This is a genomic window from Erythrobacter sp. S43, assembly GCF_057364955.1.
The window spans coordinates 506026-560108 of sequence record NZ_CP200285.1 but is presented as its reverse complement, the minus strand read 5'-3'; the positions used below and the strand labels follow the sequence as shown (position 1 = coordinate 560108).

The window sequence follows — 54083 nt, the reverse complement described above, 5'->3', positions numbered from 1 at the left end:
CACCAATCCGCCCCCTGAAGACCGGCCCGTGGGGCTGGTGTTTCAGGACGGTGCGCTGTTTCCGCATATGACAATTGCCAAGAATGTCGCATTCGGCCTGCCCACATCGGAAGCGGGCGCGGTGGACGGCTGGCTGGAGATGGTTGGTTTGCCCGGACTGGGCGGGCGTTACCCGCATGAGCTTTCCGGCGGACAGCAACAACGCGCGGCCTTGGCACGCGCGATGGCGCCGGGGCCTCAGGCGTTGTTGATGGATGAACCATTTGCCAGCGTCGATATCGTCCTGCGGCGAAAGCTGCGGCGTGAATGCCGCGATTTGCTGTGCGCGCGCGGCGCAAGCGTGTTGTTGGTGACGCATGATCCCGAAGAGGCGCTGGATATCGGCGATCGCATCGCGGTGATGGAAGCAGGACGTATCCTGCAATTCGACACGCCCGATGCCCTGCGTAGTGCGCCTGCGGACGCGACAGTCGCGGCATTCTTTGAAGATTTGCCCTGAAGATTTGTAGGTCTGACACAAAGCTTCGCTTGCACTTTCTGTTTTAATAATGCAAATCATTCGCAACTAAGAATCGAAAGGCACTTCATGAAAAACGGTTTGGTTGCGGGCGCGCTCGCTTTGGCTTTGGCTGCGTGTGGTAGCAGCAATGAAAAGGGTGAGGGCGGTGATCCGCTGGCGGGCGTGGAAATCACCGGTGAGGTAAACATCTATTCCTCGCGCCATTATGACACCGATCTGGCGCTCTACACCGATTTCACCAAGGCAACCGGCATCAAGGTCAATCGGATTGAGGCCGAGGCGGATGCCTTGATCGAGCGTATTCAGAGCGAGGGCGAGTTCTCGCCCGCCGACTTGCTCGTCACGGTGGATGCGGGTCGCCTGTGGCGCGCCGAGCAGGCAGGTATTCTCGACACGGTTGAGTCCGAGACGCTGAGCGAGCGCCTGCCCGAGTATCTGCGCCACCCCGATGGTTTGTGGTTCGGCCTGTCGACCCGTGCACGGGTGATAATCTACAACAAGGAAGCGGGCGCGCCCGAAGGGCTCGCGACCTATTCCGATCTTGCAGATGAATCGCTCAAGGGCGAAATCTGCATGCGGTCCTCTTCGAACATCTACAACATCTCACTGCTCTCCAGCGTCATCGCGCATGAAGGCGCAGCGGCAGCGGAAGACTGGACCAAGGGCGTCGTCGCCAATTTCAAGCGTGACCCGCAGGGCAATGACACCGCGAACATCGAAGCCGTTGCAAGCGGCGAATGCGGTGTCTCGGTGGTCAACACCTATTACCTCGCGCGCCTTTCAGAGACCGATGAAGGCAAGGCGATGTTGGACGGGATCGGCGTGATCTTCCCTAACCAGGAAACCACCGGCACCCACATCAATATCAGCGGTGCTGGTTTGGTGAAGACGGCCAAGAACCGCGAGAATGCGATCAAGTTTCTCGAGTATCTCACCAGCGAGACCGCACAGTCTTACTTCGCCAATGGCAACCACGAATACCCCGTGGTGGCTGGAATCAATGCGACCTCCGCTGTGGAAGCTTTGGGCGAATTCAAACCCGACGAACTCGGCGCGGAAAAGATTGGTGGCAATCAACGTCAGGCGATCGAGATTTTCGACCGCGCTGGCTGGAACTGATCGTTCGCGGTCAAGGCGGGCTTTCACCCTTAATCGCTAAACTCCCTTGATAGGTGTGAGCGAAAGGTCCATCTGCGCGCACAACTTGCCGCGTCCTGCGGCGCAGACAGATCATCCGAGGCATTGAAGTGAATACGTCCATCCTTGACCGCGACCAGTTTCAGGAAAGCGGAGCGCTCTCCGTTGAGACGATCACGTATGTCCATCACTGGAACGAAGAGCTGTTCACGCTGAAGATGACGCGCCCGGCAAGCTTCCGCTTCCGTTCGGGCGAGTTTGTGATGATCGGCCTACCGCAGGAAAACGGCAAGCCGCTGCTGCGCGCATATTCTGTTGCCTCGCCCAGCTATGATGAGGAGCTCGAATTCCTCTCGATCAAGGTGCAGGACGGCCCGCTCACCTCGCGGCTTCAGCACATCAAGGTCGGCGATCCGATCTATCTCGGCAAGAAGCCGACCGGCACGCTGGTGACCGACGCGCTGCTGCCCGGCAAGCGGCTGTTCATGCTTTCGACCGGCACCGGCCTTGCGCCGTTTATGAGCCTTGCGCGCGATCCGGAAGTCTACGGCATGTTCGACGAGATTATCGTCGTGCACTCGGTCCGCCATGTGGCTGATCTTGCCTATCGCGAGCTGCTCGAGAGCAAGCTCGAAGGTGATCCGCTGCTCGAAGATGAGGATCGCGAGCGCTTCATTTATGTGCCAACCGTCACCCGAGAAGACTTCCACACCACGGGCCGGATTCAGACGCTGATCGACAGCGGTGATCTGTTCAAGGATAGCAAAGGTCCCAAGCACTTCGTTCCGGACGAAGACCGCGTGATGCTTTGCGGTTCCATGGCGATGATCAAGGACCACGCCGCCGATCTGGAAGCGCGTGGTTTTGAAGAAGGCGCCAACAACAAGCCTGGCCAGTTCGTGATCGAACGCGCGTTTGTGGGTTGATCACCTTTCTACTGAATTAATCGCCTATTCAGATAGATAAGCCCAGCTTCGTCGTTCAATCAGAGGAGCAGGCAATGGTGGTTACGCGCAATCTCGGTAGAGTTCTTGGTGCAGCAGCTTTGATCGGGACGGTTGCCGTTCCCGCATCCTTGTCCGCCCAGATGGCAAGAGGTTCGGGTCAGCCAAGCTATCACCTGATGCAATTGTCCGTCGACGGAAGCGCCGTTTCCAAGGACGAGTTTGCGGCCCAGACCGAGACCATCAAATCATGCGGTGACGCGCGCAAGCTGGGCAAGGCAATGGGCGCTGACATCAAGCGCAACCGTTTCGTTGCCAGCTGGAACCTTTCGCCATCGATGAAGAAAATGCTCGATCAGATGGACACCGGTGAGGCGTCCGAAATCGTCAGCAATGATGGCAAAACCATGCGTGTGTTTGTGATCTGCAATCGCGCGGGCTGACGCAAGCTGATGCGATTTTCGCACTTTACATGATCGGATCTCTCGGGGCAGTTGCAGGGTGCAACCTGACAATTGGAGAGAGCCCCCATCATGCTCGATATCGCGCATCGCACCGCCTACAACGAAGACCACGAAGCCTTTCGCGACACTGTTCGCAAAGTGCTGAACGAGCATATGGTCCCTCACCTCGACAAGCACGAGGAAGAGGGCATCGTCGGGCGCGAGGCGTGGAAGGCACTAGGCGAGGCGGGGATGCTGTGCCCCACTGTAAAAGAAGAAAATGGCGGGCTCGGCCTCGATTTCGGTTTCAACTGCGTGCTCGCTGAGGAGCTTGCCTATATCGGCACCAGCGCGGGCTTCACGCTGCAAAACGATATCACCGTCAACTACTTCGAGCGGCTGGGCAGCGACGAGCAAAAGGCCAAGTATCTGCCCGGCATGATCAGCGGCGATATCATAACCGCCATCGCCATGACTGAGCCGGGCACCGGCAGCGACCTTCAGGGGATCAAGGCCACCGCGATCGAGGATGGCAATCACCTCGTCGTCAATGGCTCCAAGACCTACATCACCAACGGCCAGAACGCTGATGTGGTGATTGTTGTTGCCAAGACGGACCCGAGCGCGGGCGCAAAGGGCACCAGCCTTGTTCTCGTCGACGCCGATACGCCGGGCTTTGAGCGCGGGCGCAATCTCGACAAGATCGGCCAGCACTCCGCCGACACGTCCGAGCTGTTCTTCCAGGATGTGCGCGTGCCCAAGACCAACATCCTTGGCGGGGAAGGTCGCGGCTTTATCCACCTGATGGAAGAGCTGCCGCAGGAACGCCTCTCCATTGCCGTCTCCGCACAAGGCGGAGCGCAGCGCGCGTTCGACGAAGCGGTCAAGTTCACCAAGGACCGCAAGGCCTTCGGCACAACGATCTTCGAGTTTCAGAACACCAAGTTTACCCTCGCCGACCTTCAGGCGAAACTGCAAGTCGGCTGGGCGCACCTCGACTGGGCCATTGCCCGCCACCTTCGCGGTGAACTGACCACGGATGAGGCTAGCGCGGCCAAACTGTGGCACACCGAGATGCAGTGGGAGATGGTCGACGCCTGCCTGCAACTCCACGGTGGCGCGGGTTACATGAACGAATACGTCATCGCCCGCCTGTGGCGCGACGCCCGCGTGCAGCGCATCTACGGCGGCACCAGCGAGATTATGAAGGAAGTGATTTCGCGGGCGATTTGAGGAGGAAGTCACTATGTCCGACCCACTCGACTTTACCAACAAACGCGTTCTCGTGATCGGCGGATCGGGCGGGATCGGCAACGGCATTGCGCAGAGCTTTCGGGCGCGCGGGGCGGAGGTTGTTGTCACCGGCACGCGACCCGACAGCGGTGACTATCTGGAGGCCGAGGACAGCGACTTTACCGGCCTGACCTACCACCAACTCGATGTAACCGACCGCGATGGCGCGGCAGCGTTTGCGGATACTATCGGAGCGGTCGACGTGCTGGTCCAGTGTCAGGGTATTGTGCGGTACGGCCGTCAGGAGTTTGCGCGCGAAGGCTGGGACAATGTGGTTGACGTCAACCTTAACTCGGTCGCCGATCTGGCCTGGGCGTTTCATGGCGGGCTGGCAGAGCGGGACGGGACTATGATCGTCGTATCGTCCGTCGCGGCGTTCAACGCGGCGCGCGGCAATCCGGCTTATGCGGCGTCCAAAGCTGGCGCGGCGAGCATGGTTATGTCTTTGGGAGAGGCATGGGCCCGTGATGGCATTCGGGTGAACGGCATCGCCCCCGGTTTCGTACCCACCAAGATGACCACGGTGACAACCGAGCATCCCGAACGGCGTGATGGCGCTTTGGCGATGATTCCCATGCGGCGGTTTGGAACTCCGGAAGAGATGGCGGGCGCGGCCTTGTTCCTCGCCTCACCACTAAGCGCTTATATGACTGGTCAAACGCTGGTGGTTGATGGCGGGCTGACATTGAGCTGAGGTTTCCTACCCCACTGATTTCGTGTCAGGTAAGGCGATGGAAACAAGCGCAACCCACCGAACAATGGAAAGTCACACATTGCGTGTTCGAAACGCGTCATTTCGCAAACGTTTTGAAAGCCTTGCTGTGAAAGGTCACACTTTCCATAACTGGCTTTGGTGTTTCAAGCATAAGGGAAAAGCCTCATGAAATTCACCCGCCTCGGAAACTCCGGCCTCTCGGTGTCCCGCCTGTGTCTTGGCTGCATGTCATACGGAGACACGACCAAAGGCTGGCATGGCGATTGGCTGCTGGGCGAGGATGACAGCCGCCCGTTCTTCCGCGCGGCCTTGGAAGCGGGGATCAATTTCTTCGACACTGCTAATGGCTATTCGGGCGGCACCTCGGAAGAGATCACGGGCAAGCTTCTGCGCGAGATGGCAAGCCGCGACGAGATTGTGGTCGCGACCAAAGCCTATATCCCGTGGCGTCAGGCGCCCAATACGGGCGGGCTTTCGCGCAAAGCCTTGATGCAGGCGGTGGATGACAGCCTTCGGCGGCTGGGCATGGATTACATCGACCTGTTCCAGATCCACCGGTGGGATGATGAGACACCGATTGAGGAAACGATGGAGGCGCTGCACGACATCGTGAAGGCGGGCAAAGCGCTCTATATCGGCGCGTCATCCATGTATGCGTGGCAGTTCGCCAAGGCACAGGAGACAGCGCGGGCGAACGGATGGACGCCGTTCATTTCGATGCAGAACCAGCTCAACCTGCTCTACCGCGAGGAAGAGCGCGAAATGCTTCCCCTGTGCGAGGATGAAGGTGTGGGCGTGATCCCGTGGAGCCCGCTTGCGCGGGGTCGCTTGGCGCGGCCTTTGGGTGAAGAGACAGTGCGCAGCAAGACCGACGGGTTTGGCAAGGTGATCTATCCCGAGGATGCCGCTGACGATGCGGTAGTGACCGCTTTGGCCGAGCTTTCCGAGGCACGCGGCGAGGCCATGGCGAGCCTTGCGCTGGCGTGGCACTTTACCAAGCCTGCAGTGACATCTCCGATCATCGGCGCGACCAAACCGCACCATATCGAAGCTGCGGTCGCAGCGCTTGATATCGAACTGTCGGACGAGGAAGTCTCGGCGCTGGAGGCTCCCTATCGTCCCAAAGCGCCTACCGGCATGGGCATGGCGTTGCCGCCGATGACGAATGTGACCGTGCGCTAGGCAGGCCCCAAGAAAAAGGGCCGCCCGGTTTCCCGAACGGCCCACAAGTTGGGGAGAGGTGTTGTTGTTAGAAGTCGGCGCTGAGCCCCAGTGAGAAGCTGGTGCCAACGTCGTAAGTGTTGATCTCGATCCGGTTGGCGCCGAGCTGCTGGAACTCGAAATTGTCACGGCCGAAGATGTTGCGGACTTCAAACTTCAGCGTCATCGGGATGCCGAGTTTGACATCCGAACGGGCGACGAAATCGACGGTCAGGCCCGGATCCTCGACCACGTCAGGCAAAGCGCCGCCACGAAGCGTGATGCGCTCGCTGGCATAGTTGAACAGGATGGTCGCCTGCTGCGTCTTCTCGGTGTCCTCGATACCGATCGAGAAGTTAAAGACGTGGTCCGACTGACCCACCAGCGGTGCTCCATCGTCGAACAACTGGTTTGCAAGCTGCGCAGGGTTGCCGGGAACCGGAGCGGTGTCGCCTTCGCCGACCGAGATCGACGACTGGGCAAAGGTGTAGTTCGCCAGCAGCATTAGCTGCTTGGTTTCCCAGACCGTGCCGCCCAGACCGAACAGGTCGATGGCGTACACGGAGTCGAACTCAAGGCCGTAAAGCTCGGCACTCGGTGCGTTGGCAAAGCCGGTAAGGACCTGACCTGAGGCAGAAAGGAGCGTGTTTTCGATCGGGTTGGTGATCTCTTTGTAGAAACCGGCAAGGCTGACGCGGTTCGGTCCGCCAAGGTAATGCTCGGCACGCGCTTCGAGGTTAACCAGCTCACTGTCGGTCAGGAACGGGTTGCCGCGGAAACGGCGGTTTGATTCCGGATCGAAGTAGCTTTGCTCGATCAGTTCGCGGAACTGCGGGCGGGCAATGGTCTGCGAGGCGGAGAGACGAAGTTGAACGTCGTCAATTGGTTCCCAGGTGATCGTGCCAGCCGGAAGAATGTAGTCGTTCATCAGGTTGGTCGATGTCGCACCCAGAACCGGTGTGTTGAAGATCGACTGGTCGAGATCAACGGTCTGCGTCGCGTCTTCGTAACGAACACCGGCCTCGATGGTCAGCGTGTCCGCCGCGAGCCACCGTAGGAGGCCGTAAGCGCCCTGAATTTCAAGCGCGGCATCAAAGGCCGGGAATGGCGATGCCTCGGTCAGAGTGATGTTGAAGTTATCAATCGCGATATCGTCGATGATGTTGCCAGGCTGGCGCAGGCCGAGCGCGGGAACTTGGGAATCGTCGATGATGTCGCCGGAAATGAACGGACGGAACTCACGGCTGACCGAACGGCGCTGTGTGTCCGAGTAAGCGTAGCCCACGGTCGCTGACAGGGTGTCAGTGACATCATAGGAAAGGTCCAGACTGGTGAACCACAACTCTTCCTGCAGATCGTCAAACGAGACAGTCGAAATGCCAGCATCGGAAAGCTGGTTGAAATAGGCAACGAACTGATCGCCGAATGGGTCACCCGGAATGTTGGTGCGGGTGTAGCTGAACGAGGTGTTGAACGGTGCCTCACGGTCGGTGCGGGCATAGCCGCCGCGTACGTCCACATCGAGCGCACCGAAGTCGAGCTCTGCCACAAGCTGGGTGTCCATCAGTTGGCGTTCGAACCAGGCGGTCTGCTGGGTCTGGAAATCGAAGCCGTCAAAGCCGGGCAGAGTGTCCGTGCCGGTTTCGAGACGCGCGGTTTTCAGAGTGTCGCGGATGTAGAGGTTGGTCCACCGGATCGTGTTGTCACCAAAGTCCAGACCGAAACTGAGCATGCCGTTCACCAGCACGCTTTCATCGGTGATGAAGGTGCGGAAGTCCTGGAAGAGCTCGGACAGGTCTGAACTGCCGCCTTGGCTGATGACCGTACGATTGCGCAGGCTGTTCTTGAGCGACGCAGTGGCGATGATGCCGAGGAACGTATCTTCTCCCAGCTCAAGCGAGAGACCGCCGGTGATGGAACCGGAGAAGTTCGGACGCTGCGAGTCCTCGCGCTGCAGGGTCACGAAATCGACCGGGAACAGCTCGGCAGCGATGCTCTCGCTCACCGAAATGGGCACCTGGCCAATACGATCGCCGCTGTTCAGGAACGCCTGAAGATTGGAAGGCGTGTCACGATCACCATTGTCGAAACCGAAAGAGTCGAGACTGGACCCGGCGTAGGTCAGTCCATTTTCAAATGTCGTTTCGCTGTCACCGCTGACACCGAAGCTGATCGAAAGGAAGTCTTCAACCGGAACGGCTTTGGTGGTCAGGTTGATGACACCGCCGCCAAATTCGCCGGGATAGTTGGCCGAGTATGTCTTCTGCACCAGTGACGATGCGACGACGTTGGTCGGGAAGATGTCTAGCGGCACAACGCGGCTGAGCGGTTCAGGGCTCGGCAGCGGAAGGCCGTTAAGCAGCGCGAGTGAGTAACGATCGCCCAAGCCGCGCACAAACACGCGGCCATCGCCGACCACCGAAAGGCCGGTCACGCGTCCAAGAGCGCCTGCAATGTCGCTCTCACCGGTACGAGCAATTGCCTCTTCATCAAGAACGTTCAGAACCTGTGTCGAAGAACGTTCGGGATCGCGGTTGCGTCTACCAACAACCAGGATGTTTCCGCCAGGAACCGAGATTTCCGGCTGTTGTTGTTCGTCTTCCTCCTCGACGGTTTCTTCCTGCGCCTCTTCGGGAGCGGGTTGATCCGCTTCCTGTGCGTGGAGAACCGACGGGAATGTCAGCGATGTGGTGAGAAGCAGCAGCCCCGCAAGGCGCGTTCCGGTCGACATAATCCTAGACCCCTTCATTTTAGGTCTTTGAAAACCGCGAGCCCGATCAGGCTCGATCAAGTACACAAAGGAGGCGCTCGCCGAGATGCGCGCGCCTCCTCAATTCAAAAGGCGCGATCAGTAGACCGGCAGTGAAATGCAATCACCGGTTGCGCTACCGAAGTTCATGGTCGCCGAGTTGCACGTCCAGTTGCCAAAATCTGTGGCAAGGCTGGCACGAACAGCACCGACGAAGCCCAGATTGTTGAAGAACGAGGAGAGCGCGGTCGGATCGAAAGCGGTCAAACCGTTTTCGCCGGTTCCGTTGACGATGTTGTTGGTCAGCGAAAGCGTGAACAGCAGGTTGTTGTTAGCGCCTGCATCGAATGCTGCCTGAACGTCAGCATCGCTTACACCGGAAGTGCCTCGGGTTGGGCGGTTAACGCCGTCACACACCACCGAGTTGAAGCCGATGATGGCGTTCAGTGTGATGGCTTCATCGATACGCAAACAAACATCATCGTCGGTGTCTACATCGATCACACCGTTGGTGAGACCAAGAGCCGGGCCGCCGCGTGCACGGATTGCCTGACCTGAAGCTGTCGAGCGCTGCACGAAAGTGAAGTTGTTCACCTGCATCCGGCTCTGCGGAAGCGCATTGCCAGGTGTGCCGCCCGAAAGATCATCGGGGCTGTCGAATTCAATCAGGCTGTCACCGGTGTTGGTACGCTGAACCGCGACCACAGTTTCGGCGTTCACCTGCGCGCCAGAGTCAACGTCGATAGAGTCATCCGATGCACCGATAACTGCCAACTTGCCGATGTTGACCGAGCCGCCGAAGAATTCGACACCGTCATCAGAGCTGTTGAACGACAGGAGATTGTTGATGGTCGTGCCAGAGCCCGTGCCGCCGGTCGTCAGCGATTGAAGCTCGTTTGATTGCTGAAGTTCGAAGCCCGAGAAGCGGACCTGGTTATAGGTGAACGAACCAGAGCTGTCCGCGCTATCCGTGCCGCCGAACGGTGTTGCGACCACGGTACCTTCGAGCTGCTGCTCACACTGTGGGTTCGCGTTCGGAGCCGATGCTGTGTTGAACACCTGCGTTGAGCAATCCGAAACCGGCGCGCGGCCAAGCAGAACGACACCGCCCCACTGTGCCTGACTGTTTTCACCGCTCAGGCCCAGAACGTTGTCCCGGCTGGTCCAAACGATCGGTCGCGAAGGCGTGCCGTTGGATTCAATCGCGTTGCCGCGGTTGACAACGAGGTATGACTCGCCCTGACCAAACAGGATCGCGCCTGGCTCAATGGTCAGCGTGATCGCGGTGCCGGTGCTGCTGAAGCCTTGATCGGTGCCGACATCAACGCGGTTTTGGATTTGGTAGAGCAGCCCGTTCACGAACGGGAGCGTATCATTTGCATCAAACGTAGCTGGAAGAACGCAGACCAGATACTCGCCAGTCGGACCTGTAAGCGTACCTGAGTTGGTGAGGCCACCAGTTGAGTTGATTGTTGGGCAATCGGAAGCAGGTGTCACGGTCGCCTGCGTCGGGGTGGGTGTAGGGCTTGGGGTGGGGCCGCCACCGCCAATGATAATGTCACCAGAAGTACCGGGCGAGACGATTTCGTCTGCACCGCAGCCGGCCAAAGCAACAAGACTGCAACCCAAGACAAGAGCACGTTGAATGTTTTTCACAGCGAGTGGTCCCCTAAGACAACCGAGAATCAGTTGAGCGCCAGAAGTGCGCGCGAGGCCCCGCTAGGGCTGGAAAATGACAGAATTCTTGCAGGCGAAATTTAGTTATGACAGCCGCGTCACAAGGCAGATTTATGACAGTTTATGACTCTTTTGAGTTGTCCACAGACAGTTTTGTGACACTGCATTACAGAAAAATTACATCCTAAAAACAAAGGCTAAGGGTGATGGTTGCGTTTCAACTCCGTGACATTGTTACAAAAATATTGCATTTTTAAGAAGTTCGATGCATTGTGGTCTCAACGCTACAGGAGAGAACGATGTTGAACCTTTCAAGCCTTGCGCTGGCGCTTGCCGCTCCGGCTGCACTGGCGGGGTCGCCCATCGCAGATAAAGATGCCGAGTCGATTGCCAATTCGGCTACGGAATTCGCGGCCGACTTGATCATGGCCGGCGACAAGCGGGCTGCAATGATGCGCCTCGAAGAGAAGCGCGATGCAGATCCAAAAGACCCTGCGATCCTGATCAACTTGGGCATTGCCTATGCGCAGCTCGGTTATGATCAAAAGGCCCGGGACCAGTTTAAGGGTGCTCTATCAAGCGACGTGTCGCAGGATCTCGAGCTTGCTGATGGTCGCACGATGGAATCGCGCCGCCTTGCACGTAGAGCGCTGCAAATGCTCGATCGCGGTGAGTTTCGCCCAACCTGATCTACATCGTCGCGCCTACGGGCGCCCACGGACGGAAAGGTTTCGGCAACATTAAGTCGATATTTACGACGGCGGGCCTTGCATTAGCGCGGTCTGCCGTTTGCTTTTTGGCGAGCGTCCCACTGTCACCCTGATGTCATTTACTATAGACAAAGGGGAGTGCATCGGAGGGTTCGTAAATGATTCTCGCGCGCGGGCGCATGTTCAATCTAACCGCTTCTGCTGCGGCGCTGTTTGCGGTGCTGCCGTTTCAAGCGCAGGCTGACGTGCTTGAGCTGGATGCAAAGGGCGCGCGCTGGGTTGCCGGTGGGCCCGTTGTCGCCGCGACGCCGCAGCCTTCAACCGTGCTCGCCTCTCCAAACCTTCAGAGCAATCTCGAAGGGGTTGTCAGCGACCCCCGTCTTCACGCTCTCGGCATTCCCCCAGTCTTTGTTGCGAAGGTCAGCGAACTGTCGCAACGCTACGCCCTAAGTCCTGCTCTTATTGAGGCTCTGGTGTGGCAGGAAAGCCGTTGGCGCAATGATGTCGTCTCGCACGCAGGCGCGCGTGGACTGACGCAATTGATGCCGGGTACGGCGCGTTATCTCGGCGTTGACCCCAATGATCCGATGCAAAATCTGGAGGGTGGAGCGCGCTATCTGCGCGAGCAGCTCGACCGGTTCGATGGCAATCTGGAAAAGGCTCTTGCCGCCTACAACGCAGGCCCAGGCCGCGTGATCAAAGCTGGCGGCATTCCGAATATTCGCGAGACCCAAAACTACGTCGCCGCAATTATGGCGCGGCTCGCCAGCCATTCCCGCCCGGCCGCATCGCAATAGAGTCGGAAATCGGGTATTAACACTGCTTTGAATTGAGATGGATAACTGCATGACTTCGCTTTTTCGTATGCCAGCACGCTTTGTTGCTTTTCTAACTATGCTGCTCACGCCCAGCCTTGCTCTCGCACAGGACCCGCAGGGCTCTGGTCCGATTGTCGGTGCTCTTGCATGGCTTCAAGGCACGCTGCTGGGCACTGTTGCCACCACTGTCGCTGTGATGGCGGTTGCGGCGATCGGCTTCATGATGCTGACCGGCCGGATGAACTGGCGTTTTGGTGCGACCGTCATCATCGGTGTTTTCATCCTGTTTGGCGCTTCGGCCATTGTCGCCGGCATTCAGGGAGCTGTCTGAGCCTCGATCATGAACGATCTCACGCGCCATCCCGTGCACCGTGCACTTACGCGGCCCCAGATGTTTCTGGGCGTGACGATGAATTTCTTCATCATCAATATGATGGTGACGACGATCGCGTTTTTGATCCTCAAGAGCTTCTGGATCATTCCGGTTCCAATCATCATGCACTTCATCGGCTATTTCGCGTCGCTGCGTGAGCCGCGCATCTTTGACCTTTGGATTACCAAGGTATCGAAATGCCCGCGTGTGCCCAATTTCAAGCGCTGGGGGTGCAACTCCTATGCGCCGTAAATCGGGAGCTGACGCATGACCAAGTGGTTTGGAGCTGCGGCGTGGAGCGCTAAGGAAGCCAAGATCGGCGACCGGCTCCCGTATGAGCGGCTGATAGACGAAAACACCGTCCTGCTGCGTGACGGCTCGGTTATGTCATCGATCCAGGTGCCCGGCCTGTTGTTCGAAACCGAGGACTCAGACGCGCTCAATGCCCACGCTGCGACGCGTGAGGTGATGCTGCGCTCCACGCTCGATGCACGGTTCGTGATGTATCATCACGTCATCCGCCGTCGGGTGGAAGTAGAGCTTGATGCTGAATTCCCGGACCCGCTTTCGCGGCACATCGATGCGCGCTGGAAGGAACGTCTGGCGGGTGGATCACTGTTCATCAACGATCAGTTTGTAACCCTGATCCGTCGTCCAGCGCGCGGCAAAGCGGGTTTGCCGGAAAAGATCAGCCGGTTCTTCTCCCGCCGTGGGCAGGAAGAACTGGAGGCCGACCCCCGGGATGTCCGCAGCCTGAAATCAGCTATTACCGGACTAGTCGCTTCGCTGTCGGCCTATGGCGCGCAAGTGCTCGGCGACTACGACAATCCGGCAAGCGCGAAAGGCGGGACTAATTCAGAGATGCTCGAGTTGCTCTCTGCGATTTACAATGGCGAGATGCGGCCGGTGCGGCGTCCACATGAAAGCACCGATATTGGCCATATGCTGCCGTATCGCCGGGCGAGTTTTGGTCTTGATGCGATGGAATTGCGCGGCAGCGCCGATCCCGATTTCGCCGCGATCCTAGGACTGAAAGACTATCCCGAGGCGACATCTCCCGGGCTTCTCGATGGGCTGCTGAGACTTCCTTACGAGATGATCGTGACCGAGAGTTACGCGCCAAACGAGCGGACTACGGCCCGTGAGCGGATTGATCTTGCGCTGCGCCGTTTGCGCTCGGTGGACGAAGAAGCGGCAGCCGAACGCACTGATATGATGGCCGCGCGTGATGCGCTGGGTAATGGCAGTGTGGGATTTGGCGATCATCACCTGACCGTGCTCGTGCGAGAGCGAACCTTGCCGCGTCTCGACGATGCGACGGCGGCATGTTCGGCAGCCTTGGCTGATACCGGTGCGATTGCCGTGCGTGAGGACACCAATCTCGAGCCGGCTTTCTGGGCGCAATTCCCAGGCAATGAGGAATACATCGTGCGCCGCGCGCTGATTTCCTCTGCCAATATGGCTGGTTTCGGTAGCTTTCATGGCTTCGCCTTAGGGCAGGCAGGGGGCAATCACTGGGGTGATGCGGTCACGCTGCTAGAAACCACGTCAGCCACGCCGTTTTTCTTCAATTTCCACCATGGTGATCTGGGCAACTTTTCGGTCATCGGCCCGTCTGGTTCGGGTAAAACCGTCGTGATGAACTTCCTGGCTGCCCAAGCACAGAAGTTCAAACCGCGCACGATCCTGTTCGACAAGGACCGCGGGGCCGAATTGTTCATTCGCGGCATTGGTGGCCGGTATGATCGCATCAGTCCGGGTGAGCCAACCGGTTTCAACCCGCTAGCCTTGCCAGATACGCCGGCGAACAAAGCCTTTTTGCGCGATTGGCTGGCGGTGCTGCTTGAGGCGGACGGTCCGGAGGAATTCGGCACGATCACCGCTGCAGTTGATGCGGCCTATCAGAACGATGCGGGTCTTCGTCGCCTGCGTCATTTCAAGGAACTGCTGGCCGGTGCCAAGCGACCCGAACCGGGCGATTTGGCGGACCGCTTGGGCGCGTGGATTGGCGAAGAGGGCGAACACGCATGGTTGTTCGATAACGAGCAGGATGCGCTTGACCTGGATCAGCGTGTGCTTGGTTTCGACATGACGCAGCTGCTGGAAAACCCGCGCCTGCGCACGCCGACGATGATGTACCTGTTCCACCGTATTGATGAGCGGCTGGACGGCGATCCGACCATGATCCTGATCGATGAGGGTTGGAAAGCGCTCGATGATGAGGTTTTCGCCGCGCGCATTCGCGATTGGCTCAAGACCTTGCGGAAACGCAACGCGTTGGTCGGCTTTGCCACGCAGAGCGCACGTGATGCGCTTGAGAGTAAGATCTCGACAGCGTTGGTCGAACAGACCGCCACGATGGTCTTCATGCCCAACAGCCGTGCACGGCCAGAGGATTATTGCGATGGCTTTGGCCTTACCGAGCATGAGCTTGCCTTGATCCGTACTCTGCCCGCGCACAGCCGTTGCTTCCTGGTGCGTCAGCCTGACGCCAGTGTCGTCGTGCGGCTTGACCTGTCAGGATCGCCCGAGGTCTTGACGGTCTTGTCAGGCCGCGAGGCTGCTGTAAGGCGACTTGACCAGCTGCGTGCAGAGATGGGCGACGCACCCCGCGACTGGTATCCTTCGCTCACCGGAACGGCATGGCCGGACGGCAGCACGCCGCAGGTCGATGCAAACGGCAATCCGCTTCCACAGGCCGCGGAATAATGGCGACCACCTGTGAACTTGCGGCACAAGAGGCGGGCAACGGCATTTCCGCTTCGTTGGTCGCGGTCGATTGCATCGCAACCGAACTAAGCGAGCAAGCCTTCGAGCGAATTTTTGGTACCGAGGGGCAGCTAGCCGCTGCGCTAATCATTCTGCTGACCCTGTTTGTAGCATTCTACGGGCTCAGCTTGATGCTTGGCAGGTCAAACCTGTCGATCCGAACTCTCGCCCCAAAAATGCTCACCGTTGGGCTCGTCGTGGCATTCGCCACCAGCTACGCGGCCTTTTCGACCTTCTTTTACGGCATTTTTGTCGATGGCCCGGACTGGTTGACGGGCGTGATCACCGGGTCCGAAGGCTCGGCCACTGCTACTTTCGCGCAGAAGCTTGAGGTGGTGTTTATCGCTGTGCAGCAGGCCAGCAATGGAATTCAAGACATCGATATGTTCACGCCGCCCGGCATGATGTGGATGGGCGCGACGCTGCTTCTGCTTGGCACTGTGGCATTGCTTGTCACGGCGCGGATTGGGTTGGCGCTGCTGCTCATTGTCGGTCCAATCTTTATCGTAATGGCCCTGTTCAACGGCACGCGCGGTCTCTTCACTGGCTGGCTTAAGGGTCTGGTGATGCTTGCATTCATTCCGATCTTCGCAGTCATTGGCGGTTCGATCATGCTTGAGATGGCGGTGCCAATCCTTGCCAATCTGGTCGCTGCGCCGGGCGAGATTGATCCGCAGGCTGCGATGGGTTTCTTTGTCGTCGGTGCGGTCCACGCGGCGCTGATGCTGATGGCGATCAAGATCACAACGAGCATGGTGGCTGGCTGGCAGGTGTTTGGCTTGGCTCCAAACAGTTCCGAGGAACGCGGCGTCGACACGTCTCGCTATCAGCCTGCTCTTAACCCGCCGGCTACTGCAGCCGCGAACAGTCGAGCGGCGCAAGTTGCCTCGTCAACGGCGGTGGCTGCAACCGGTACCCGCCGTGCCGTGGTGGCGCCTACGCAGACTGCGACGGCTGCCAATGACGGTGGCTCAGGCACCAACACAACAACCCGCGAGACGACTGTTCTCGCAACATCTTCAGGTGGCGGACAGGTGGAACCGCTAACGCCATCAACCTCACGCACGCGCGGGATCGGCAATCGTTTCCGCTCGGCAGGCGCAGGCAAAGCTCTGCGAAAATCGGAGAAAATCTCATGATCCGTGCCGATAAATTTCGGCTTACTTTCGCTGCCATTGGCGCAGCCGCAATGCTCTCTGTGGCGGCACCTGTTGCCGCTCAGGATTCGCGGCTCGTCACGCTTGTCTACGACGAGGCGGCCGTTGTGACGGTGCGCGGAAAAGTGAAGGTCCAGACCACTATCCAGTTCGCGCCTGACGAGCTGATTGAGAACGTCGCCATTGGTGACAGCGCCGCGTGGCAGGTTCAGCCCAACAAAGCGCAGACGCATCTGTTCGTGAAGCCGCTCGCTCAGAACGCGAAGACCAATATGACTGTGGTCACAGACAAGCGAACATATCTGTTCGATCTCGTCTCAAATCCGCGCGCGATCCCGGTTTATGTGATGCGGTTCCGCTATCCGGAACTGGAACGCCGGTTGGAGCAGGAACGGCTCGCGGCGGAAGCTTTGCTTGAACAGCAGCGTCAAGAAGCCAACTCCGTGGAATTGGCAGCGGCGGAAGACCCGTATGCTGTTCAGGACCCCGAAAAGCTCAATTGGGCTTGGGAGGGGAAGGGTTCGCCCGCTCTTCTGCCTTCGCGCATTTTCGATAATGGCGAAGCGGTGTTTCTGACTTGGCCAGAGGGAACTTCGGTTCCGGCCATTCTGGTGACAAACGAAGACGGTGACGAAGGGCCAGTCAACTTCATCCCGCGCGGGGATACGCTCGTGCTCGACAGTGTGCCTTCCAAGATTATCCTGCGCCTGGGCGAAGAAGAGGCCACTTTGACCAACAACGGCCCTGCACGCAGCGCGGATGCTTCACGCGGCAAGAAACGCGGCTCTTGATGACGGAGATAAAGTAATGCGCCTCGTCGGAAAGAAAACTGAAGACAGCGGTGATCCGCGCGAAACCGAGTCTGCGGAAATCATCGACCTCGCCAGCCGCGCGGGCTTTCCCGCGGTCGCCGATCGCAAGGCGAAGACCGATGGATTGGGACTCGCAGCAGGTGTCCTTATTGTCTGCGGTCTTGGCGCTGTCACGTGGTGGAGCATGAATGCGGCTCGCGTTTCGACAGATCAGGGCGTTGGCAATCCGAATGCTGTGCAGCCGGCGACGGCGCAGGCAACTGTCGCTCCCGTTCCTGTTTCGCCCAAGAAAGTGGAGCCGCCCAAGCCCGGCGCGCCCGCAGGTCCGCGTCCTCTCCCAGCGCCGGCTTATGCTACCCCTCCGGGTACTTCTGTGGTCACTGGGCCGACGGTCAACCCATACAACAGCCCTTCGCTTGTGTTTGACGGCAGCCGCTTTAGCGGTGGCACTCTGGCCGAAGGCGCTCCGATCCCGATCACGCCTGCGCCTTCTGAAACCAATAAGACCACCAGCACCAACAACGCTGCCGCCGGTTCTGCAGCAGCCTTCGCAAGCCGCATTGGCGGCGTGGGCGGCGGGCCGGCTCAAGCGGTTGCGATGACCAATCCCTCGACTACCGTGACCAAGGGGACGATGATCCCGGCGGTGCTGGAAACAGCCATCAACACGGATGTCCCGGGATATGTCCGCGCCGTGGTCAGCCAGGACGTGCGCAGCTTCGATGGTAAGCAGGTTCTGATCCCGCGCAGTTCGCGCCTAATCGGCCAGTATCAGTCCGGCGTACAGCAAGGTCAGCGTCGCGCCTATGTGATCTGGACTGACTTGATCCGTCCCGATGGTGCAACCGTTCAAATCCAGTCTCCGGCGGTTGGCTTTGACGGCACTACTGGACTTGCAGGCGATGTCGACACCCACTTCTTCAGTCGTTTTGGCTCCTCGATCCTGCTCTCAGTGGTCGGCGGTCTCGGGGCCATCGCATCGGGCGGAACAACCCTGATCACTGGTGCCGGTCAAAGTGCTGCCAGCACTGCCTTGCAACAGGATGGTCAGCGTTCACCGACCATTCGCGTGGCGATGGGTGAACCAATTCGTGTGTTCACAGCGCGCCCGCTTGATTTCAGCACGGTCACCAATTGAGCGGCGATATCCATCCAATTGGGTTCAATGTTGAGGACCCCACTGGCGAAGAGGCCGAAATCGCGCCTCCGGTGGGCGAGCGCAGTGTTTACCTCGATGCCTATCTCGCTCCGTTCAAGCGGTGGCTGGACCGTGACACGATCACAGAGATCATGGTCAATCAGCCCGGTGAAGTCTGGATAGAAGACGCATCCAATCCCGGTATGCAGCGCATCGAGACGCCTGAGATAGATGATCGGCTGGTGCAACGCCTTGCTGAACAGGTGGCGCGCGTCTCGCACCAAGGTATCAACAGAGAGCACCCCTTGCTTGGTGCAACGCTGCCCGATGGCGCGCGTATCCAGTTTTGCGGACCGCCCGCCAGTCGCAAGCATTGGACCATGGCGATCCGCCGCCACCGTCGGCTCGATTTGCCGCTGGACGCTTACGATTCAGGTCCATTGGCAGGCGAGCAACTTGTAGAACTGCCCGATCCGCAGGCCGAGCCTATTGCGTTTCTTCGCGAAGCCATTCGCCATCGCAAGACTATCCTAGTCTCTGGCGGCACGAGCACCGGTAAGACCACGTTTCTGAACGCGATGATGGGAGAGATCCCGAAGGAAGAACGCGTCGTTCTGGTGGAAGATACGCCCGAATTGCGCTTTCCGGGTGAGAATTGTGTGGGCCTTGTCGCCGTGAAAGGTGAGCTGGGAGAGGCCAAGGTAACAGCCAATGAGCTGCTTCAGGCGGCTCTGCGTCTGCGTCCGGATCGCATTGTTCTGGGCGAGCTGCGGGGCGCAGAGAGTGTGTCGTTCCTGCGCGCGATTAACACTGGGCACCCCGGCAGCTTCTCGACAATTCACGCGAACAGCCTGCGTGGCGCGTTGGAACAGCTTTCCCTGATGGTCATGCAGACGGGTATCGGCCTGACACGGGCAGATACGATAGCTTATGCCGCCGGTGTTATCGATGTGATCGTGCAACTCGGGCGCGATGCGAATGGCAAGCGCGGCATCACCCAGATTGCGGAAAGCAGCTCGCTCATCTGATCCGAGCGCCTTTCGTCACCTGAAATTGACATTTTCATGGTAGGCGGCATGTGTCTGGAGAAGCGATGAGCAGTCAACCGATCATAGACCCTGCCAACGATACCGACGGCGATATCGCTGTTGGTGATGACGCGGCGTATTTTAACCGAGAGCTTTCATGGCTGTCGTTTAACGAGCGCGTGTTGGCAGAGGCCAAGAACGAGCAATATCCATTGCTTGAACGGCTGCGCTTCCTCTCGATCTCGGGCAGCAATCTTGACGAGTTTATGATGATCCGCGTCGCCGGTCTTGTCGGACAGGCGCAGCGCGGGATTGATAAGCTGGCGATTGACGGGCGTACGCCCTCACAGCAACTCGTCGCCATCCGTGCCAAATTGGCCGAGCTTTCCGAAACGCAGCAAGACATTTGGCGCGACCTTCATGACAGGCTGATCGAAGCCGGCATTCATGTCGCGGACGAGCAGCGCATATCTCAGGAAGCCTATGACTGGCTTGAAGCGTTCTTCCTCGAGGAGATCCTGCCAGTCATCACTCCGCAGGCGCTCGATCCCGCGCACCCATTTCCGTTTATTCATAACGAGGGGATGGGGCTGCTGTTCAACTTGCGCCGCGATGCGGACAAAGAACAGATTATCGAGATGATCCTGATCCCGAGTGCACTGCCACGTTTTGTACGCGTTCCGGGGGATGTAAACGCGAGTGGTGAGGCGACATACATCTCGATTGCCAGCCTGATCCAACGCTATGCCAAGAAGCTTTTTCCCGGCTTCACTATCAAGGGCGATGGCCTTTTCCGCGTGCTGCGCGACAGCGATATCGAGATCGAAGAAGAAGCTGAAGACCTGGTGCGCACCTTCCGCAGTGCAATCCAGCGCCGCCGCCGAGGTCAGGTGATTCAGCTGGAGATGGAAGAGGACTTTGACCGCGAGGCTGAAGCGGTACTCCTCGAGCAGCTGGGCATCCACGAAGCGGCTGTGATCAAGACCGACGGGATGATCGGCATCGATGGATTGGCCGAAATCGTCAACGAGGACCGGCCTGATCTCAAATTCGACAGTTACTCGCCGCGGTACCCAGAGCGTGTGCGCGAGCATGACGGCGACCTTTTCTCCGCGATCAAGGAGAAGGATATCGTCATCCACCACCCCTACGAAAGCTTCGAGGTGGTAGTCGATTTCATCCGTCAGGCGGCGGCTGATCCCGATGTGGTGGCGATCAAACAGACGCTGTATCGCGCAGGCTCGCAGTCCTCGGTCATCAACGCCCTGATCGAGGCAGCGGAAGAGGGCAAATCCGTCACCGCGGTGGTTGAGCTGAAGGCGCGCTTTGACGAGGAACAGAACCTCAAATGGGCGACCAAGCTGGAACGCGCCGGTGTACAGGTGATCTACGGCTTCACTGATTGGAAGACCCACGCCAAGTGCGCGATGGTTGTGCGGCGCGAGGATGATGGTTTTCGCACCTACTGCCACTTTGGCACAGGCAACTACCACCCGGTCACAGCGAAGATTTACACTGACCTTTCGTTCTTTACGGCCAGCCCAAAACTGGGCCGTGATGCCGCCAAGATGTTCAACTTTGTCACCGGCTATGTCGAACCGAGCGGGCTTGAGCTGATATCGATTGCGCCGTTGAACCTGCGTGAAGAGATCTACGCTCAGATCGACAAAGAGATCAAAAACGCGCGTAAAGGAAAGCCCGCAGCGATCTGGATGAAGTGCAACCAGATCACCGACAAAGGAATGATCGACCGCCTCTATGCTGCCAGCGAAGCGGGCGTGAGCGTGGAGCTTGTCGTGCGCGGCATTTGTTCTCTGCGCCCCGGTATCCCGGGCCTGAGCGAGAATATTCGGGTCAAGTCAATCATCGGGCGCTTTCTGGAGCACAGCCGTATCTATGCCTTTGCCAGCGGTCACCCGATGCCGAGCGCTGACAGCAAGGTTTTTATCTCTTCTGCCGACTTGATGGGGCGCAATCTGGATCGCCGCGTGGAATCGCTGATACCCATTCGCAACCGCACCGTGCACGACCAGCTGCTCCAGCAGGTGCTCCTCGCTAACATGCTTGATACCGAGCAAAGCTGGTGGCTGCATGGCGATGGGAGCTATTCAAGGGTGGAAGTTGAGAAGGACGCGAAGCCATTTAACTGTCACCGCTACTTCATGACCAACCCATCGCTTTCCGGTAGAGGCGGCGCGCTGGAAGCGGGCGCGGTGCCAAGTCTCACGCTGCGTAAGGGACGCTCTGGATGAGCGCACGTCGCAAACGGGGGGATCGCGACGGAGTTTTTGCGGGCAACACGCCCGAGCGCGCCATCATTGATATCGGATCGAACACCGTACGATTGGTGCTCTATGGCGGCTCCATGCGCGCGCCCACCGTGTTGTTGAACGAGAAAGTCGCCGCAAAGCTCGGGCGCGATATCGGCAGCACTGGAATGCTCGCAAAAGAAGCGATCGCGTTGGCTATGCGGGGACTAGAGCGGTTCGCTCTGCTTCTGAATGATCTCGGTATCACCGACATTGAGACAGTGGCGACTGCGGCCGTGCGCGAAGCGAGCAACGGGCCGGAGTTTGTTGAGACCCTGCGCGGACTTGGGTTTGAACCACGCATTCTGTCGGGGGAAGAAGAAGGCGTGTTGAGCGCCCACGGTGTGCTGGGCGCTTTTCCCGGTGCAGAAGGCAGCGTCGCTGACCTTGGCGGCGGCAGTCTTGAGCTGGTTTCAGTGCGTGATGGGACGACGCATGATGCGGTGTCCTTGCCGCTCGGCACATTGCGCCTGCCGGACTATCGCGCGGACAGCCGCAGCGCGATGCGCAAGTCTCTTTACAAAGCGCTGAAGAAAGGCGCTCCAAAGCTTGAACCGGATCAGACACTCTATCTGGTCGGCGGAACATGGCGGGCCATGGCGGTTCTGGCCATGCAGTTACAGGGCCATCCTCTATCGGATCCGCACGGGTTCGAGGTTACGGCCAATGAGGCGCTGAAGCTGATCGAGGAAGTCCGCGACGAGACGCTAGAAAGCTTGAAAGCGCGCGAGCGAATTTCTTCGATGCGCGCCGAAAAGCTGCCCGACGCCTCTGTTTTGATGGAAGCCTTGATCGAGCGATTGAAGCCGAACCGGATTGTGGTTTCATCATGGGGCCTGCGCGAGGGTCTGCTCTATGATCGTCTGCCGCCGCACAGTCAGGCACAGGACCCTCTGCTTGCGGGTATCTCTGGATTTGCAACCCAGCGTGGCGCACCGCCGACCTTGGCCACCCGCATGGCGGCATGGACAGTCAACGCAGCGCCGTCTCGCAAGCACGGCACTGAGCGTTTGCGGATCGCCGCGACTATGCTGGCACTTGCGTCCATGCAAATTGAGCCAAACATTCGCCATCCACAGGCCACCGAATGGGCGCTGCACAAGCGCTGGATGGCGATTGATGGCGAGGGGCGGGCGATGCTGGCAGCTGCGATCGCGGCGAACGGAAACCGGCTCGACCTGCCTGGCGAAGTACGCGAGTTGGCGGGGAAGGCTGCGCTCAATGAAGCGATCAGCTGGGGGTTGGCATTGCGGCTCGCCAGGCGGCTTGGTGCCCGTTCGCGTCGCTCATTGCAGGTCAGTCGGTTGACGGTCGAAGATCAAACTCTGGTGCTGCGCCTGGGTACAAGCCACGAGGCGCTTTTCGGTGTACCGACGGAGAAAGACATCCGGTTGCTGGCAGGCCACCTGAGCCTGGACTGGCGAGTGGACATCGTCAGCGATGATCAGCTCTACCCTAGCGCTGACTAGGCAACCTTTTCCTTGCTGGAGAATGGCGAGAAGTCGGTGTCCATGTCGAACAGATCGACGCCCTCAGCTTTCTTCAATTTCCCGACGACAAGGTAAGTGACCGGCGTCAATAACGCCTCCCAAAGGACCTTAAGAAGCCAGTTTGTGATCATGACTGTGATCACAGCCTCGGTTGACCAGATGCCCCAGAATGCGATGGGGTAGAAAATCAGGCTGTCGACCCCTTGGCCGACGACTGTTGAGCCGATTGTCCGGCTCCAGAGTGCTTTGCCCTTCGTCCAGACTTTCATCTTCGCCATGACATAAGAGTTGACGAATTCTCCTGCCCAGAAGGCGATGATCGAGGCGACTACGATGCGCCATGTGCTGCCGAAGACAGATTCGTATGTCGTCTGGCAGATTGCGCCCGGTGGGCCATCTTTGCCGGACGTCAAGCTGACAGGGCCGGGGGGATTGTCGAAACCACTCGCCGCACAACTCCACCCGTCGAAGGCGGGAAGACTGACTACAACGTAGCTCATGAACGCGAGGAAGATCATCGCCGCAAAGCCGGTCCAGATAACTCGCCGCGCGCGTGCGAACCCGTAGATCTCGGTCAGAATGTCGCCAATGACATAGCCGAGCGGGAAGAACAGGATGCCCGCGCCATAGATGAACACGCCATCGGGAGCGGGCCACCAGCCTTCCGGCCAGAATGGCACGTCAATGAACGTGAGTTTCGCTGCCCCGATGATGTTTGAGAGCAGCAAAATGGCAACGAAGGCCGCCATCACGAACTCATAATATTTGAACGTAATTGGCGCTTTGCTGGTGGCGGCAATCCCGTCGTTTGGGTCGGTATCGAACTTGGCGGCGGGATCAGTCGTGTTTTCCATCGCTTCAGGGAATAGCGTCATTTGATTGCACGGCAAAGCACGCTATTGGCCCCACTGTCTGAATGACAGCGCGCGCCCTTAGCTCAGCTGGATAGAGCGCGGGACTTCTAATCCTGAGGTCGCAGGTTCGACTCCTGCAGGGCGCGCCAACCATCCGTCAGCTATTCGTCGTCGCTGGTGCACGGTTCGAGGTATCCCGAAGCGTTCGCCCGAAGCTGACAACTCCTGTTCAGCTTGGCGCCCCATGATTGACTACATCGATAATCAACAGGAGCCCTCCCATGTCCACCACTTCCCGTGTGTTGTTTGCATCCCTCGCCACCGCTGTTGCGTTGACAGCCATGCCCGCATCGGCCCATCCGGGGCATAATCATGACCGCATCATCGTTGATGGCTATCGCGTGCCCATCGCGCCCAACAATGACAGCAACAAGTGGTGGGTCGATTTCAAGACAGACATCAGTGAGGCACGCCGTGAGCTGCGCAGTGACCTGCGCCGCGCCACAGATGCCGAGGACCGCCGCGACGCGTATGACGAGTTTCACAACGAAATTGCTGATGCGAAAAAGGATTACACCAAGGAAATGCGCGAACGCGGTTATCGGGTGAAGAATTTCCGTGAGAACCGTCGGCGCTTTGCCGCGCGGTAAGATCAAGTATGACTGAAGTCTGGCGAGCGTGATCACGGTCACGCTCGCCATGCGTCTGCCCCGTTATTGAAAGCGCATCACCAGCAAGGTGAAGAACTTACAATGGGGAAAGACAATGAGAAAAGCAGCTCTGCTTATCGCAGCGATCACGCTTCCAAGTGCAGCACACGCGTCATTGGATATCGAAACGACCTGGGACAAGAATTGCTCATCTCCAGGCAGCATGGCGATCCGGGCCACCAACAACTACGCCTATCCGATCGACATGCGACTTTGCCTGAAGCGGACAACGGGCAAGTGGACCTGCTATGTCAGCCCTAATGTAGAGCCAGGAGAAACGGCTCCGATGTCGTATGGCTACTATGTCTGCAAAGCGACGGGTGATTACTTCTGGTCGGTGCGCCGGGCAGGGGCTTGGTCGGTCAAGTTTGATGATCCTCCGGGCTACAAACGCAACTGATCACCAGACATCCTTATTGACGATTAGCCGTCTCCAGACTTTGTGCTGGGGGCGGCTATCCGCGTGCAACAGTCTCAAGCAATTCCGATGTGACGGGATAGCCCGCATCTTCAAGGATGGTCAGCATTGGCTGTTCGCCTGTAGTGTCGATCCGCGGAATGATGGTTTTGACCGGTATGGCTTCGGCCTGCGCGCGGGCCTCTTCGTAAGAAGCAAAGAGCGCCAACCGCTCAAGGTTACGACGCGTCGGAAAGATCAGCTTGATCTCGCCGGTTTCGGCCATCTCCAATGCACCCTTCGCGCTAACCCAGAATAGGCGCGTATTCTCGGAGTTATCGATCGAAACATCGACATCGCCCGTGCCCAGATTGGCGAGATAAAAGCGCGTGTCATAGACCCGGCTGATATTCTCGTTTTTGGGGAACCAGCGGGCGAAGGGTGTAATCTGGTCAAGATCCAGTGACCAGTCGAACGCGTCCAGAACCGGGGCTAGGGTGCCTTTCTCCTCTAGCATTGCCCTTGCGTCAGCTGCAGTTTTCTCGGTGATATCGCCATTTAGACCCAATGCCAGACCGGTTTCTTCGAGCGTTTCGCGAATAGCCGCAATCTGGTGTGCGGCTTCGTCCGGACCGACATCCCCGTCGATAAAGGCGGAAATCCGCTCTCCCAACTCGAAGTCAGCCGGATCAACACGGCCGCCGGGAAACACCGCCATACCACCAGCAAAGCTCATTGTTCGGGACCTGACTGTCATCAGCACCTGTGGTGCACCGCCATCGGGATGGTCGCGGAATATTATGATGGTGGCTGCGGGAATGCCCCCTGGGGGCGTGCTCTGGTCTGAACTCATCACGATGTGATGGCGGCCTGATTTGCAATTGCCAAGAGGTGATCGCGTCAAGTTGGGCAACTGTGTCGGTTTGTTTTACATGTCCGAAAAAGGTTAACGCGCCGAAACCATCTAAGTATCAGTTTTTTCATGATTTCGTACTTTTGGCACGGTGGCTGCATCAGATAAGGCACGAAGTGGTCTTCGTAATAAGGTGCAACCTTCCTGGTCTCTGGTTTCACCTGAACCCAAACAAAAAACCGCCTCACCTGGTCCGTGAGGCGGTTTTTTTGTGGGCGCGATGCTGCCCAGAATTTGTGGTGAAGCGGCTCAGCCCTCGGCTTTGGCCACACCCTTCTCATCCATTGTCTGCTGCAATTCACCCGCCTCGAACATCTCCATCATGATGTCACTTCCGCCAAGGAATTCACCCTTCACGTAAAGCTGCGGGATGGTGGGCCAGTCCGAGTAGGTTTTGATACCCTGACGGATTTCCATGTCTTGCAACACGTCGACGCTTTCATAAGCCACGCCGCAATGATCGAGGATCGCAACCGCACGGCTGGAGAAACCGCATTGCGGGAACAGCGGAGTGCCCTTCATGAACAGGACAACGTCATTGTCGGAGACGATGGTTTCTATGCGGGCGTTGATATCTTCAGCCATGATTGATGCGGCCTTTTTGGAAGTTGTAAATCTGTCTGACGCTTACGTGGGAACCACAGTGGTGACTTGCAAGGCATGCAGCTCGCCGCCCATTTTGTCGCCGAATGCAGCATAGACCATCTTGTGCTGCTGGACGCGGTTCTTCCCCACGAATTGGGGCGCAGTGACCTTGGCGGCCCAGTGATCATCATCACCGGCAAGATCGGTCAGCTCGACGACCGCACCAGGCAATGCGGCTATGATGGCCGCTTCAATGTCTGCACCCTTCATCGGCATGACGTCAGCCTTCGGTAATCTGGCGTTTGGCTTCGGCAGCCATCTCTTCAAGCTTGGCGCGGATATCCGCCTCGGAGACATCTGTGCCAGCACCGGTCAAATCGCCAAGGAGCTTGCGAATAACGTCTTCGTCGCCTGCTTCTTCGAAGTCAGCCTGCACGACGGCTTTTTTGTAAGCGTCGGTTTCCTCTTCAGTCAGGTTCATGAGCTCTGCAGCCCATTCGCCCAGCAAGCGGTTGCGACGTGCAGCCACTTTGAATGCGGTTTCTTCGTCCATAGCGAACTTCGCCTCTTCGGCGCGTTCGCGATCGCTAAAATCGGTCATGTGTCCCTCCGGAAAATCGTTACTCTGAGATAGGAAGCGAGGCAGGGCGCGGCAAGCGCTTGTGCCAAGCAATTTGGCTCAATCCATCGTCACCACAAGCTTGCCGACGGCCTCGCGGTTTTCAAGCTTGGCGATGGCTTCGCCTGCACGCTCCAGCGGAAAAGTCTCTGACACCAGCGGATCGATCTTGCCTTCTTGCATCAGCGCGAACAGCTCTTTCACCTGTGCGACAAACTTGGCCGGCTCGCGCGCAGTGAAAGCGCCCCAGAAAACCCCGCAAATGTCGCAGGACTTGAGCAGAGTGAGGTTGAGCGGCATTCTGGCGATGCCGGCGGGGAAGCCGACCACAAGAAACCGACCTTCCCATGCGATCGAACGCAGCGCAGGCTCGGAATACTGACCGCCGACAATGTCGTAAACGATGTTTGCGCCTTCGGGGCCACAGGCGGCTTTGAACTTGCCCGCAAGCTCTTTCGATGCCGCTTTGTCCATCTCTTCGCGCGGATAGATCACAACTTCGTCCGCACCTGCTTTCTTAGCGACTTCGCCTTTTGCTTCGCTTGATACCGCAGCCACGACGCGCGCACCGAACGCTTTGGCGAGCTCAACCGCTGAGAGCCCTACGCCGCCCGCAGCACCGAGGATAAGGACCGTGTCGCCTTCCTTGATGTGCCCGCGATCTTTCAAACCGTGGATCGTCGTGCCGTACGTCATGAGCAGCGATGCAGCCTTTTCGAACGGAACGCCGTCCGGAACGGGGAACATACGGTTGGCGGGGACAATTGCCTTTTCACGCAGGCCACCATTGCCCATGCCAGCCATCACGCGGTCACCGACTTTGTAATTGTCGACACCTTCGCCGACCGCCTCGACCACGCCAGCCAGTTCGCCTCCCGGTGAGTAGGGCCGCTCCGGCTTGAACTGATAGAGATCGCGGATCATCAGCGTGTCGGGATAGTTGATCGCGCAAGCCTTCACCGCGACAAGCACTTCGCCTTTGCCGGGCGTCGGCACCTCGATTTCGTCAAGCGTCAGCGTTTCTGGCCCGCCAACTTCGTGGGTGCGGATGGCTTTCATGGTCTCTCTCCCGTCAGGATTGTGTGCCCGCCATCAACCAGCCCTGATCGGCGGTGCGGCGGTCTTCAAACTTGGAAATGCTCGTCTGCCGCTCAAGGGTGAGCGCGACCTCATCAAGGCCATTGAGCAGGCAGTGTTTGCGGAATGGATCAATTTCGAATGCGAAGCGATCTTGAAACTCTGTCGTGACTGTCTGTGTGTCGAGGTCGATATCTATGGCGTGGCCATCGCGTGCGACCTCCAGAAGGCGGTCGATCGCTTCCTGCGGTAGCACAACTGGAAGAATGCCGTTCTTGACTGCGTTACCAGAGAAAATGTCCGAATAGCTCGGTGCGATCACTGCGCGAATACCAAGATCAAGGATGGCCCACGCGGCATGTTCGCGGCTGGATCCACATCCGAAATTGTCGCCGGCAATCAGAATGGGCGAACCGGCAAACTCTGGATCATCAAAAACGTTGTCCTCGCTTGCCCGGATCGTTTCGAAAGCGCCCTCGCCAAGCCCTTCGCGTGTGATCGTCTTCAGCCATTTGGCAGGGATGATAATGTCCGTGTCGACATTCTTCGCGCCGAAAGGAATGGCGCGCCCATTGATCCGCGAAAGAGCTTCCATGATTGGTCCTCAGTCGGTCTCGGGCTGCTCGCCTGAGGGAACTTTATCGCTGCTAGGGGCATCACCCTTCTTCTGCTTGGAGCGTTTGCCAGCATAGAGCAGAGCAGCGGCGATGGCTGCTGAACCAATTGCTCCTGCGGCAAGGGCAACTTTGCCAGTGGACTTTTTGGGCGACTCTTCGGGGGTTTTTGTGTCGTCAGTCATAGGTCTTCTCATGGGCCGCGTGTGCAAGCATTGCAAGAAGTCAGCGCGTCAGTTCCCGCACATCTGTGAGCTTGCCGGTCACGGCGGCTGCGGCGGCCATGGCTGGGGAGACGAGGTGCGTGCGAGCGCCAGGGCCTTGGCGACCAACGAAATTGCGGTTGCTGGTCGAAGCACACCGTTCACCGGCAGGCACTTTGTCAGGGTTCATGCCTAGGCAGGCCGAGCATCCTGGCTCGCGCCATTCAAAGCCTGCGTCGGTGAAGATTTGATCCAATCCCTCTTCCTCTGCCTGCAACTTCACAAGGCCTGAGCCGGGCACAACGATGGCCCAACGCACATTGTCGGCTTTTCTGCGGCCTTCAAGAACAGCGGCGGCGGCGCGCAAATCTTCAATCCGGCTGTTGGTGCAGGAGCCGATAAAGATGTTCTCTACCGGCACATCGCGCATGGCTGTACCCGGGGTAAGCCCCATATAATCGAGGCTCTTTTGCGCTGCCTCACGCTTGCTCGCGTCGGCAAAGCTATCGGGTGAAGGGACATTGCCCCCAATCGCAACAACGTCTTCAGGGCTGGTCCCCCAAGTCACGGTCGGCTCGACCGCGCTTGCATCGACCACCACCGATTTGTCGAACACTGCGCCTTCATCGCTTCGCAGCGTGCGCCAATAGGCAACCGCCGCATCCCAATCCGCGCCTTTGGGAGCCATCGGCCGACCCTTGAGATAGTGGAACACCGTGTCATCGGGAGCGATCAGACCCGCCCGCGCGCCTGCTTCGATGCTCATATTGCAGACGGTCAGACGCTCTTCGACGCTCATCGCTTCGAACACTGCACCGCGATATTCGATCACATAACCCGTGCCACCCGCCGCGCCAATCACGCCAATGATGTGCAGGATTAGGTCTTTGGCGGTGACGCCCGGCCCCAATTCTCCCTCAACACGGATTTCCATCGACCTCGATTGCTGCAGCAACAGTGTTTGCGTCGCCAAAACATGCTCGACTTCGCTGGTCCCGATCCCAAAGGCGAGGGCGCCCAAGCCGCCATGACTGGCCGTGTGCGAGTCCCCGCACACAATCGTCGTGCCCGGCAGCGAGAAACCCTGCTCAGGACCGACCACATGGACAATCCCCTGCTCGTCATCAGCATCGCCGATATAGCGGATGCCGAAATCGGGCGCGTTCTTTTCCAGTGCCGCCAGCTGCGCCGCGCTTTGCGGGTCGGCAATAGGCACCTTACTGCCCGCTGCGTCGCGGCGAGCGGTGGTGGGAAGGTTGTGATCGGGAACAGCCAGCGTCAGCTCTGGTCGACGCACGGGGCGCCCGGCCAAACGCAACGCTTCAAACGCTTGCGGGCTGGTCACCTCATGCACCAGATGGCGGTCTATATAGATGATCGCGGTGCCATCATCGCGCGTTTCGACGACGTGCGCGTCCCAGATCTTCTCGTAAAGTGTGCGGGGTTTGCTGGCCATGGGCGGGGTTCATTTCCTCGTTTCGCGCTGCTGTTAGCGGGGCTCACACACGTCATGCAAGACAGCGGTTGATTTCGATCAAAATAGTCATGGATTCGTAAGGAGTTTCTCGCTAACTTACACTCATGTCAGCAACGCCTTTCAAATTCCCGATCACAGTCGCGCCCGAAGACATCGATTTCATGGGCCATGTGAACAATGCACGCTATCTGAATTGGGTCCAGGACGCGGTTTTGGCGCATTGGCAAAAGCTGGCCCCGGCAGAGGAAGTGGCGAGCAAAGCATGGGTCGCGCTCAAGCACGAGATCACGTATCGCAAACCGGCTTTTCTTGAAGATGATGTGATCGCCAGCACGGTGCTGGAGCACTACCAGGGCGCCCGTGCATTCTATCACACCGTGATTGAACGCGGCGGTGTCGTGCTGGCCGAGGTGAAATCAAGCTGGTGCTGCATCGACGCCAAAACCCTGCGCCCCGCCAAGATTGGCGAAAACATGCGCGAGTTTTTCTTCCCTGAGGGGTGAGGGCGCGTTTTCTTAATCCCATTCTGCCGGATCGAGAGCCAGCAACTCCTTTAGCTGCGCATAGAGTGCCGGTTCGTGATGCCGCAGCGCCTGCGGTCTTTCAAAGAACGTAACAACAGCCTCAGCGAAGAATTCCTCGTGATTGGTTGCGCCGTATGGGTCGATCAGCGTCTGATACCCGTGTTCCACGCGCGTGACGTGGTCACTGTATGCCTCCAGCATCGCCTTTTCCCACCCATCATAGGCTTGGCCCTTACTCAGGATCGGGATGCCGTTTGTGTGGCCGGTCAAGGCGTCGAGCTGGTGAGCGAATTCGTGGATCACCACATTGTGCCCGTCATTGGGGTCCAGACCACCTTCAAGCGCGTGATCCCACGACAAGACAACCGGCCCGCGCGCCCAGCTCTCGCCCAGCATTGCGTGGTGGTGTTCACGCATCACGTAGCCATCATGCGTTTCGCGCGGTGCGGTGAAGGTCGAGGGGTAGATTAAAACGGTCCGCAGCGTTTCGAACCAGGCATTACTGTTCACCACCAGCAAGCAGGCCTGCGCCGCGATCGACAGTCGCATGGGATCGGTAACTTCAAGGCCATTCTGACCATGAAAGGTAATCTGATCGAGGAACAGATTTATCCTGCCCTCAAGCTTTGGCCTCAGAAAAGCAGGAAGCCGGCGTGTCACGGGTACAAGGCGCGCAACAATGGCGCGCTGTTCACTTGTCAGGGGCTTTGCGAGAATTTGCCGACGCTTGCGCTGCTTCAACCAGTGACGAAGCCACAGCAAACCGCCAACGACCAAGCAGACACCTAGGATGACCAGAAGCGACATCCAACGAAGGTAGGGCTCTGCTGGTTCAATTGTTAGACCCGCGAGCGTCGACGCCGAACAATCAAGCAAAGCAATTGCAACGAATTCAGTCAGCCCCTACGCACCCAAATGGTATCCCCTTGCGTATCTAGAGACAGATGACCTCGCCAATTGCCCTTCCTGACCGCAGAGCACAAACCGTCATCGGTTTGGCGCTTGCACTGTGCGTGGCCGGGTCGTGGCTGGGCATCCATTTCTACGCGATGTTTGTGTTTGAACTGTCATGGGCGAGCCTGCCTATCGCTTTTGCGATGGCGGTTGTTCAAACTTGGCTGTCGGTTGGCGTGTTCATCGTGAGCCATGATGCCATGCACGGGAGCCTGGCGCCGGGGCGGCCACGCCTGAATGCTGTTATCGGAGGGGTCTTGCTGGCACTTTATGCGGGCTTCGGGTGGAAGCGGATGCGAGATGCGCATTTCATCCACCACAAGCTCGCAGGGCACGAGGGCGATCCCGATTTTGACGAGGACAATCCGTCAAACTTCTTCCGTTGGTATTGGACCTTTCTAAAGCGTTACTTTGGTTGGCGATCGCTGGTCTATGTCCACGCGGTGGTGGGGCTATACTGGTTCGTGTTTGACGTCCCGTTCCTCCAGATATTCATGCTTTACGGTGCGCCCGCGCTGCTTTCGTCCCTGCAGCTTTTCTATTTCGGCACGTTCCGCCCCCACCATCACGAGCCGGGCGATGATTTTGCCGATCGCCACAACGCGCGAAGCAACGATTTCGGGACGCTGGCGAGTCTCGCCACTTGCTTCCATTTCGGCTATCACCTCGAGCATCATCGTCAGCCACAGGTGCCTTGGTGGGCGCTGCCGGCGGCGAAGAAAGCGGGCGTCGGGATCACGCCGGTCGAATCGAAGGACGAACGACGGGAAGTGGTGGCATGAGCTGGCTAGAGATTTTTGCAGTGGTGCTGGGTGCGGTCCTCTTCATGGAGGGCTGGGCGTGGTTTGCGCACAAGTACATAATGCATGGCTTCGCATGGGGATGGCACCGCGACCATCATGAGCGGCATGACAATGCGTTTGAGAAGAACGACCTGTTTGCGGCTGTGTTCGGCACGATCAACGCCATCATGTACATATTCGGCTCGCTCTATTGGGAAGCCATGTGGTGGGCCGCGGTGGGCGTGACGCTTTATGGCCTGATCTACGCGGTCATCCATGATGGCCTGGTGCATCAGCGTTTCTTCCGCTGGGTTCCGAAGAAGGGCTACGCCAAGCGGTTGGTGCAGGCACACAAGCTCCATCACGCAACAATCGGCAAAGAGGGCGGGGTCAGCTTCGGTTTTGTTTTCGCGCGCGACCCAGCCAAGCTTAAGGCCGAACTGAAAGCACAGAAGGAAGCAGGCGTCGCCGTTGTGCGCGATGCTCAAGTCTAGCTAACGCCACAAGCGTGAGACAGGTAGGCGAGTTTTGGGAAGTGTGACTTTCCAAGCAACATTCTGACTCCATAGAAATTTCGGGCTCGCCAATCGCGCGATGTGTGACTTTCCAAATCGCAAAGATCTCGATGCACGCAATGAGCGTGGCAGCCGGATCAACCGTGAGAAAGAGCGCCGCGCCGCATAGCGCGCTCGCATCACAGTAGGAAAACTATGCGGCCGCCAGTCGTGCGGCGTGTTCCTTCACCAGAGCGATCATATTCGGCACGCCTTGAGTGCGGTTGCTCGACAGCTGGTTTTTGAGATCAAAAGGCTCGAGCGCGGCGGTCACGTCCATGCTCGCAACTTCGCCCGCAGGCTTATCCTGCACCGCGGAGATCACCAGCGCGACGATGCCTTTGGTAATTGCGGCGTTGCTATCAGCGAGGAAGTGCAGCGTCTCTGACGCTTCCGTCGGATAGACCCACACCGAGGCCGAACAACCGCGCACCAGGGTCGCGTCGGTTTTCAACGCGTCGGGCATATCCTCAAGCTCTCGGCCGAGCTCAATAAGCAGGCGATAACGCTCATCGCCTTCGAGGAATTCGTACTCTTCAAGAATGTCAGACAGGGTGCGCATGCGCCGCTATTTAGGGAGGCGGGGCGCAGTGTCCACCTGTGATTGGATTAAAGCTCAACTCCGCTAGCGATGGCTTCCAGCTTTTTGATGCGCTCTTTCAGGTCCGCCATCTCGATCCGCGCTGCGCCGACACCGGCCCCGCCTTCAATCTCTTTCGAGGGGCCCGTGCCGCGGTCCAATTCTTCCCGCTTTAGCTCAAGCCAGCCCTGCCATGCGCGCAGCAGAGCGAGAGCGACCACGCAAATCCCGACAACACAACTCGCGGCAATTACGAAGGTGGGTTCCATCATGGCTTCGTTTCCTCTTTTTCAGCACCCTTCGGGGAGGGGGTGGAATCTTCCAGTTCCCTGAGCGCTTCGATTTCGGCTTCGATCTTCTGGGTTTTCTTGGCGGCGGGCATATTACTGTCCGTCACAATGCGCTCGAGCACCTGAACACGCTCGCGCAGTTCATCGCGCTCCCGCTCCGCATCAATCAGAGCGCGTTCTGCGTCGGTTTCCCGATAGGACGTCTCATCCTGATGGCGCGCATGGTCTCGGTTGAAGCGAAGGACGCCCCAGACCAATATCGCGACGATAGCAATGATGACCCAGCCGCTCATGAATGGGCCTCGTCCAGTTTTCGTGAGTGCGCTGGCGCGCCATCGCGCAAAGCCTCGATTTCGTCTGACAGGTCGATGGATCTGTCCGTGGCGATGCGCTCCAAAACTCTGACACGCTGTTCTAGGCTGTTGTCCGACGTTCCGGTGTTTTGGGGTGCCTCGACGTTATCTGCTGCTTTCCGCTTGCGGCGCATCAGGAGATAGACGCCCGCTGCTGTTACAGCCGCGGCCACACCGATCATTTGCAAGGCATCCATAACAAGAGGGGTGTCCGCGCCAAACATCACTGAACCTCTTCTTCTTTCGCGTGCTCGATGGAGCCACGCAGCGCATCGATTTCGTCAGAGAGCAATTGTCCGCGATCTGTCGCGATCCGTTCAAGAACTTCGAGGCGATCTTCGATCATCCCGACGCGTTCGCTGTCGATCGAGCCTTTGCGGCCTGCCGAACGGTTTCCGTGCTCGACTTCCCAGCGTTTCTGAGCGTGAACTTTCTTGACGATGCTGTTCACCGAAATGCCGAACACCGCCGAAATGGTCACGATAAAGCCAAAGATCAGGATGAGATCGGGGTCCATTACGCGTTTCCTTTGTCCTCTTGGAACTCGAGAGCATTGTCTCTTAGGGCATCAATCTCGTTGCCGAGTTGGTATCCGCTGTCGGTGACAATGCGTTCGACGTTGTTGAGGCGATCCTTCATGGACCCGATTTCGGCGCGCAGCTCGGCGTTTTCCTGGGTCAACAGAGTGACGCGCTGTTTGGCCTCATGGTCGCTCGCAGGTTTCAATGACTGGCCCCATGCGCCTTCCAGCGGATAACCATGCTTGATCCGCAGGCGGGTGGTGTGGATCCATCCGGCAATTCCGGCAGCTCCAAGGGCCAACCCGCCGCCAATGATCCATGGCAGGTTCGGCACGATTACGGCTGCAGCATCAATGCTCATGCTTTTTCCTTTGTGTCGATGTTTAGCGGGACGCCTGCATCCGAGGCGCGGGGGAAGGGGTGTCGCGAAGCGCTTCGATCTCGTCCGCGAGTGAGAAGCCGCGATCTGTAACCAAGCGTTCGAGCACTTTGACGCGATCTCTCAGTTCGGTGATCTCGGCCTTCGTATGGCTGTCGTCATACTTCTCGCTCGGCGCGATGCGTGTCTCGTTGCCATCTTCGTCAGAGATGATCCCGTATTTGGCTTGCACCGCTTTGACGCCGCCCCAAACCAGAATGGCTACGACTGCTACTGCTGCCCAATCCATTATGCGCGCTCCTCTTTCGGAAGGTCCAGGGGAACGCCTGTGTCGGAGGAGCTCGGCTTATCGCGCAGGGCATCAATCTCGTCAGAGAGTGAATAGCCGCGGTCTGTAACGATCTTTTCGAGCACGATCATGCGGTCCTGCATGGAGTCGAGTTTCTCATTGAGTTCGCGGTTTTCCGCTTTCAGACGCGTTGTTTCTTGCGTGTCAGACCGCGCGGTTTTTCCGCCCCACTCGTCTTCCAGCTCATAGCCATGCTTTGCCCGGATCCAGTTGTTCAGGACCCAGCCAAAGGTGCTGATAGCTACAATAGCGATGACAAATTCGGGGCTGCCCCAATCCATTATGCTCTTTCCTTGCTTTCGATGTTGAGTGGAACGCCGGTGCCGGTGTCTTCAACCGAGCGGGTGTCGCGCAAAGCCTCGATCTGGCTCGCGACGTCATAGCCTTTGTCGGTGACGATGCGTTCGAGAACGCGAACTCGGTCCTCAAGACCCTGAACCTGTGAAGCGTACTGCGCCGCTTTTTCGGCGGTCGCTTCGGCAGTTGTGCTGACCTGCATCTGGGCGATCTTTTGCTTATGCTTGGCCCAGATCGCGACCATCGGAATGGTGCAACCCATGACGATTGCAATGATCGGGATCATTACTCCGAGTGTTCCAGCGTCCATATGTCGTATCCTCCAAGCGCTTTGGATCAGCGCAGTTTTTCGATTTCATCAGCGGTGCGACGCGCCGGATCAGTGGCGATCTGCTCCAGAATCGCGATCCGGTCCTGCATCAAACTGACAGTTTCCTTGAGCTCGGTGTTCTCGCTCGTAAGAGCCGCCTGTTCTGGCTCTCCATATTTGATCCGCGCCATCTCTCGGCGATGGCTAAGGAACATGTTGGACAGCCCAAGTATCCCGCCAAACACTGAGATCACCACCAGCCCGTTTAAGATTGCTTCTTCGATGGGCATTGTCTGTTCTCCCTGTTTGGCCTGGATCAGCGAAGGCGTTCGATTTCGGCGTTCAGGCGCGGATTGCTGCTGACGTAATGGCTTTCCACCGCAGCCAGACGGCGGTCGATATCGCGGAAATTCGCGCGGATCTCACGGGCGGTGCGCTTCGGGCTCTGCCGGACGCTCTGCCAGTACTTCTGCTCACCCTCATCTGCGTAGAGGTGAGGCGGTTTCTTGTTCAGCAGAAAGCCTGCGGCGAAATACATGAGGAAACCAATGGGACCGAGCGCAAATACTGTCAGCGCGACAGCGCCCATTCGGACCCAGAACGGATTGACACCGGTGTAATCGGCGATCCCGGCGCAAACACCCATCCATTTGCCATTATGCTTGTCGCGGTACAGCGTGGTGCGGGGGGAGTTCATGCCTTGGTTCCTTTCTTCTCTGCCATGAGCTGCTCAAGCTCACGCAATTGCTGGTTGTCTTTTTCCTGGTCTGCCTGGATGCGCTTGACCGGGTTGAACGAGGGGTCATCTGTGGCGACGAGACGCTCAACCGTGTCCATTCGCTCATCCAGCCGTTTGGCGAGGTTGTAGAGCTCTTCCAGCAGCACCTCGTCATCAGTCGTGATGGTGGCAGCCGTTTTCCATTTGGTCACGTAGTGGAGGATGATCCACGGCAGCGCGATGAAAATTGACATAACGGCAAATATCGGACCGATATCATCCATTTGAGAATTCCTGTTCTTTCAATTCAGTGTTGTTTCAGTCTTTTGCGTCCGGCTTGCCCAGCGCCTTTTTCATTTGTTCAAGTTCATCATCGATCGCATCGGCGCCTTCCAGCGCGGCGATCTCGTCGGAAAGCGACGGCGGACCGTCAGTGCCGATGGCAATCGCATCCGCGCGGCCTTCGGCGTAATCAACGCGGCGTTCGAGCTGGTCGAACTTCGCAAGGGCATCATCGGTGCGCTCGGTGCTCATCAGCGTGCGCAGCTTGACGCGATTTTCAGCGCTTTCGAGACGCGCCGCGATCTGTGTCTGGCGGCTGCGAGCTTCGCGCAGGCGATGCTGCAGCTTGGCAATGTCTTCCTCGTAGGCGCGCAGAGCGTCATCAAGCACAGCAATCTCTGCGTTGAGCTGGGTCGACATATCGGCGGCCTTTTTTCGCTCAACCAAAGCGGCGCGGGCCAGATCTTCGCGATCCTTCGACAGCGCCAGCTGAGCCTTCTCGCCCCAGTCAGCCTGAAGCCGGTTCAGCTTCACCACATGGCGATGCATTTCTTTCTGGTCTGCAATCGTGCGCGCCGCGCTTGCGCGAACCTCGACCAGCGTTTCCTCCATTTCGAGGATGATCATGCGGATCATCTTCGAAGGATCGTCTGCCTTGTCGAGCATGTCGGTGAAGTTGGCGGCGATAATGTCACGAGTGCGGCTAAAGATGCCCATAAAGGCTGCTCCGTCTAGGAAAGTATTGTTGCTTGCGGAGCGCGAGTCTCCGTTTTCGCTGTAATCCTGATTTTGCGTCGGAGTGGGGCTTGTACGCAAGGCCTCAATTTCTGCATCGAGGCGAGAGACGCGGCCGGTCTCTCTTTCGGGCTTCTCTTTGCGCACTGGAGTTAGACCGCGCGGCGCGAAAAGGCCTCCTTTTGGGCCGGAGCGTCGGCATCGGGGGTTGCCGTCGGGGATTGTTGCTCCGGCCCTTTGGGGGACTTTTTATCTTTGGTGTCGCGCTTGCTCATCAGGATTTCCACCGCTGCACTCAGGCGATTTCAACCGCGATGTGATCCAGCGCCATCGGCGATGCCGGGCCATGGACAGCCTCGAACTGGGTCGAAACTGCGATCAGCATGACCATCGCTGCGACAGAAGCCATTGCGGCCTGACCGAGCTTGCTGGCGAAGAATTCTGAGTTGTACATTTGGGTTCTCCCGAAAGTCTGAAAGTGTCTTGCCCCAGACTTTGCAACGGGTGTGCCAAACTCGAAAAACCGCAGAAATGCGTTGTTTCATAATGTATCCCCAAGGAGTATGTTGGTTTTCCTTGCCAAGCATTGGGAAAATTTCCTACATGTTGGCCATGGAGCGCGAAAACCAGTTTATTGGGCAGTCCGGAGCATTCCTCGATTCTGTTGAGCGGGCCAGCCGCGCCGCGCCTATGAGCCGCCCGGTTCTCATCATCGGAGAGCGCGGAACCGGCAAGGAACTGATCGCCGAACGTCTCCACCGTCTCTCCACCCGCTGGGACGAACCGCTCGTCACCATGAACTGTGCGGCGCTTCCCGAAACCTTGATCGAAGCTGAGTTGTTCGGCCACGAGGCAGGCGCCTTCACGGGTGCTACCAAAGCGCGTGCCGGAAGGTTTGAAGAAGCCGACAAGGGGACTCTATTTCTCGACGAACTGGGCACTTTGTCCATGGGCGCACAGGAGCGGCTGCTCAGAGCCGTCGAATATGGAGAGGTAACGCGCATCGGCTCCTCCCGGCCGATCAGAGTTGATGTCCGCATTGTCGCAGCGACCAATGATGATCTTCCGGCCTTGGCCAACAGCGGCGAATTTCGCGCTGACCTTCTCGACCGGCTGAGTTTTGAGGTTATCACTTTGCCGCCCTTGCGGGTGCGTGAGGGTGATGTGGCGGTGCTGGCCGAATACTTCGGACGGCGTATGGCGGCCGAGCTGGATTGGCATAACTGGCCGGGTTTCGCGGCGCATGTGGCCAGCCAACTCGAAGAATATGCGTGGCCCGGCAACGTAAGAGAGCTTCGCAACGTGATTGAGCGGGCGGTGTATCGCTGGGACGATCCGGAAGAGCAGATATCGTATATCCAGTTCGATCCGTTCGATAGCCCGTGGAAACCCAAGGCCCCTCCTCATCGCAGGGCCGACGGAACAGGCTCGGCTGCTGCTGCTGCGGCAACTCCGGCACCTTCACCAGCGGCCACTATGGTGCCTGAGATGGACAGCATTGATGACCTACGCGCCGCTGTCGATGCGCATGAAAGGTCTATCGTAGAACACTGCCTGGGTAAGCACCGTTGGAATCAGCGCCAAACGGCGAAGGCTCTTGGTCTGAGCTATGATCAGCTGCGCCATGCGATCAAAAAACACGGCTTGATGGAAGAAAGCGACTGACCCGTCTTTGGTCAGTTTTGGGCTTCTAAGCCCTTGTGTTTTAACTTTTCCGCAGTGAAATCCGCTTAAGTTGAACCCATCTAAGGGGACGTAAAGCGATGAATTTACTCAGCGGTGGTTTGTATCACGTAATCCGTGGAATCATGTTTCTGGCAGTCGTGGCTTGGATATTCATGGGCTACGCTTCGTACGAGCGCTCGAATAAAGAGTTTCAGCAAGTGAGATCGAATGCGCCTTCGCAACAGGGCTCGTTCGGTAGGGAGCGCCCCAATCCGAGCGACCCATACGCCTCACGCGTGAGGTCATCTCGCGAGCGCTACCATGATCCGTATGCTCGTGTGCAGGATGACGCGGTTCGCGACCAGACGATCAGCGAGTACTCGGGCAGCGACTGGGGCAGTTAATCATGCTGCTTGAGGGCACGAATAACGCTCTTTTTACTCTGGCACGCTAAAAGTTGATCCGAGCAGTTTCTTGAAAGGCAAAGCGATGCGCGCATTGGTTGACATTATTGGCACGGTGACAGGATCTATCCGTTTCATCTTTGGTATGTTCTTCCTGTGCATCTTCGGCCTGGGGTTGATGGCGACGGTCGGCGCCGGATTCATTGCACCCAAAGCCGCAGACAAGGTTGCAAAGAAAGCTGAGGAAGTCAGCGATCGCGCAATCGAAGCGGCCAAAGAAGATGCGCGCAATCGATCTTACGCGGCTGAAGGTTGGGGCTATCCAGCCGACTGACTATGACAATGCGTCGTCTCATCACTGATGTTGCTGATATTGCCAATCAGAACCTGAGCGGCAAGCGTTACCACTATAAGAACCAGCTCCAGAACAAGCCGGTCAAGAAACGCGTGGGCAACGCGGTGGCAGGTTTCTGGTTTCGGATGGTCCTGATCGGGCTTGCTTTTTCAACTATGGGCAGCGTCGCCACAATTTATGGTGCGTGGTCTAAGCAACAGGCAAGCGAAGCGGCTGCCGCCGCCGAAGCCGAAGATGCGCGGCAACGCAATCCATGGGCTTTGAAGAAATGACATTCTAAGCACGGCAAAGCTGTGATTGTCGCTAATGCACGCTTGCATTGTGCTTGGGGCGCGCCTATCTGACCCCCATCCCGACATTGCTGATGAAAGGATGCTGGCGCCGCAAGGGGCCGGCCCGAAGCAGCATTGTCATGCAACTTGACTACTCACGGACCCGATGACTGATCTCACCCGCCTGACACAACTGATCGAACCCGAGGCTAAGGCTCTCGGCTTTGAACTTGTGCGCGTGCAGATGATGCAATCCGAAGCGGGCGAGGGCGGTCAGGCGCTGCAGATCATGGCCGAAGACCCGACAACTGGTCAGCTCGTGATCGAACAGTGTGCCGAGCTCTCGCGCCGGATTTCCGATCTGATTGACGAGAATGAAGAGAACGGCATCGTGCTGGTCGAAGGTGCCTATCACCTAGAAGTCTCGTCGCCCGGCATTGATCGTCCGCTCACTCGTGAGAAGGATTTCGCCAATTGGGCGGGGCATGAAGCGCGCATTGTGATGCAAAAGGGCTGGACCGGTGAAGAAAAGGCTCAGCGGGTTTACAAAGGCATTCTGAATGGGCTGGAGAGCAACGTGCTTTCGCTCGACGATGCCAAACAGGGCGGCGTTGAGTTGCCCTATGACAAAGTTCACACGGCGAAGCTGGTCCTGACCGACAAGCTCATCGCCGCGACGAAACCGCTTGATGCAAGCGGCGCAGACACTATCGAAGAAGTTCAAGAAGAGAAGGCAGACGACTGATGGCCAGTGCCATTTCCGCCAACAAGGCAGAATTGCTTGCGATTGCAAACGCTGTTGCTTCGGAAAAGATGATCGACAAGTCGATCGTTATCGAAGCGATGGAAGAGGCAATCCAGAAATCGGCTCGTAACCGTTACGGCGCCGAAAACGACATTCGTGCAAAGCTTGACCCGCAAACCGGCGATCTCACGCTGTGGCGCGTGGTTGAGGTGGTTGAAGAGGTCGAGGACTACTTCAAGCAGGTCGATCTGAAGCAGGCCAACAAACTGCAAGACGGGGCGGCCATTGGCGACTTCATCGTTGATCCGCTTCCGCCGGTCGATCTGGGCCGCATCGACGCGCAAAGCGCCAAGCAGGTGATCTTCCAGAAGGTCCGTGATGCCGAGCGTGAGCGTCAGTTCGAAGAATTCAAGGACCGCGCGGGCGAAGTCATCACCGGTGTGATCAAGTCTGTCGAGTTCGGTCACGTTATTGTGAACCTTGGCCGCGCCGAAGGCGTGATCCGCCGCGATCAGCAGATCCCGCGTGAAGCCGCCCGTGTCGGCGAGCGTGTCCGCGCGCTGATCACGAAGGTCGAGCGCAACAATCGCGGCCCGCAGATCTTCCTCAGCCGCGCTGCGCCTGATTTCATGCGCAAACTTTTCGCGCAGGAAGTGCCCGAGATTTACGACGGCATCATCGAGATCAAGGCCGCTGCTCGCGATCCGGGCAGCCGCGCCAAGATCGGCGTCATCTCGCACGACAGCTCGATCGATCCGGTTGGCGCCTGTGTTGGTATGAAGGGTAGCCGCGTTCAGGCTGTCGTTCAGGAGCTGCAGGGCGAAAAGATCGATATCATCCCGTGGTCGGAAGACACCGCGACCTTCGTCGTTAACGCGCTTCAGCCCGCAACTGTGGCCCGCGTGGTTCTCGATGAAGATGAATCGCGCATCGAAGTGGTCGTCCCCGATGATCAGCTTTCGCTCGCCATCGGTCGCCGCGGCCAGAACGTGCGTCTCGCCAGCCAGCTGACCGGTCACCAGATCGACATCATGACCGAGGAAGAGGCTTCCGAGAAGCGTTCCAAGGAATTCGCCGAGCGTTCGAAAATGTTCGAAGAAGAGCTCGACGTCGACGAAACGCTCTCGCAGCTGCTTGTCGCTGAAGGCTTCGCTGAGCTTGAAGAAGTTGCCTATGTCGAACTGGCTGAACTCGCTAGCATCGAAGGCTTCGACGAAGAGCTTGCTGAAGAACTCCAGTCGCGTGCCCAGGAAGCGATCGACCGTCAGGAAGAAGCGCACCGCACCGCTCGCCGTGAGCTGGGTGTTGAAGACGATCTGGCTGAGATCCCGCATCTGACCGAAGCTATGTTGGTCGTGCTGGGCAAGGCCGGTATCAAGACGCTCGACGATCTGGCTGATCTCGCCACCGACGAGCTGATCGCGAAGAAGCGCGAAGCCCCGCGTCGCCGCAACAATGCTGATGGCCCGCCGATGCGTCGCCCGCAGCGTGAGCAAGACAAAGGCGGCGTGCTGGGTGACTATGGTCTGAGCGAAGAGCAAGGCAACGAAATCATCATGGCTGCGCGTGCGCACTGGTTTGAAGACGAGGAGCCCGCTGCGGCTCCCGCTGAGGAGGCCGCCGATGCGGACTCCACCCAATGAGCGCGTAACCCCAGACATCGTTGAAGCCACCAACTCTCCGAATTCGGGGAGCGAGAGGCGCTGCATCCTATCCGGCGAGACCCACCCGCGCGACAACCTCGTTCGGCTGGCAATTTCTCCGGATGGCGATGTGCTGCCAGACCCGGGTGCCAAGGCCCCTGGACGGGGTGCATGGGTCGCGCCGGACCGTGCGGCGCTTGAAACCGCGCTGGAGAGTGGCCAATTCAGAGGCGCGTTGGCGCGAGCGTTCAAAGGCGCGAAGCTTAGCGTGCCCGACGATCTGCCCGACCGGATCGAGGACGCACTGCGCAAAAACGCGACGGATCGACTGGGTTTGGAGCTTCGTGCCGGGAACATAATTCTTGGCTCTGGCCGCATTGGCGATCAGGCCCGCACGGGCCGCATTGCGTTGCTCTTGCATGCCAGTGACAGCAGCGAGGATGGACGCAAAAAGCTGGATCAGGCTTGGCGCGTTGGCATCGAAGAAGAAGGGTCAGGCAAACGCGGGCTGGTTATACCACTGGACCGCAACGCTTTGTCTGTGGCATTGGGCCGTGAAAATGTCGTCCATCTGGGCGTTTCGGGCCATGCACACGATCTGCGCGCGGCGCATCGGGTCAGCCATTCGGTTAGCCGTTTGGCAAAATTCGTTGGCACCGATGACACGCAAACGGCGCTGCCAGAGCCCGTTTTGCAAGACGACATAGAGAATACTGAAGGATAAACGAGCTAGCATGAGCGACGAAGAGAAAAAACCTGCACGCAAACCTCTTGGCCTGAAAAGGGCGGTGGATGCTGGCGAGGTCAAGCAGACCTTTAGCCACGGCCGCACCAACAAGGTTGAGGTTCAGGTGAAGCGCCGCCGTAAGCTCGTGAAACCGGGCGAAACTCCGGCTCCCGAACCTGCGGCTGCGGCGCCTCCGCCACCACCTCCGCCCCCTCCGGCGAGCGAAACGCCTGCCGCGCCGAAAAAGCCGGCTGCGCCAAAAGAAACGCCGCAAGAACGCGTCGCGCGTCTTCAGCGCGAGGCCGAGGAAGAGCGCCTGCGTCTCGCCGAAGAAGCGCGCAAGCGTGACGAGGTGCAAGCCAAACAGGCTGTCGAGGACGAGAAGAAGCGTCAGGAAGACAACAAAAAGGCTGAAGAAGAAGCTGCCAAGCGCGCCAAGGAAGAGGCCGAGGCCGCTGCCAAAGCCGAGGTGGAAGCGTCTGCTGCTGAGGAAGCCGAAGCCAAGAGCGGTAGCCCGACACCGGCTGGCCGCAAGTTTACGCCTGTCGCACGTCCGGAGCCCAAGCGTCCGGAAAAGAAGAAAAAGAAGACAAGCGTACCGCTAAAGACACTGGCGGTGGCGGCAAGGACAAGCGCCGTTCTGGCAAGCTCACGGTTACGAAAGCGCTGAACGAAGACGAAGGCCGCCGTGCCCGAAGTCTCGCGGCGCTGAAGCGTGCGCGCGAGAAAGAGCGCCGTCTGCAGGGCGGTGGTTCATCCAAGCCGCGTGAGAAGCAGATCCGCGACGTTGTCGTGCCCGAAGCCATCACCGTGGGCGAACTCGCCAAACGGATGGGTGAAAAGGGCGCAGACCTCGTCAAAGAGCTCTTCAACCTCGACATGATGGTCACGGTCAACCAGACCATCGATCAGGATACCGCAGAGCTTCTGGTCGAACAGTTCGGCCACAATATCGAGAAGGTTTCCGAGGCCGACGTTGATCTGTCGACCGAAGAGGATGTCGATCCGAAAGAGACTCTGAAACCGCGTCCGCCGGTTGTGACCATCATGGGCCACGTCGATCACGGCAAAACCTCGCTGCTCGACGCATTGCGCGGCACCGATGTGACGCGTGGTGAAGCAGGTGGCATCACCCAGCATATTGGCAGCTATCAGATCACAACCAAGGATAAAGCGAAGATCACCTTCCTTGATACGCCGGGCCACGCCGCATTCACCGAAATGCGTCAGCGTGGTGCGAACGTGACCGATATCGTCGTGCTCGTTGTGGCGGCGGATGACGGCATCATGCCGCAGACGATCGAAGCCATCAATCACACCAAGGCTGCTGGCGTCCCGATGATCGTGGCGATCAACAAGATGGATAAGCCCGAGGCTGATCCGAACAACATCCGCAGCCGTTTGCTCGAACACGAAGTGATCGTGGAATCGATGTCGGGTGATGTGCAGGATGTCGAGATTTCAGCCAAGGAAAAGACCGGTCTGGATGAACTGCTCGAGAAGATCGCGCTTCAGGCTGAATTGCTTGAACTGAAAGCGCGCCCTGATCGTGACGCTGATGCGACTGTGATCGAAGCACAGCTCGACAAGGGCCGTGGTCCGGTCGCAACGGTGCTGATTACGCGCGGGACGCTCAAGCGTGGCGATACCTTCGTGGTTGGCACCGAAAGTGGCCGTGTCCGCGCCATCGTCAACGACACGGGTAAGCAAATCAAGGAAGCCGGCCCATCCATGCCGGTTGAGGTCCTGGGCCTTGGCGGTGTTCCGTCAGCTGGCGACCAGTTGACCGTGGTCGAGAACGAACAGCGTGCACGCGAAGTGGCTGATTACCGGAAGGAAAAAGCAACCGAGAAGCGCACCGCTCTGGCTCCAACCAGCTTCGATACGATGTTCAACAACCTTGCTTCGAACGTCATCGAATGGCCGGTTCTGGTCAAAGCCGACGTTCAGGGCTCGGTCGAAGCCATCGTTAATGCGCTGCACAACCTCTCGAACGACGAGATCAAGGTGCGTGTGCTTCACGCTGGTGTGGGTGCGATCACCGAGAGTGATGTGACACTTGCGGGTGCTTCGAATGCGCCGATCATCGGCTTCAACGTGCGCCCGAATGCGAAGGCTCGCGAGCTGGTGAAGCGCGATAACGTGCGCATGATGTATTACGACGTCATCTACCACCTCACCGAAGAAGTCGCGAAAGAAATGGCTGGTGAGCTTGGTCCAGAGCGGATCGAGACCGTGGTTGGCCGTGCGCACGTCAAAGAGGTCTTCAAGTCCGGCAAGAAGGACAAGGCAGCTGGTCTGCTGGTCGAAGACGGCGTCATTCGCAAAGGACTGTTCGCACGTCTCACACGCGAAGATGTCATCGTCTCGGCGACGACCATCGCTTCGCTTCGCCGTTTCAAGGACGATGTCGACGAAGTCCGCTCTGGCCTCGAATGCGGTGTGGTTCTGGAAGACACGAACGACATCCAACCGGGCGACCAGCTGGAAGTCTTCGAAGTCGAAGAACGCGAGCGCGTCATCGAGGTGAATTAAGGAGCCTGACCGGTGGCGAAGATCTGGGAAGGCCAGCGTTCGCCCTCGGCCGTTTTGATGGGCAGCGAGTTCGTCTCCTTTGACGAGGAGAAGGGTGAGCTGACCACCCGGTATACCCCGCCGCCCGAATTCGCGTCTCCGCGCGGTGCGGTGCAGGGTGGGCTTATTGCGGGCTTTCTCGATGAAGTCATGGGTGGTGCGCTGCTCGCGTCCACCGATGGCCAGCGCCTGCCGCTCAATCTCGACATGAATCTGTCGTTCCTTCGCATGGTCCCGCTTGAGCCGATCATAGCGAAGGGCCGCGTTGTGCGCGCGGGCAACCGCGTCGCGTTTCTTGAGGGTGAGCTCTACGACAAAGAAGGTCGTATTCTCGCACGTGCCCGCTCAACCGCTCTGCCGACTGACGTTCCGGGAGGTATGGAGTGAACGACAGCCAGTTCTTCCCCACCGACATCTCTCCGCACACCGCTCTGCTCGGGTCCGAGTTCGAGTCTTGGGATGAAGAAACCCAGACGGCGACGATGCGGTTTACCGCCAAGCGTGAGATGATCACCGCGCGCGGCAGCGTGCAGGGCGGGCTGGTTGCAGGCTATCTCGATGATGTGATGGGATACGCGCATGTGCGCAGCACCGAAGGCGTGCTTGCCCCATTGACCCTAGAATTCTCCATGTCGCTGCTAAAGCCCGTTCGCGAAGGACCCATCATTGGCAAAGGCCGTGTGGTGAAGGCAGGACGCCGTGTAATCTATCTTGAAGGCGAATTGCTCGGCGAAGATGGTGAAGTGCTCGCCCGTGCTACTTCGACCAACATTCCCACGCCGCGCCCGACCGGTGCGGGAGAGGGGATGACCTGATGCCGCGCTACCTCGCCCTGCTTGGCAGCATCAATATCGGCGGCAATCGGGTCAAGATGGTCGATCTGAAAGCCGCATTTGCCGATGAAGGATTTCAAGATCTTGAGACGGTCGCTGCAAGCGGCAATCTCATCATCACCGACACGCGTGAACCGGTTCTCATCGAAAAACATGCCGAACAAATCCTCGCCGACCGTTTCGGCTTCAACAGCTGCGTGATGGTGCGGACACAGGACGAGGTTCAAGCGGCGGTGGATGCCAACCCGTTCCATGGCACTGGCCCAGGACATGGATCGGACAAGATGGTGCACTCAATCTTCCTAAGCGCGCAGCCCGAACGCTCGGCATTTGATGCGCTTCTCGATGAGCACAAGGACAAGGGCAGCGAGAGGCTTGCGCTGGGTGAGCGGGTCCTGTTCCTCGATTATGTTCACGGCGTTGGCGTGTCTGACCTGTCGAGCAAGTTTCTGGAAAGGCGTCTCGGCGTGAAGGGTACGGCGCGGAATATGAACTCGCTCAAGAACATCCTGTCGAAGATGGGCTGACTGCGCTAAGGCGCCCGGCATGGCTAAACGACAAGACTTCACTGCTGAACAGCAATCCGTGCGCGTCCTGAAGGTGGGCGAGCGGGTGCGGCATATCCTGTCCGAATTGCTGGCGCGTCAGGAAGTGCATGATGAGACTGTCAGCGCCTCCAACATCGCGGTGACCGAGGTGCGCATGTCTCCTGACCTGCGCAACGCCACCGCCTACGTGAAGCCGCTGCTGGATGCTGGCGAAGATGATGTCGTGGTCGCGCTGCGCCAGAACACCGCATTTCTTCAGCGCGAAGTGGCCAAGCGCCTCGGACTGAAGTTCGCGCCCAAGCTTAAGTTTCGCAAAGACGAGAGCTTTGCCGAGGCAGATCGCATCGAAGAGCTTCTGCGCGATCCGAAAGTCGTCAGAGATTTGGGCGATGACCTTGCAGAAGGCGACGAAGCCTAAGTCAGGAGCACTCGAAGGTCAGCTGCGTTTTCGAGAAATCCCCTTCCGCCATGGCTTCGGGTGAAATCCAGAACTGGAACAGCCCCATATCAGGAAACCCCAATTCGGCCACATCATCATAGGATAGCTGCAAAAGCAGGTGGTCGCACATATGGTCGTCTCGGTTGTATTGAATACAGCCACCCACGCCAAACATGAGATGGGGGTATTGCAATGGGCGGCGAAGCTTTTCGTTGATGTACTCCAAAACAGCATCAGGAATAGCTTCAGCGGTGGCTTGGTCTCCGGTAATCATACGCCGCAGACATGCGCTGCGTATGTCCTCTATGCGGTATGAAACATGATATCGGCACAGGTCCTCAAAATCCGAACGGACCTTGCGCATGACTTCTTCGAGGATTTGGATTTCCTCTTTGCTCATCACTTCCCAAGGTTTGCGGCCTCGGACAAAATTCTCGAAGTGGTGGATCACTTCGGCGAGGCCTTTCCTCTCCTTTTCGAGCCTTGGAAGCTTTTCGCGATTCCCCGCCTCTAGAGCGGTCCGCAATTGGCGCAGGACGAGATCAGCACCGTACCACCACATTGAGTCTGCACCTTCGATCCCCTGCTTCGCCGCTTCGTTGGTCGAGAGGGAGTATTTTCGAGGCTCGACCAAAGCATCAAGGGCGCGATCCTGAGCGTTTTCGATCGCTTCGAGGTCCTCATATTCGTCGCTTACTTCGGGCAAGTCTTCGGGCAAACGCAGGCGGAACGCGTCCACTGGCCAGAACGGAAAGAGCTGCTGCGTTGCAAGTGAAGGACTTTCCGGCAGCGGGTAGTTGGTTTCTGTAAAGGCATGCGGCAGATCGGTTGGCGCTGCCGTTTGCGGAAGATTGCCTTTGGGCACATGGATCACCGCGCCGTCTCCGATGAAGAAAGCCAGCGAGCCAGTATTGGGCAGTGGCGTGTCGGGATGCGCCTCCGCAATCTCAGCCAGATCAAGTTGCGCGACAAAGGGTAGCGGCACACCGTCTTTGTCCCGTGGCCATTCGGCTTCGCCCAGCCTGGGTAAGCCGCCAAGGTGTGATCTATCATTGGACCAGTCGCGATCCTTCTCGCGCCTTTTGCGCACAATGGTGACAGGGTCGATGCGCTGACCGTGCGGCGTTCCCCGGCGTATCCATTCGGCAGCCAAAGCCTCAGCCTGACCATCAATGTCCTGAAACTCAGATTCGCGGGCCGCGGCCTCAACAGCTTCAGTATCCTCTCGGTCCAGATCCTGTTCAGTATGAGAAGTCAGATTGGCAAAACTGCGTTTGCGTGCTGGCGGCGGGGTGTTATTCTCGGCCGGCTCTTCCTCTACCTTGCGGCGGAAGCGCCGTTTCTTAGACTTTGGCGGTTTGGTTTCTGACGGCGTCCCTTCATCCTTTGCGGGCGGCGCGTAGGCCAAAGCAAGGGCTGCGAGCAGCGAGAGGATGGCAATCGCGGACCATTTCCCAACTGCATTCACTACAGGCATAACGGCCGAGTTTACGATGGTTGTCGCAACAGCGATCCGCCGTGTCTCGGTGTCGAGAGTGATTGGAGAAAACCAAACCAGCACTGCGAGCGCCACGCAGAATATTGCGATCATGCTCGTTAGTTTCAATTTACCCAGCGCAGCTTCCATTAAACGACCTCCAAATGGGGAAGGCGCTGCATTAGTCTGTTAAGGTTAAATCGGGACTAAGGTCTTCCAAACACGCCTGTTTAGCGAGGGAGCATTCGGGCGCGCAGCGTGATGTTGACCTTGTTGCCGACAATCAGCTGGAAGCTTTTCATCCCATAGTTCCTGCGGTCGATGCGTGTGGTGCCGGTGAAGTTAATCGGCCGACCACGCGCCACTTTGAACGGGTTCTGATCGAAAGTGACGCTCAACGTCTCGCTTCGGGTTACACCGCGTGCGGTCAATTGGCCCGAGACGGTTCCTTTTGTCGCGCTGGTCATGCTCAGAGACCGCCCAACGAACCGCACATTCGGGTACTTGGCCGTGTGAAAGAACTTGTCTCCCTTAAGCCGTTTCGCCGTCGAAGCGTCTGATGCGGTTAGCGCTCTCGCATCAAACGTGACATCAATCCGCGCACGCTGCGGCTGATCCCGCACAATTGTCACTGAGCCCGACATCTTGGGAAACTGCGCAGTTCTGCTGCCAAGCCCGAAGAATGACACTTTGGCTGTGACATTCGATGCGCCCGCATCAAGCCTGTAGTTGAGCGGTGCCGAACTGTTGGCGAGCGCAAGAACGGCAATAAGTGGCAAAAGGGAAAGTCGCTTGGCCTTGATGCCCATAACTCTCCCTCCCGTTTGCCGATCCGTCCCTAAGCCCGCCTACTATGTCGATCCGGGCACCGAGTAACTCACCGCTGCATCCGGACCCAGCGGGATCCCGAGATAGACCCATACCACAATGAGCACGATGCCCGATATCAGCAGCCAGATGGAATATGGCACCATCATCGCCGTGAGGCTGCCAATCCCGAAGTCCTTTTGCCAGCGCTGTGCGAAGACAAGTATGAGCGGGAAATACACCATCAACGGCGTGATGATATTCGTGGCGCTGTCACCCACGCGGTAAGCTGCGGTTGCACCTTCCGGGCTGATCCCAAGCAACATGAGCATCGGCACAAGAATGGGTGCAAGCAACGCCCACTTCGCGCTGGCTGACCCGACGAACAGGTTGAGCAGGCCAGCGAAGACCACCATCAGTCCAAGGACGAGCGGGAGGGGCAAGCCGGTGGATTTGATCGCATCAGCGCCGTGCACCGCCGAGATAAGGCCAAGGTTTGACCAGCCAAACATCGCCACGAAATGCGCAGCGGCGAATGCGAGGACGAGGTAATATCCCATGTCCTTCATAGATTCCGACATCATCGCAACCAGATCACGGTGGTTCTTGATCGCACCCACAGCCCGGCCGTATGCCCAACCCGTTAGCAAGAATAGCAGGAAGAACGCGGCGACAAGGCTGCGATATAGCGGGGCAAGCTGTGCGTGAATTGAGCATTCTGCACCCGGATTGGCCTCGCAAACAGCTTCGTCGATCAAGGGCGTGCCGGGCGCGAAAACCATCAGCACCCACAGTCCAACGACGAACAGCGCCGCAAGGCCAGCATGACGAAGGCCCTTGCTGACCAATGCATCATCGGGCTCGTCCGCAGTGGCCTGCTGAGCGCTCTCGCTCTCAATTGCCTGCGTGCCACCGGTCCAGGCGCCAAGGCGCGGCTCGATCACGCGATCGGTCACGAACCAGATGATGGGCAGGTAGAGGAATGTCATCGCAGCGATGAAATACCAGTTGCCCGCAATGTTGGTCGTCCAAGACGGATCGAGCGCGCTGGCATTCACTGCTTCTTCGGTGATCCCGAACAGCAATGCATCTAGCTGGCCCGGAGAGATATTGGCCGAGAAGCCTCCGGATACGCCGGCAAATGCTGCGGCAATTCCGGCAAGCGGGTGTCTCCCCGCAGCGGCAAAAAGGATGCCAGCAAGCGGGATCAGGACCACGTATCCTGCATCCGCAGCGTGGTTGCCCAGCATCGCGACCAAGGCGACAACCGGGGTGAGCAGAGCGGTCGGCGCGCTCTTGACGGCTTTGGACATGCCCGCCCCGAAGAAACCGGAGCGTTCGGCAACGCCAGCACCCAGCATCACGACCAGCACATACCCCAGCGGGTGGAAGTGAGTGAAGGTCTTGGGCATTTCGACCCAAAGACGCTGGATATTCTCGGGCGAGAGAAGGCTAACCGCTGTTTCAACGCGAAGCGCTCCAGTGGATCTCGTCTATCGCCGTTGGATGCACCGCAGAGACGCCTGCCAGTTCTGCGATGATCGATACAATGACCAGTGCAATGATCAGATAGAAAAACAGGAAAACCGGGTCGGGCAGCTTATTGCCGCTCCGCTCGATCCACCCGAGAATGCCACCCATTCCGCTTTTGTTTTCTGAAGCTGGCGCCGTTGCCATCGAACAATCCCCAATTCGATTGATGTGTATATTGCGAGGGCTAGCATTGCGCCCCGCGCCTGTCTGCCCTCTGAATGGCGGGCCTGTTGATGATCTGGGGACGAGGTTTCGTGGCCAAGCTGTATTTTTACTACGCCAGCATGAATGCGGGTAAGTCGACCACGCTGTTGCAGGCTGATTTCAATTACCGCGAGCGCGGAATGCGCACGATGCTTTGGACGGCGAAGCTGGACACGAGGTCGGAAGGCATGGTCCGCAGCCGCATCGGTCTGGAGAACAATGCCCACCATTATGAACCGGATTCTGACCTATGGTCGGCCATCTCTGCCGAGCAGCAGGCTGAGCCGTTGGACTGCGTAATGGTGGATGAGGCGCAGTTTCTGACCAAGGCTCAAGTCTGGGAGCTTGCCCGGGTCGCGGACGAGTTGGGCATTCCGGTTCTGTGCTATGGCCTCCGCACCGATTTTCAGGGGGAACTGTTCCCCGGCTCTGCAGCGCTTCTTGGCATTGCTGATGCCCTCGTCGAGCTCAAAGCGGTGTGCCATTGCGGACGTAAGTCCAGCATGAACCTGAGGGTTGATGCTGATGGCAATCCGGTAAAGCAAGGCGAGCAAACCGAAATCGGCGGCAATGACCGTTATCTGGCGCTCTGCCGAAAGCATTTCAGTGCTGCCTTGAATGGGTAAGCCCGATCGCGAGGCTCTGAATACAGTTCTGCAGGCGGGCGATGTCCGTCTGGAGCAGCTGGCGGAACGTCACATCGAACCGCTGCGGCTGGCCTGTGCTGAAGACACCGAGATATGGGAAATCTACCCAGTGAACATGCTGGGCGAGGATTTCGATGCCGCGATCAAACTGTTTCATCAGACAGACAACTGGGTTCGGTTTGCAGTCATTGATGCGCGCGAAGACAAAGTCGTGGGATGCACCAACTTCATCAACCCTGATCAATGGGGCGTGGTGGAAATTGGCGGCACATATTTGGCGCCGGGCGTTAGAGGCTCCGACTTCAACCGGACCAAGAAGAAGCTGATGATCGAACATGCCTTTGCATGCGGCTTTCACAAGATCGAATGGCGCGTCGATACGCGTAACAAGCGTTCCATGGCGGCAGTGCTGAAACTGGGCGCGGTGCAGGAGGGTATTCTGCGGCAGAACCGCGTAACGTGGACGGGATATCGCAGGGACACTGCGGTTTTCGGCATGCTTCGCGAAGAGTGGACTGGTTGAAGCCGGACCGGCACCCTATCTAGGCCCCATGTCCGATACCGTTCAGTTCGCCCTGATCCTGATCCCCTGCCTCGTGATCGCCATTGTCTTTCACGAGGTGGCGCATGGCTATGCAGCGAAGGCGCTGGGAGATAACACCGCGAGCGAGAAGGGGCGGCTCACGCTCAATCCTATCCCACATGTCGATCCGGTAGGCACTCTGCTGGTGCCTGGGGCTCTGGCGTTATTCGGCGGCCCGGTGTTTGGCTGGGCCAAGCCGGTGCCGGTGGTTGCCGGGCGGCTGCGCAATCCGCGCTATGGCATGATGGCGGTGGCGGCGGCAGGGCCG

66 protein-coding genes, 1 tRNA gene and 1 pseudogene (2 of these 68 only partly in view) are annotated in these 54083 nt (G+C 58.3%); 38 read left to right on the top strand and 30 right to left on the bottom strand.

Going from position 1 to position 54083, the window contains the following annotated elements; all coding sequences use genetic code 11:
- From AC0V6K_RS02905 to AC0V6K_RS02875, 7 genes are all read left to right on the top strand, one after another.
- Positions 1–499: the 3' portion of an ABC transporter ATP-binding protein gene (locus tag AC0V6K_RS02905; protein ID WP_472624616.1), read on the top strand. Its footprint begins 242 nt before the window's first position; only the last 499 of its 741 coding nucleotides appear in the window; its start codon lies off the left edge, out of view; the stop codon is at positions 497–499.
- An 87-nt stretch (positions 500–586) separates the two neighbouring features.
- A complete protein-coding gene (locus tag AC0V6K_RS02900; RefSeq protein WP_472624614.1) occupies positions 587–1639 on the top strand; it encodes a Fe(3+) ABC transporter substrate-binding protein in 1053 nt (350 codons plus the stop codon).
- 128 nt (positions 1640–1767) lie between these two features.
- Positions 1768–2583: a ferredoxin--NADP reductase gene (locus AC0V6K_RS02895; RefSeq protein WP_472624612.1), complete on the top strand. Its 816-nt coding sequence runs from the start codon at positions 1768–1770 to the stop codon at positions 2581–2583.
- Positions 2584–2657: 74 nt separating this feature from the next.
- Positions 2658–3044 (top strand): hypothetical protein, encoded by a 387-nt coding sequence (locus AC0V6K_RS02890; RefSeq protein WP_472624610.1) that lies wholly within the window; start codon positions 2658–2660, stop codon positions 3042–3044.
- 90 nt (positions 3045–3134) lie between these two features.
- Positions 3135–4277: an acyl-CoA dehydrogenase family protein gene (locus AC0V6K_RS02885; RefSeq protein ID WP_472624608.1), complete on the top strand. Its 1143-nt coding sequence runs from the start codon at positions 3135–3137 to the stop codon at positions 4275–4277.
- A gap of 13 nt (positions 4278–4290) precedes the next feature.
- Positions 4291–5031, top strand: coding sequence for an SDR family NAD(P)-dependent oxidoreductase (locus tag AC0V6K_RS02880; RefSeq protein WP_472624606.1), 741 nt, complete (start codon positions 4291–4293; stop codon positions 5029–5031).
- A gap of 186 nt (positions 5032–5217) precedes the next feature.
- Entirely contained in the window at positions 5218–6234 is a 1017-nt protein-coding gene (locus tag AC0V6K_RS02875) for an aldo/keto reductase (protein WP_472624604.1), read from the top strand.
- Between the two features lie 67 nt (positions 6235–6301).
- Here AC0V6K_RS02875 and AC0V6K_RS02870 read toward each other — a convergent pair whose 3' ends face one another.
- Together AC0V6K_RS02870 and AC0V6K_RS02865 are read right to left on the bottom strand one after the other, a co-directional pair.
- Complete coding sequence (locus tag AC0V6K_RS02870) at positions 6302–8983, bottom strand: TonB-dependent receptor domain-containing protein (RefSeq protein WP_472624602.1); 2682 nt, start codon at positions 8981–8983, stop codon at positions 6302–6304.
- Positions 8984–9100: 117 nt separating this feature from the next.
- Positions 9101–10657 carry a hypothetical protein gene (locus AC0V6K_RS02865; protein ID WP_472624600.1) on the bottom strand — a complete coding sequence of 519 codons (1557 nt, stop codon included), beginning with the start codon at positions 10655–10657 and terminating at the stop codon, positions 9101–9103.
- Positions 10658–10977: 320 nt separating this feature from the next.
- On the opposite strand from AC0V6K_RS02865, the gene AC0V6K_RS02860 reads away from it, so the two are divergent.
- The 11 genes from AC0V6K_RS02860 to AC0V6K_RS02810 all read left to right on the top strand — a co-directional run bounded on the left by AC0V6K_RS02860 (position 10978) and on the right by AC0V6K_RS02810 (position 23261).
- On the top strand, positions 10978–11367 hold the full coding sequence (locus AC0V6K_RS02860; protein WP_472624598.1) for a hypothetical protein: 390 nt from the start codon (positions 10978–10980) through the stop codon (positions 11365–11367).
- A 179-nt stretch (positions 11368–11546) separates the two neighbouring features.
- Positions 11547–12185, top strand: a complete 639-nt coding sequence (locus AC0V6K_RS02855) for a lytic transglycosylase domain-containing protein (protein ID WP_472624596.1) — start codon at positions 11547–11549, stop codon at positions 12183–12185.
- Between the two features lie 49 nt (positions 12186–12234).
- A complete protein-coding gene (locus AC0V6K_RS02850; RefSeq protein WP_472624594.1) occupies positions 12235–12537 on the top strand; it encodes a TrbC/VirB2 family type IV secretion system protein in 303 nt (100 codons plus the stop codon).
- A 9-nt stretch (positions 12538–12546) separates the two neighbouring features.
- Positions 12547–12831 (top strand): VirB3 family type IV secretion system protein, encoded by a 285-nt coding sequence (locus AC0V6K_RS02845; protein ID WP_472624592.1) that lies wholly within the window; start codon positions 12547–12549, stop codon positions 12829–12831.
- 15 nt (positions 12832–12846) lie between these two features.
- Positions 12847–15288 carry a VirB4 family type IV secretion/conjugal transfer ATPase gene (locus AC0V6K_RS02840; protein ID WP_472624590.1) on the top strand — a complete coding sequence of 814 codons (2442 nt, stop codon included), beginning with the start codon at positions 12847–12849 and terminating at the stop codon, positions 15286–15288.
- Positions 15288–16487: a TrbL/VirB6 family protein gene (locus AC0V6K_RS02835; protein ID WP_472624588.1), complete on the top strand. Its 1200-nt coding sequence runs from the start codon at positions 15288–15290 to the stop codon at positions 16485–16487. Before AC0V6K_RS02840 ends, AC0V6K_RS02835 begins: the two co-directional genes overlap by 1 nt.
- Positions 16484–17296 carry a TrbG/VirB9 family P-type conjugative transfer protein gene (locus AC0V6K_RS02830; RefSeq protein ID WP_472624586.1) on the top strand — a complete coding sequence of 271 codons (813 nt, stop codon included), beginning with the start codon at positions 16484–16486 and terminating at the stop codon, positions 17294–17296. Before AC0V6K_RS02835 ends, AC0V6K_RS02830 begins: the two co-directional genes overlap by 4 nt.
- Positions 17297–17312: 16 nt before the next feature.
- Positions 17313–18455, top strand: a complete 1143-nt coding sequence (locus AC0V6K_RS02825; protein ID WP_472624584.1) for a TraB/TrbI/VirB10 family type IV secretion system protein — start codon at positions 17313–17315, stop codon at positions 18453–18455.
- Positions 18452–19483: a P-type DNA transfer ATPase VirB11 gene (gene virB11, locus AC0V6K_RS02820; RefSeq protein WP_472624582.1), complete on the top strand. Its 1032-nt coding sequence runs from the start codon at positions 18452–18454 to the stop codon at positions 19481–19483. Before AC0V6K_RS02825 ends, virB11 begins: the two co-directional genes overlap by 4 nt.
- Before the next feature lie 65 nt (positions 19484–19548).
- Complete coding sequence (locus AC0V6K_RS02815; protein WP_472624580.1) at positions 19549–21735, top strand: RNA degradosome polyphosphate kinase; 2187 nt, start codon at positions 19549–19551, stop codon at positions 21733–21735.
- Positions 21732–23261, top strand: a complete 1530-nt coding sequence (locus AC0V6K_RS02810) for a Ppx/GppA phosphatase family protein (protein ID WP_472624578.1) — start codon at positions 21732–21734, stop codon at positions 23259–23261. Before AC0V6K_RS02815 ends, AC0V6K_RS02810 begins: the two co-directional genes overlap by 4 nt.
- On the opposite strand, the gene AC0V6K_RS02805 is transcribed toward AC0V6K_RS02810, so the two are convergent.
- On the bottom strand, positions 23258–24136 hold the full coding sequence (locus tag AC0V6K_RS02805; RefSeq protein WP_472626000.1) for a queuosine precursor transporter: 879 nt from the start codon (positions 24134–24136) through the stop codon (positions 23258–23260). The two genes, AC0V6K_RS02810 and AC0V6K_RS02805, sit on opposite strands and share 4 nt — an antisense overlap.
- A 72-nt stretch (positions 24137–24208) precedes the next feature.
- Between AC0V6K_RS02805 and AC0V6K_RS02800 the strand changes: the two genes are divergently transcribed.
- The 3 genes from AC0V6K_RS02800 (at position 24209) to AC0V6K_RS02790 (ending at position 25246) form a co-directional block, all read left to right on the top strand.
- Positions 24209–24285, top strand: a tRNA-Arg gene (locus AC0V6K_RS02800).
- 132 nt (positions 24286–24417) lie between these two features.
- On the top strand, positions 24418–24786 hold the full coding sequence (locus AC0V6K_RS02795) for a hypothetical protein (RefSeq protein WP_472624576.1): 369 nt from the start codon (positions 24418–24420) through the stop codon (positions 24784–24786).
- A 115-nt stretch (positions 24787–24901) separates the two neighbouring features.
- The gene (locus AC0V6K_RS02790) at positions 24902–25246 is read left to right on the top strand and encodes a hypothetical protein (protein ID WP_472624574.1); all 345 of its coding nucleotides are present in this window, start codon (positions 24902–24904) and stop codon (positions 25244–25246) included.
- Positions 25247–25301: 55 nt separating this feature from the next.
- Here the strand turns inward: AC0V6K_RS02790 and AC0V6K_RS02785 are convergent, their stop codons facing one another.
- The 8 genes from AC0V6K_RS02785 to leuC form a co-directional block, all read right to left on the bottom strand.
- Positions 25302–26096 carry an NUDIX hydrolase gene (locus AC0V6K_RS02785; protein ID WP_472624572.1) on the bottom strand — a complete coding sequence of 265 codons (795 nt, stop codon included), beginning with the start codon at positions 26094–26096 and terminating at the stop codon, positions 25302–25304.
- A gap of 309 nt (positions 26097–26405) precedes the next feature.
- The gene (gene grxD / locus AC0V6K_RS02780; protein WP_472624570.1) at positions 26406–26741 is read right to left on the bottom strand and encodes a Grx4 family monothiol glutaredoxin; all 336 of its coding nucleotides are present in this window, start codon (positions 26739–26741) and stop codon (positions 26406–26408) included.
- Positions 26742–26783: 42 nt separating this feature from the next.
- Positions 26784–27017, bottom strand: coding sequence for a BolA/IbaG family iron-sulfur metabolism protein (locus AC0V6K_RS02775; protein ID WP_472624568.1), 234 nt, complete (start codon positions 27015–27017; stop codon positions 26784–26786).
- Positions 27018–27021: 4 nt separating this feature from the next.
- Positions 27022–27342, bottom strand: a complete 321-nt coding sequence (locus AC0V6K_RS02770; protein WP_472624566.1) for a DUF1476 domain-containing protein — start codon at positions 27340–27342, stop codon at positions 27022–27024.
- 78 nt (positions 27343–27420) lie between these two features.
- A complete protein-coding gene (locus tag AC0V6K_RS02765) occupies positions 27421–28419 on the bottom strand; it encodes an NADPH:quinone oxidoreductase family protein (protein WP_472624564.1) in 999 nt (332 codons plus the stop codon).
- 13 nt (positions 28420–28432) lie between these two features.
- Positions 28433–29032 carry a 3-isopropylmalate dehydratase small subunit gene (leuD, locus tag AC0V6K_RS02760; RefSeq protein WP_472624562.1) on the bottom strand — a complete coding sequence of 200 codons (600 nt, stop codon included), beginning with the start codon at positions 29030–29032 and terminating at the stop codon, positions 28433–28435.
- Between the two features lie 9 nt (positions 29033–29041).
- Positions 29042–29236, bottom strand: coding sequence for an isopropylmalate isomerase (locus tag AC0V6K_RS02755; RefSeq protein ID WP_472624560.1), 195 nt, complete (start codon positions 29234–29236; stop codon positions 29042–29044).
- A gap of 40 nt (positions 29237–29276) precedes the next feature.
- Complete coding sequence (gene leuC, locus AC0V6K_RS02750) at positions 29277–30710, bottom strand: 3-isopropylmalate dehydratase large subunit (protein WP_472624558.1); 1434 nt, start codon at positions 30708–30710, stop codon at positions 29277–29279.
- A gap of 125 nt (positions 30711–30835) precedes the next feature.
- Here leuC and AC0V6K_RS02745 point away from each other — a divergent pair, with 125 nt between their 5' ends.
- Positions 30836–31234 carry an acyl-CoA thioesterase gene (locus AC0V6K_RS02745; RefSeq protein ID WP_472624556.1) on the top strand — a complete coding sequence of 133 codons (399 nt, stop codon included), beginning with the start codon at positions 30836–30838 and terminating at the stop codon, positions 31232–31234.
- Between the two features lie 12 nt (positions 31235–31246).
- On the opposite strand, the gene AC0V6K_RS02740 is transcribed toward AC0V6K_RS02745, so the two are convergent.
- Complete coding sequence (locus AC0V6K_RS02740; protein WP_472624554.1) at positions 31247–32062, bottom strand: M90 family metallopeptidase; 816 nt, start codon at positions 32060–32062, stop codon at positions 31247–31249.
- A 137-nt stretch (positions 32063–32199) separates the two neighbouring features.
- On the opposite strand from AC0V6K_RS02740, the gene AC0V6K_RS02735 reads away from it, so the two are divergent.
- Positions 32200–32991: a fatty acid desaturase gene (locus tag AC0V6K_RS02735; protein ID WP_472624552.1), complete on the top strand. Its 792-nt coding sequence runs from the start codon at positions 32200–32202 to the stop codon at positions 32989–32991.
- Complete coding sequence (locus AC0V6K_RS02730; protein WP_472624550.1) at positions 32988–33485, top strand: sterol desaturase family protein; 498 nt, start codon at positions 32988–32990, stop codon at positions 33483–33485. Before AC0V6K_RS02735 ends, AC0V6K_RS02730 begins: the two co-directional genes overlap by 4 nt.
- A 214-nt stretch (positions 33486–33699) precedes the next feature.
- Here the strand turns inward: AC0V6K_RS02730 and AC0V6K_RS02725 are convergent, their stop codons facing one another.
- From AC0V6K_RS02725 to AC0V6K_RS02660, 14 genes are all read right to left on the bottom strand, one after another.
- The gene (locus AC0V6K_RS02725) at positions 33700–34107 is read right to left on the bottom strand and encodes a SufE family protein (RefSeq protein ID WP_472624548.1); all 408 of its coding nucleotides are present in this window, start codon (positions 34105–34107) and stop codon (positions 33700–33702) included.
- 47 nt (positions 34108–34154) lie between these two features.
- Complete coding sequence (locus tag AC0V6K_RS02720; protein WP_472624546.1) at positions 34155–34397, bottom strand: hypothetical protein; 243 nt, start codon at positions 34395–34397, stop codon at positions 34155–34157.
- Positions 34394–34708 carry a hypothetical protein gene (locus AC0V6K_RS02715; protein WP_472624544.1) on the bottom strand — a complete coding sequence of 105 codons (315 nt, stop codon included), beginning with the start codon at positions 34706–34708 and terminating at the stop codon, positions 34394–34396. The genes AC0V6K_RS02720 and AC0V6K_RS02715 overlap by 4 nt, the downstream gene beginning before the upstream one ends.
- Positions 34705–34965: a hypothetical protein gene (locus tag AC0V6K_RS02710; RefSeq protein WP_486172544.1), complete on the bottom strand. Its 261-nt coding sequence runs from the start codon at positions 34963–34965 to the stop codon at positions 34705–34707. The genes AC0V6K_RS02715 and AC0V6K_RS02710 overlap by 4 nt, the downstream gene beginning before the upstream one ends.
- Positions 34966–34991: 26 nt before the next feature.
- Positions 34992–35285 (bottom strand): hypothetical protein, encoded by a 294-nt coding sequence (locus AC0V6K_RS02705; RefSeq protein ID WP_472624540.1) that lies wholly within the window; start codon positions 35283–35285, stop codon positions 34992–34994.
- Positions 35285–35650 carry a hypothetical protein gene (locus tag AC0V6K_RS02700; protein WP_472624538.1) on the bottom strand — a complete coding sequence of 122 codons (366 nt, stop codon included), beginning with the start codon at positions 35648–35650 and terminating at the stop codon, positions 35285–35287. The genes AC0V6K_RS02705 and AC0V6K_RS02700 overlap by 1 nt, the downstream gene beginning before the upstream one ends.
- A 22-nt stretch (positions 35651–35672) precedes the next feature.
- Positions 35673–35957, bottom strand: a complete 285-nt coding sequence (locus AC0V6K_RS02695) for a hypothetical protein (protein WP_472624536.1) — start codon at positions 35955–35957, stop codon at positions 35673–35675.
- Entirely contained in the window at positions 35957–36298 is a 342-nt protein-coding gene (locus AC0V6K_RS02690) for a hypothetical protein (protein WP_472624534.1), read from the bottom strand. The genes AC0V6K_RS02695 and AC0V6K_RS02690 overlap by 1 nt, the downstream gene beginning before the upstream one ends.
- A complete protein-coding gene (locus AC0V6K_RS02685) occupies positions 36298–36624 on the bottom strand; it encodes a hypothetical protein (RefSeq protein ID WP_472624532.1) in 327 nt (108 codons plus the stop codon). Before AC0V6K_RS02685 ends, AC0V6K_RS02690 begins: the two co-directional genes overlap by 1 nt.
- A 26-nt stretch (positions 36625–36650) precedes the next feature.
- On the bottom strand, positions 36651–36914 hold the full coding sequence (locus tag AC0V6K_RS02680; RefSeq protein WP_472624530.1) for a hypothetical protein: 264 nt from the start codon (positions 36912–36914) through the stop codon (positions 36651–36653).
- Positions 36915–36940: 26 nt separating this feature from the next.
- Positions 36941–37321 carry an envelope stress response membrane protein PspC gene (gene pspC / locus AC0V6K_RS02675; protein ID WP_472624528.1) on the bottom strand — a complete coding sequence of 127 codons (381 nt, stop codon included), beginning with the start codon at positions 37319–37321 and terminating at the stop codon, positions 36941–36943.
- Entirely contained in the window at positions 37318–37626 is a 309-nt protein-coding gene (gene pspB / locus AC0V6K_RS02670) for an envelope stress response membrane protein PspB (RefSeq protein WP_486172543.1), read from the bottom strand. The genes pspC and pspB overlap by 4 nt, the downstream gene beginning before the upstream one ends.
- Positions 37627–37660: 34 nt before the next feature.
- Entirely contained in the window at positions 37661–38506 is an 846-nt protein-coding gene (gene pspA, locus AC0V6K_RS02665; protein WP_472624524.1) for a phage shock protein PspA, read from the bottom strand.
- 148 nt (positions 38507–38654) lie between these two features.
- Positions 38655–38813: a hypothetical protein gene (locus AC0V6K_RS02660; RefSeq protein WP_472624522.1), complete on the bottom strand. Its 159-nt coding sequence runs from the start codon at positions 38811–38813 to the stop codon at positions 38655–38657.
- Positions 38814–38971: 158 nt separating this feature from the next.
- On the opposite strand from AC0V6K_RS02660, the gene pspF reads away from it, so the two are divergent.
- The 11 genes and pseudogenes from pspF to rbfA all read left to right on the top strand — a co-directional run bounded on the left by pspF (position 38972) and on the right by rbfA (position 48543).
- Positions 38972–40024 carry a phage shock protein operon transcriptional activator gene (gene pspF / locus AC0V6K_RS02655; protein ID WP_472624520.1) on the top strand — a complete coding sequence of 351 codons (1053 nt, stop codon included), beginning with the start codon at positions 38972–38974 and terminating at the stop codon, positions 40022–40024.
- Positions 40025–40513: 489 nt separating this feature from the next.
- The gene (locus AC0V6K_RS02650) at positions 40514–40762 is read left to right on the top strand and encodes a hypothetical protein (protein WP_472624518.1); all 249 of its coding nucleotides are present in this window, start codon (positions 40514–40516) and stop codon (positions 40760–40762) included.
- Between the two features lie 2 nt (positions 40763–40764).
- The gene (locus tag AC0V6K_RS02645) at positions 40765–41055 is read left to right on the top strand and encodes a hypothetical protein (RefSeq protein WP_486172542.1); all 291 of its coding nucleotides are present in this window, start codon (positions 40765–40767) and stop codon (positions 41053–41055) included.
- 166 nt (positions 41056–41221) lie between these two features.
- Positions 41222–41800: a ribosome maturation protein RimP gene (rimP, locus tag AC0V6K_RS02640; protein ID WP_472624514.1), complete on the top strand. Its 579-nt coding sequence runs from the start codon at positions 41222–41224 to the stop codon at positions 41798–41800.
- A complete protein-coding gene (gene nusA, locus AC0V6K_RS02635) occupies positions 41800–43443 on the top strand; it encodes a transcription termination factor NusA (protein WP_472624512.1) in 1644 nt (547 codons plus the stop codon). The genes rimP and nusA overlap by 1 nt, the downstream gene beginning before the upstream one ends.
- Positions 43424–44167, top strand: a complete 744-nt coding sequence (locus tag AC0V6K_RS02630; protein WP_472624510.1) for a DUF448 domain-containing protein — start codon at positions 43424–43426, stop codon at positions 44165–44167. Before nusA ends, AC0V6K_RS02630 begins: the two co-directional genes overlap by 20 nt.
- 10 nt (positions 44168–44177) lie before the next feature.
- Positions 44178–46705: pseudogene (gene infB / locus AC0V6K_RS02625) on the top strand (translation initiation factor IF-2).
- Between the two features lie 12 nt (positions 46706–46717).
- Positions 46718–47131, top strand: a complete 414-nt coding sequence (locus AC0V6K_RS02620) for a PaaI family thioesterase (RefSeq protein ID WP_472624508.1) — start codon at positions 46718–46720, stop codon at positions 47129–47131.
- Positions 47128–47559: a PaaI family thioesterase gene (locus AC0V6K_RS02615; RefSeq protein ID WP_472624506.1), complete on the top strand. Its 432-nt coding sequence runs from the start codon at positions 47128–47130 to the stop codon at positions 47557–47559. Before AC0V6K_RS02620 ends, AC0V6K_RS02615 begins: the two co-directional genes overlap by 4 nt.
- Positions 47559–48104, top strand: coding sequence for a DUF1697 domain-containing protein (locus tag AC0V6K_RS02610; RefSeq protein ID WP_472624504.1), 546 nt, complete (start codon positions 47559–47561; stop codon positions 48102–48104). Before AC0V6K_RS02615 ends, AC0V6K_RS02610 begins: the two co-directional genes overlap by 1 nt.
- Before the next feature lie 19 nt (positions 48105–48123).
- Complete coding sequence (rbfA, locus tag AC0V6K_RS02605; RefSeq protein ID WP_472624502.1) at positions 48124–48543, top strand: 30S ribosome-binding factor RbfA; 420 nt, start codon at positions 48124–48126, stop codon at positions 48541–48543.
- Between the two features lies 1 nt (position 48544).
- On the opposite strand, the gene AC0V6K_RS02600 is transcribed toward rbfA, so the two are convergent.
- The 4 genes from AC0V6K_RS02600 to AC0V6K_RS02585 form a co-directional block, all read right to left on the bottom strand.
- Positions 48545–50155, bottom strand: coding sequence for a DUF1963 domain-containing protein (locus tag AC0V6K_RS02600; protein WP_472624500.1), 1611 nt, complete (start codon positions 50153–50155; stop codon positions 48545–48547).
- A 116-nt stretch (positions 50156–50271) separates the two neighbouring features.
- On the bottom strand, positions 50272–50850 hold the full coding sequence (locus AC0V6K_RS02595) for a YceI family protein (protein ID WP_472624498.1): 579 nt from the start codon (positions 50848–50850) through the stop codon (positions 50272–50274).
- A 42-nt stretch (positions 50851–50892) separates the two neighbouring features.
- Entirely contained in the window at positions 50893–52260 is a 1368-nt protein-coding gene (locus AC0V6K_RS02590; protein WP_472624496.1) for an AbgT family transporter, read from the bottom strand.
- A gap of 52 nt (positions 52261–52312) precedes the next feature.
- Positions 52313–52489, bottom strand: a complete 177-nt coding sequence (locus AC0V6K_RS02585) for an AbgT family transporter (protein WP_486172541.1) — start codon at positions 52487–52489, stop codon at positions 52313–52315.
- Positions 52490–52635: 146 nt separating this feature from the next.
- Here AC0V6K_RS02585 and AC0V6K_RS02580 point away from each other — a divergent pair, with 146 nt between their 5' ends.
- The 3 genes in view from AC0V6K_RS02580 to AC0V6K_RS02570 are tightly spaced (at most 28 nt apart) and all read left to right on the top strand, a layout consistent with a single transcriptional unit that may run on beyond the window.
- Complete coding sequence (locus AC0V6K_RS02580; RefSeq protein WP_472625998.1) at positions 52636–53211, top strand: thymidine kinase; 576 nt, start codon at positions 52636–52638, stop codon at positions 53209–53211.
- Positions 53204–53755 (top strand): GNAT family N-acetyltransferase, encoded by a 552-nt coding sequence (locus AC0V6K_RS02575; RefSeq protein ID WP_472624492.1) that lies wholly within the window; start codon positions 53204–53206, stop codon positions 53753–53755. Before AC0V6K_RS02580 ends, AC0V6K_RS02575 begins: the two co-directional genes overlap by 8 nt.
- Before the next feature lie 28 nt (positions 53756–53783).
- Positions 53784–54083: the start of a site-2 protease family protein gene (locus tag AC0V6K_RS02570; RefSeq protein WP_472624490.1), read on the top strand. It continues 417 nt past the right edge of the window; 300 of the gene's 717 nt are visible here — the first part of the coding sequence; it begins with the start codon at positions 53784–53786; its stop codon lies off the right edge, out of view.

Coding starts and splice junctions, on each gene's coding strand:
- AC0V6K_RS02575 (WP_472624492.1), top strand. CDS start 53,204: ATGGGTAAGCCCGATCGCGAGGCTCTGAATACAGTTCTGCAGGCGGGC.
- AC0V6K_RS02855 (WP_472624596.1), top strand. CDS start 11,547: ATGATTCTCGCGCGCGGGCGCATGTTCAATCTAACCGCTTCTGCTGCG.
- AC0V6K_RS02610 (WP_472624504.1), top strand. CDS start 47,559: ATGCCGCGCTACCTCGCCCTGCTTGGCAGCATCAATATCGGCGGCAAT.
- AC0V6K_RS02835 (WP_472624588.1), top strand. CDS start 15,288: ATGGCGACCACCTGTGAACTTGCGGCACAAGAGGCGGGCAACGGCATT.
- AC0V6K_RS02790 (WP_472624574.1), top strand. CDS start 24,902: ATGAGAAAAGCAGCTCTGCTTATCGCAGCGATCACGCTTCCAAGTGCA.
- AC0V6K_RS02590 (WP_472624496.1), bottom strand. CDS start 52,260: ATGCCCAAGACCTTCACTCACTTCCACCCGCTGGGGTATGTGCTGGTC.
- AC0V6K_RS02730 (WP_472624550.1), top strand. CDS start 32,988: ATGAGCTGGCTAGAGATTTTTGCAGTGGTGCTGGGTGCGGTCCTCTTC.
- AC0V6K_RS02795 (WP_472624576.1), top strand. CDS start 24,418: ATGTCCACCACTTCCCGTGTGTTGTTTGCATCCCTCGCCACCGCTGTT.
- AC0V6K_RS02740 (WP_472624554.1), bottom strand. CDS start 32,062: ATGTCGCTTCTGGTCATCCTAGGTGTCTGCTTGGTCGTTGGCGGTTTG.
- AC0V6K_RS02765 (WP_472624564.1), bottom strand. CDS start 28,419: ATGAAAGCCATCCGCACCCACGAAGTTGGCGGGCCAGAAACGCTGACG.
- AC0V6K_RS02695 (WP_472624536.1), bottom strand. CDS start 35,957: ATGGATTGGGCAGCAGTAGCAGTCGTAGCCATTCTGGTTTGGGGCGGC.
- AC0V6K_RS02845 (WP_472624592.1), top strand. CDS start 12,547: ATGAACGATCTCACGCGCCATCCCGTGCACCGTGCACTTACGCGGCCC.
- AC0V6K_RS02785 (WP_472624572.1), bottom strand. CDS start 26,096: ATGAGTTCAGACCAGAGCACGCCCCCAGGGGGCATTCCCGCAGCCACC.
- AC0V6K_RS02840 (WP_472624590.1), top strand. CDS start 12,847: ATGACCAAGTGGTTTGGAGCTGCGGCGTGGAGCGCTAAGGAAGCCAAG.
- AC0V6K_RS02650 (WP_472624518.1), top strand. CDS start 40,514: ATGCGCGCATTGGTTGACATTATTGGCACGGTGACAGGATCTATCCGT.
- AC0V6K_RS02705 (WP_472624540.1), bottom strand. CDS start 35,285: ATGGACCCCGATCTCATCCTGATCTTTGGCTTTATCGTGACCATTTCG.
- AC0V6K_RS02805 (WP_472626000.1), bottom strand. CDS start 24,136: ATGGAAAACACGACTGATCCCGCCGCCAAGTTCGATACCGACCCAAAC.
- AC0V6K_RS02600 (WP_472624500.1), bottom strand. CDS start 50,155: ATGATCGCAATATTCTGCGTGGCGCTCGCAGTGCTGGTTTGGTTTTCT.
- AC0V6K_RS02830 (WP_472624586.1), top strand. CDS start 16,484: ATGATCCGTGCCGATAAATTTCGGCTTACTTTCGCTGCCATTGGCGCA.
- AC0V6K_RS02770 (WP_472624566.1), bottom strand. CDS start 27,342: ATGACCGATTTTAGCGATCGCGAACGCGCCGAAGAGGCGAAGTTCGCT.
- leuC (WP_472624558.1), bottom strand. CDS start 30,710: ATGGCCAGCAAACCCCGCACACTTTACGAGAAGATCTGGGACGCGCAC.
- AC0V6K_RS02885 (WP_472624608.1), top strand. CDS start 3,135: ATGCTCGATATCGCGCATCGCACCGCCTACAACGAAGACCACGAAGCC.
- AC0V6K_RS02735 (WP_472624552.1), top strand. CDS start 32,200: ATGACCTCGCCAATTGCCCTTCCTGACCGCAGAGCACAAACCGTCATC.
- AC0V6K_RS02825 (WP_472624584.1), top strand. CDS start 17,313: ATGCGCCTCGTCGGAAAGAAAACTGAAGACAGCGGTGATCCGCGCGAA.
- AC0V6K_RS02700 (WP_472624538.1), bottom strand. CDS start 35,650: ATGAGCATTGATGCTGCAGCCGTAATCGTGCCGAACCTGCCATGGATC.
- AC0V6K_RS02680 (WP_472624530.1), bottom strand. CDS start 36,914: ATGCCCATCGAAGAAGCAATCTTAAACGGGCTGGTGGTGATCTCAGTG.
- AC0V6K_RS02875 (WP_472624604.1), top strand. CDS start 5,218: ATGAAATTCACCCGCCTCGGAAACTCCGGCCTCTCGGTGTCCCGCCTG.
- AC0V6K_RS02645 (WP_486172542.1), top strand. CDS start 40,765: ATGACAATGCGTCGTCTCATCACTGATGTTGCTGATATTGCCAATCAG.
- grxD (WP_472624570.1), bottom strand. CDS start 26,741: ATGGCTGAAGATATCAACGCCCGCATAGAAACCATCGTCTCCGACAAT.
- AC0V6K_RS02660 (WP_472624522.1), bottom strand. CDS start 38,813: ATGTACAACTCAGAATTCTTCGCCAGCAAGCTCGGTCAGGCCGCAATG.
- AC0V6K_RS02585 (WP_486172541.1), bottom strand. CDS start 52,489: ATGGGTGGCATTCTCGGGTGGATCGAGCGGAGCGGCAATAAGCTGCCC.
- AC0V6K_RS02720 (WP_472624546.1), bottom strand. CDS start 34,397: ATGATGGAACCCACCTTCGTAATTGCCGCGAGTTGTGTTGTCGGGATT.
- pspF (WP_472624520.1), top strand. CDS start 38,972: ATGGAGCGCGAAAACCAGTTTATTGGGCAGTCCGGAGCATTCCTCGAT.
- AC0V6K_RS02850 (WP_472624594.1), top strand. CDS start 12,235: ATGACTTCGCTTTTTCGTATGCCAGCACGCTTTGTTGCTTTTCTAACT.
- AC0V6K_RS02710 (WP_486172544.1), bottom strand. CDS start 34,965: ATGGATGCCTTGCAAATGATCGGTGTGGCCGCGGCTGTAACAGCAGCG.
- leuD (WP_472624562.1), bottom strand. CDS start 29,032: ATGGAAGCTCTTTCGCGGATCAATGGGCGCGCCATTCCTTTCGGCGCG.
- AC0V6K_RS02815 (WP_472624580.1), top strand. CDS start 19,549: ATGAGCAGTCAACCGATCATAGACCCTGCCAACGATACCGACGGCGAT.
- AC0V6K_RS02860 (WP_472624598.1), top strand. CDS start 10,978: ATGTTGAACCTTTCAAGCCTTGCGCTGGCGCTTGCCGCTCCGGCTGCA.
- rbfA (WP_472624502.1), top strand. CDS start 48,124: ATGGCTAAACGACAAGACTTCACTGCTGAACAGCAATCCGTGCGCGTC.
- nusA (WP_472624512.1), top strand. CDS start 41,800: ATGGCCAGTGCCATTTCCGCCAACAAGGCAGAATTGCTTGCGATTGCA.
- pspB (WP_486172543.1), bottom strand. CDS start 37,626: ATGGATGATATCGGTCCGATATTTGCCGTTATGTCAATTTTCATCGCG.
- AC0V6K_RS02630 (WP_472624510.1), top strand. CDS start 43,424: ATGCGGACTCCACCCAATGAGCGCGTAACCCCAGACATCGTTGAAGCC.
- AC0V6K_RS02870 (WP_472624602.1), bottom strand. CDS start 8,983: ATGTCGACCGGAACGCGCCTTGCGGGGCTGCTGCTTCTCACCACATCG.
- AC0V6K_RS02775 (WP_472624568.1), bottom strand. CDS start 27,017: ATGCCGATGAAGGGTGCAGACATTGAAGCGGCCATCATAGCCGCATTG.
- AC0V6K_RS02685 (WP_472624532.1), bottom strand. CDS start 36,624: ATGGACGCTGGAACACTCGGAGTAATGATCCCGATCATTGCAATCGTC.
- AC0V6K_RS02755 (WP_472624560.1), bottom strand. CDS start 29,236: ATGACTGACGACACAAAAACCCCCGAAGAGTCGCCCAAAAAGTCCACT.
- AC0V6K_RS02810 (WP_472624578.1), top strand. CDS start 21,732: ATGAGCGCACGTCGCAAACGGGGGGATCGCGACGGAGTTTTTGCGGGC.
- AC0V6K_RS02725 (WP_472624548.1), bottom strand. CDS start 34,107: ATGCGCACCCTGTCTGACATTCTTGAAGAGTACGAATTCCTCGAAGGC.
- AC0V6K_RS02595 (WP_472624498.1), bottom strand. CDS start 50,850: ATGGGCATCAAGGCCAAGCGACTTTCCCTTTTGCCACTTATTGCCGTT.
- AC0V6K_RS02745 (WP_472624556.1), top strand. CDS start 30,836: ATGTCAGCAACGCCTTTCAAATTCCCGATCACAGTCGCGCCCGAAGAC.
- AC0V6K_RS02890 (WP_472624610.1), top strand. CDS start 2,658: ATGGTGGTTACGCGCAATCTCGGTAGAGTTCTTGGTGCAGCAGCTTTG.
- AC0V6K_RS02715 (WP_472624544.1), bottom strand. CDS start 34,708: ATGAGCGGCTGGGTCATCATTGCTATCGTCGCGATATTGGTCTGGGGC.
- rimP (WP_472624514.1), top strand. CDS start 41,222: ATGACTGATCTCACCCGCCTGACACAACTGATCGAACCCGAGGCTAAG.
- AC0V6K_RS02900 (WP_472624614.1), top strand. CDS start 587: ATGAAAAACGGTTTGGTTGCGGGCGCGCTCGCTTTGGCTTTGGCTGCG.
- AC0V6K_RS02880 (WP_472624606.1), top strand. CDS start 4,291: ATGTCCGACCCACTCGACTTTACCAACAAACGCGTTCTCGTGATCGGC.
- AC0V6K_RS02690 (WP_472624534.1), bottom strand. CDS start 36,298: ATGGATTGGGGCAGCCCCGAATTTGTCATCGCTATTGTAGCTATCAGC.
- pspC (WP_472624528.1), bottom strand. CDS start 37,321: ATGAACTCCCCCCGCACCACGCTGTACCGCGACAAGCATAATGGCAAA.